At 67.6% G+C, this 54,268-nt stretch carries 61 protein-coding genes and 2 pseudogenes (1 of these 63 cut by a window edge); 26 read left to right on the plus strand and 37 right to left on the minus strand.

Going from position 1 to position 54,268, the window contains the following annotated elements; genetic code table 11:
* Positions 1-1,234: 1,234 nt before the first annotated feature.
* A complete protein-coding gene (locus tag KBY88_RS03445) occupies positions 1,235-1,606 on the plus strand; it encodes an AbrB/MazE/SpoVT family DNA-binding domain-containing protein (protein ID WP_254938522.1) in 372 nt (123 codons plus the stop codon).
* Between the two features lie 145 nt (positions 1,607-1,751).
* Positions 1,752-1,984: pseudogene (locus KBY88_RS03450) on the plus strand (2Fe-2S iron-sulfur cluster-binding protein).
* 477 nt (positions 1,985-2,461) lie between these two features.
* Here the strand turns inward: KBY88_RS03450 and KBY88_RS03455 are convergent.
* Complete coding sequence (locus KBY88_RS03455; protein WP_254938523.1) at positions 2,462-2,617, minus strand: hypothetical protein; 156 nt, start codon at positions 2,615-2,617, stop codon at positions 2,462-2,464.
* A 947-nt stretch (positions 2,618-3,564) separates the two neighbouring features.
* On the opposite strand from KBY88_RS03455, the pseudogene KBY88_RS03460 reads away from it, so the two are divergent.
* A pseudogene (locus tag KBY88_RS03460) lies at positions 3,565-4,664 on the plus strand (IS5 family transposase).
* 947 nt (positions 4,665-5,611) lie between these two features.
* Here the strand turns inward: KBY88_RS03460 and acnB are convergent.
* Entirely contained in the window at positions 5,612-8,212 is a 2,601-nt protein-coding gene (acnB, locus tag KBY88_RS03465; protein ID WP_254938524.1) for a bifunctional aconitate hydratase 2/2-methylisocitrate dehydratase, read from the minus strand.
* 116 nt (positions 8,213-8,328) lie between these two features.
* Between acnB and KBY88_RS03470 the strand changes: the two genes are divergently transcribed.
* Both KBY88_RS03470 and KBY88_RS03475 read left to right on the plus strand, forming a co-directional pair.
* Positions 8,329-9,402 carry a 3-deoxy-7-phosphoheptulonate synthase gene (locus KBY88_RS03470; RefSeq protein WP_254938525.1) on the plus strand — a complete coding sequence of 358 codons (1,074 nt, stop codon included), beginning with the start codon at positions 8,329-8,331 and terminating at the stop codon, positions 9,400-9,402.
* Between the two features lie 125 nt (positions 9,403-9,527).
* Complete coding sequence (locus KBY88_RS03475; protein WP_254938526.1) at positions 9,528-9,860, plus strand: hypothetical protein; 333 nt, start codon at positions 9,528-9,530, stop codon at positions 9,858-9,860.
* Here KBY88_RS03475 and KBY88_RS03480 read toward each other — a convergent pair.
* From KBY88_RS03480 to KBY88_RS03495, 4 genes are all read right to left on the minus strand, one after another.
* Positions 9,850-10,527 (minus strand): diacylglycerol/polyprenol kinase family protein, encoded by a 678-nt coding sequence (locus tag KBY88_RS03480; RefSeq protein ID WP_254938527.1) that lies wholly within the window; start codon positions 10,525-10,527, stop codon positions 9,850-9,852. The two genes, KBY88_RS03475 and KBY88_RS03480, sit on opposite strands and share 11 nt — an antisense overlap.
* Positions 10,528-10,534: 7 nt before the next feature.
* Positions 10,535-11,572 (minus strand): RpoD/SigA family RNA polymerase sigma factor, encoded by a 1,038-nt coding sequence (locus tag KBY88_RS03485; RefSeq protein ID WP_254938528.1) that lies wholly within the window; start codon positions 11,570-11,572, stop codon positions 10,535-10,537.
* Positions 11,573-11,805: 233 nt separating this feature from the next.
* Complete coding sequence (ppk1, locus tag KBY88_RS03490; protein ID WP_254938529.1) at positions 11,806-13,953, minus strand: polyphosphate kinase 1; 2,148 nt, start codon at positions 13,951-13,953, stop codon at positions 11,806-11,808.
* A gap of 45 nt (positions 13,954-13,998) precedes the next feature.
* On the minus strand, positions 13,999-15,210 hold the full coding sequence (locus KBY88_RS03495) for an MFS transporter (RefSeq protein ID WP_396102573.1): 1,212 nt from the start codon (positions 15,208-15,210) through the stop codon (positions 13,999-14,001).
* Between the two features lie 145 nt (positions 15,211-15,355).
* On the opposite strand from KBY88_RS03495, the gene KBY88_RS03500 reads away from it, so the two are divergent.
* On the plus strand, positions 15,356-15,700 hold the full coding sequence (locus tag KBY88_RS03500; RefSeq protein ID WP_254938531.1) for a YbjQ family protein: 345 nt from the start codon (positions 15,356-15,358) through the stop codon (positions 15,698-15,700).
* A 37-nt stretch (positions 15,701-15,737) separates the two neighbouring features.
* On the opposite strand, the gene KBY88_RS03505 is transcribed toward KBY88_RS03500, so the two are convergent.
* From KBY88_RS03505 to KBY88_RS03605, 21 genes are all read right to left on the minus strand, one after another.
* Complete coding sequence (locus tag KBY88_RS03505; protein ID WP_254938532.1) at positions 15,738-16,766, minus strand: methyltransferase; 1,029 nt, start codon at positions 16,764-16,766, stop codon at positions 15,738-15,740.
* A 20-nt stretch (positions 16,767-16,786) separates the two neighbouring features.
* Complete coding sequence (locus tag KBY88_RS03510; RefSeq protein ID WP_254938533.1) at positions 16,787-17,251, minus strand: hypothetical protein; 465 nt, start codon at positions 17,249-17,251, stop codon at positions 16,787-16,789.
* A gap of 43 nt (positions 17,252-17,294) precedes the next feature.
* On the minus strand, positions 17,295-18,050 hold the full coding sequence (locus KBY88_RS03515; protein ID WP_254938534.1) for an alpha/beta hydrolase: 756 nt from the start codon (positions 18,048-18,050) through the stop codon (positions 17,295-17,297).
* Positions 18,050-19,270, minus strand: coding sequence for a heavy metal-binding domain-containing protein (locus tag KBY88_RS03520; RefSeq protein WP_254938535.1), 1,221 nt, complete (start codon positions 19,268-19,270; stop codon positions 18,050-18,052). The genes KBY88_RS03515 and KBY88_RS03520 overlap by 1 nt, the downstream gene beginning before the upstream one ends.
* Positions 19,267-19,845 carry an antibiotic biosynthesis monooxygenase gene (locus KBY88_RS03525; RefSeq protein ID WP_254938536.1) on the minus strand — a complete coding sequence of 193 codons (579 nt, stop codon included), beginning with the start codon at positions 19,843-19,845 and terminating at the stop codon, positions 19,267-19,269. The genes KBY88_RS03520 and KBY88_RS03525 overlap by 4 nt, the downstream gene beginning before the upstream one ends.
* A gap of 22 nt (positions 19,846-19,867) precedes the next feature.
* Positions 19,868-21,103, minus strand: a complete 1,236-nt coding sequence (locus KBY88_RS03530) for an EAL domain-containing protein (protein ID WP_315858095.1) — start codon at positions 21,101-21,103, stop codon at positions 19,868-19,870.
* Positions 21,104-21,272: 169 nt separating this feature from the next.
* Positions 21,273-21,521: a hypothetical protein gene (locus KBY88_RS03535; protein ID WP_254938537.1), complete on the minus strand. Its 249-nt coding sequence runs from the start codon at positions 21,519-21,521 to the stop codon at positions 21,273-21,275.
* Between the two features lie 156 nt (positions 21,522-21,677).
* Complete coding sequence (locus tag KBY88_RS03540) at positions 21,678-22,313, minus strand: alpha/beta fold hydrolase (RefSeq protein ID WP_254938538.1); 636 nt, start codon at positions 22,311-22,313, stop codon at positions 21,678-21,680.
* Entirely contained in the window at positions 22,314-22,982 is a 669-nt protein-coding gene (locus KBY88_RS03545) for a Na(+)/H(+) antiporter subunit B (protein ID WP_254938539.1), read from the minus strand.
* A complete protein-coding gene (locus KBY88_RS03550) occupies positions 22,979-23,485 on the minus strand; it encodes a hydrogenase subunit MbhD domain-containing protein (protein WP_254938540.1) in 507 nt (168 codons plus the stop codon). The genes KBY88_RS03545 and KBY88_RS03550 overlap by 4 nt, the downstream gene beginning before the upstream one ends.
* Positions 23,482-23,763, minus strand: a complete 282-nt coding sequence (locus KBY88_RS03555) for a monovalent cation/H(+) antiporter subunit G (protein ID WP_254938541.1) — start codon at positions 23,761-23,763, stop codon at positions 23,482-23,484. The genes KBY88_RS03550 and KBY88_RS03555 overlap by 4 nt, the downstream gene beginning before the upstream one ends.
* Positions 23,760-24,014, minus strand: a complete 255-nt coding sequence (locus tag KBY88_RS03560; RefSeq protein WP_254938542.1) for a hypothetical protein — start codon at positions 24,012-24,014, stop codon at positions 23,760-23,762. The genes KBY88_RS03555 and KBY88_RS03560 overlap by 4 nt, the downstream gene beginning before the upstream one ends.
* Complete coding sequence (locus KBY88_RS03565) at positions 24,011-24,460, minus strand: Na+/H+ antiporter subunit E (RefSeq protein WP_254938543.1); 450 nt, start codon at positions 24,458-24,460, stop codon at positions 24,011-24,013. The genes KBY88_RS03560 and KBY88_RS03565 overlap by 4 nt, the downstream gene beginning before the upstream one ends.
* The gene (locus KBY88_RS03570) at positions 24,457-25,974 is read right to left on the minus strand and encodes a proton-conducting transporter transmembrane domain-containing protein (RefSeq protein ID WP_254938544.1); all 1,518 of its coding nucleotides are present in this window, start codon (positions 25,972-25,974) and stop codon (positions 24,457-24,459) included. Before KBY88_RS03570 ends, KBY88_RS03565 begins: the two co-directional genes overlap by 4 nt.
* Positions 25,971-26,351: an NADH-quinone oxidoreductase subunit K gene (locus tag KBY88_RS03575; protein ID WP_254938545.1), complete on the minus strand. Its 381-nt coding sequence runs from the start codon at positions 26,349-26,351 to the stop codon at positions 25,971-25,973. The genes KBY88_RS03570 and KBY88_RS03575 overlap by 4 nt, the downstream gene beginning before the upstream one ends.
* An 82-nt stretch (positions 26,352-26,433) precedes the next feature.
* Positions 26,434-26,640 (minus strand): hypothetical protein, encoded by a 207-nt coding sequence (locus tag KBY88_RS03580; RefSeq protein WP_254938546.1) that lies wholly within the window; start codon positions 26,638-26,640, stop codon positions 26,434-26,436.
* A complete protein-coding gene (locus KBY88_RS03585; protein ID WP_254938547.1) occupies positions 26,637-27,383 on the minus strand; it encodes a VanW family protein in 747 nt (248 codons plus the stop codon). Before KBY88_RS03585 ends, KBY88_RS03580 begins: the two co-directional genes overlap by 4 nt.
* A 46-nt stretch (positions 27,384-27,429) precedes the next feature.
* Positions 27,430-28,692, minus strand: coding sequence for a chloride channel protein (locus tag KBY88_RS03590; RefSeq protein ID WP_254938548.1), 1,263 nt, complete (start codon positions 28,690-28,692; stop codon positions 27,430-27,432).
* Positions 28,693-28,710: 18 nt separating this feature from the next.
* On the minus strand, positions 28,711-29,439 hold the full coding sequence (locus KBY88_RS03595) for an anti-sigma factor domain-containing protein (protein ID WP_254938549.1): 729 nt from the start codon (positions 29,437-29,439) through the stop codon (positions 28,711-28,713).
* Positions 29,436-30,014 carry a sigma-70 family RNA polymerase sigma factor gene (locus tag KBY88_RS03600; protein ID WP_254938550.1) on the minus strand — a complete coding sequence of 193 codons (579 nt, stop codon included), beginning with the start codon at positions 30,012-30,014 and terminating at the stop codon, positions 29,436-29,438. Before KBY88_RS03600 ends, KBY88_RS03595 begins: the two co-directional genes overlap by 4 nt.
* Before the next feature lie 28 nt (positions 30,015-30,042).
* Entirely contained in the window at positions 30,043-30,975 is a 933-nt protein-coding gene (locus KBY88_RS03605; RefSeq protein WP_254938551.1) for a DMT family transporter, read from the minus strand.
* A gap of 139 nt (positions 30,976-31,114) precedes the next feature.
* Here KBY88_RS03605 and KBY88_RS03610 point away from each other — a divergent pair, with 139 nt between their 5' ends.
* The 6 genes from KBY88_RS03610 to KBY88_RS03635 are packed head-to-tail and all read left to right on the plus strand — an operon-like array spanning position 31,115 to position 36,299.
* Complete coding sequence (locus KBY88_RS03610) at positions 31,115-31,600, plus strand: DM13 domain-containing protein (protein ID WP_254938552.1); 486 nt, start codon at positions 31,115-31,117, stop codon at positions 31,598-31,600.
* Positions 31,601-31,610: 10 nt separating this feature from the next.
* Positions 31,611-32,321, plus strand: a complete 711-nt coding sequence (locus KBY88_RS03615; protein ID WP_254938817.1) for a DUF4079 domain-containing protein — start codon at positions 31,611-31,613, stop codon at positions 32,319-32,321.
* Positions 32,322-32,345: 24 nt separating this feature from the next.
* A complete protein-coding gene (locus tag KBY88_RS03620) occupies positions 32,346-33,230 on the plus strand; it encodes a hypothetical protein (RefSeq protein ID WP_254938553.1) in 885 nt (294 codons plus the stop codon).
* A complete protein-coding gene (locus KBY88_RS03625; protein WP_254938554.1) occupies positions 33,227-34,483 on the plus strand; it encodes a cytochrome c biogenesis protein DipZ in 1,257 nt (418 codons plus the stop codon). The genes KBY88_RS03620 and KBY88_RS03625 overlap by 4 nt, the downstream gene beginning before the upstream one ends.
* 39 nt (positions 34,484-34,522) lie before the next feature.
* Entirely contained in the window at positions 34,523-35,026 is a 504-nt protein-coding gene (gene moaC / locus KBY88_RS03630; RefSeq protein WP_254938555.1) for a cyclic pyranopterin monophosphate synthase MoaC, read from the plus strand.
* Between the two features lie 4 nt (positions 35,027-35,030).
* Positions 35,031-36,299, plus strand: coding sequence for a molybdopterin molybdotransferase MoeA (locus KBY88_RS03635; protein ID WP_254938556.1), 1,269 nt, complete (start codon positions 35,031-35,033; stop codon positions 36,297-36,299).
* Between the two features lie 7 nt (positions 36,300-36,306).
* On the opposite strand, the gene KBY88_RS03640 is transcribed toward KBY88_RS03635, so the two are convergent.
* Both KBY88_RS03640 and KBY88_RS03645 read right to left on the minus strand, forming a co-directional pair.
* Positions 36,307-36,765 (minus strand): molybdopterin synthase catalytic subunit, encoded by a 459-nt coding sequence (locus KBY88_RS03640; RefSeq protein ID WP_254938557.1) that lies wholly within the window; start codon positions 36,763-36,765, stop codon positions 36,307-36,309.
* Positions 36,765-37,025: a MoaD/ThiS family protein gene (locus KBY88_RS03645; protein ID WP_254938558.1), complete on the minus strand. Its 261-nt coding sequence runs from the start codon at positions 37,023-37,025 to the stop codon at positions 36,765-36,767. The genes KBY88_RS03640 and KBY88_RS03645 overlap by 1 nt, the downstream gene beginning before the upstream one ends.
* Before the next feature lie 98 nt (positions 37,026-37,123).
* Between KBY88_RS03645 and moaB the strand changes: the two genes are divergently transcribed.
* Positions 37,124-37,648 carry a molybdenum cofactor biosynthesis protein B gene (moaB, locus tag KBY88_RS03650; protein ID WP_254938559.1) on the plus strand — a complete coding sequence of 175 codons (525 nt, stop codon included), beginning with the start codon at positions 37,124-37,126 and terminating at the stop codon, positions 37,646-37,648.
* Between the two features lie 6 nt (positions 37,649-37,654).
* Complete coding sequence (locus tag KBY88_RS03655) at positions 37,655-38,404, plus strand: sulfite exporter TauE/SafE family protein (RefSeq protein ID WP_254938560.1); 750 nt, start codon at positions 37,655-37,657, stop codon at positions 38,402-38,404.
* Positions 38,405-38,422: 18 nt separating this feature from the next.
* Here the strand turns inward: KBY88_RS03655 and KBY88_RS03660 are convergent, their stop codons facing one another.
* From KBY88_RS03660 to msrA, 3 genes are read right to left on the minus strand one after another with little or no spacing between them, the layout of a single operon-like run.
* Entirely contained in the window at positions 38,423-39,112 is a 690-nt protein-coding gene (locus KBY88_RS03660) for a molybdopterin-dependent oxidoreductase (protein WP_254938561.1), read from the minus strand.
* Entirely contained in the window at positions 39,109-39,714 is a 606-nt protein-coding gene (locus KBY88_RS03665) for a cytochrome b/b6 domain-containing protein (protein ID WP_254938562.1), read from the minus strand. The genes KBY88_RS03660 and KBY88_RS03665 overlap by 4 nt, the downstream gene beginning before the upstream one ends.
* A gap of 1 nt (position 39,715) precedes the next feature.
* Positions 39,716-40,342 carry a peptide-methionine (S)-S-oxide reductase MsrA gene (gene msrA / locus KBY88_RS03670; RefSeq protein WP_254938563.1) on the minus strand — a complete coding sequence of 209 codons (627 nt, stop codon included), beginning with the start codon at positions 40,340-40,342 and terminating at the stop codon, positions 39,716-39,718.
* 288 nt (positions 40,343-40,630) lie between these two features.
* Between msrA and KBY88_RS03680 the strand changes: the two genes are divergently transcribed.
* On the plus strand, positions 40,631-41,152 hold the full coding sequence (locus KBY88_RS03680; protein ID WP_315858096.1) for an LrgB family protein: 522 nt from the start codon (positions 40,631-40,633) through the stop codon (positions 41,150-41,152).
* Between the two features lie 44 nt (positions 41,153-41,196).
* Here KBY88_RS03680 and KBY88_RS16140 read toward each other — a convergent pair whose 3' ends face one another.
* The gene (locus KBY88_RS16140; protein WP_254938565.1) at positions 41,197-42,435 is read right to left on the minus strand and encodes a cytochrome P450; all 1,239 of its coding nucleotides are present in this window, start codon (positions 42,433-42,435) and stop codon (positions 41,197-41,199) included.
* Between the two features lie 178 nt (positions 42,436-42,613).
* On the opposite strand from KBY88_RS16140, the gene KBY88_RS03690 reads away from it, so the two are divergent.
* On the plus strand, positions 42,614-44,158 hold the full coding sequence (locus KBY88_RS03690; protein WP_254938566.1) for a polysaccharide deacetylase family protein: 1,545 nt from the start codon (positions 42,614-42,616) through the stop codon (positions 44,156-44,158).
* Here the strand turns inward: KBY88_RS03690 and KBY88_RS03695 are convergent.
* The gene (locus KBY88_RS03695; RefSeq protein WP_254938567.1) at positions 44,155-44,364 is read right to left on the minus strand and encodes a DUF350 domain-containing protein; all 210 of its coding nucleotides are present in this window, start codon (positions 44,362-44,364) and stop codon (positions 44,155-44,157) included. The two genes, KBY88_RS03690 and KBY88_RS03695, sit on opposite strands and share 4 nt — an antisense overlap.
* A 109-nt stretch (positions 44,365-44,473) precedes the next feature.
* On the opposite strand from KBY88_RS03695, the gene KBY88_RS03700 reads away from it, so the two are divergent.
* The 8 genes from KBY88_RS03700 (at position 44,474) to KBY88_RS03735 (ending at position 51,423) form a co-directional block, all read left to right on the plus strand.
* Complete coding sequence (locus tag KBY88_RS03700; protein ID WP_254938568.1) at positions 44,474-45,499, plus strand: hypothetical protein; 1,026 nt, start codon at positions 44,474-44,476, stop codon at positions 45,497-45,499.
* A gap of 17 nt (positions 45,500-45,516) precedes the next feature.
* A complete protein-coding gene (locus KBY88_RS03705; RefSeq protein WP_254938569.1) occupies positions 45,517-45,747 on the plus strand; it encodes a hypothetical protein in 231 nt (76 codons plus the stop codon).
* Entirely contained in the window at positions 45,744-47,285 is a 1,542-nt protein-coding gene (locus KBY88_RS03710) for a polyamine aminopropyltransferase (protein ID WP_254938570.1), read from the plus strand. Before KBY88_RS03705 ends, KBY88_RS03710 begins: the two co-directional genes overlap by 4 nt.
* A gap of 40 nt (positions 47,286-47,325) precedes the next feature.
* Complete coding sequence (locus KBY88_RS03715) at positions 47,326-47,907, plus strand: DUF4178 domain-containing protein (RefSeq protein WP_254938571.1); 582 nt, start codon at positions 47,326-47,328, stop codon at positions 47,905-47,907.
* Between the two features lie 654 nt (positions 47,908-48,561).
* On the plus strand, positions 48,562-49,365 hold the full coding sequence (locus KBY88_RS03720) for an N-formylglutamate amidohydrolase (RefSeq protein WP_254938572.1): 804 nt from the start codon (positions 48,562-48,564) through the stop codon (positions 49,363-49,365).
* Between the two features lie 3 nt (positions 49,366-49,368).
* Positions 49,369-50,208 carry a transglutaminase-like domain-containing protein gene (locus KBY88_RS03725; protein WP_254938573.1) on the plus strand — a complete coding sequence of 280 codons (840 nt, stop codon included), beginning with the start codon at positions 49,369-49,371 and terminating at the stop codon, positions 50,206-50,208.
* Positions 50,205-50,933 carry a proteasome-type protease gene (locus tag KBY88_RS03730; protein WP_254938574.1) on the plus strand — a complete coding sequence of 243 codons (729 nt, stop codon included), beginning with the start codon at positions 50,205-50,207 and terminating at the stop codon, positions 50,931-50,933. Before KBY88_RS03725 ends, KBY88_RS03730 begins: the two co-directional genes overlap by 4 nt.
* A gap of 25 nt (positions 50,934-50,958) precedes the next feature.
* On the plus strand, positions 50,959-51,423 hold the full coding sequence (locus tag KBY88_RS03735; RefSeq protein WP_254938575.1) for a YchJ family protein: 465 nt from the start codon (positions 50,959-50,961) through the stop codon (positions 51,421-51,423).
* Positions 51,424-51,588: 165 nt separating this feature from the next.
* On the opposite strand, the gene KBY88_RS03740 is transcribed toward KBY88_RS03735, so the two are convergent.
* Positions 51,589-51,855 (minus strand): PIN domain-containing protein, encoded by a 267-nt coding sequence (locus KBY88_RS03740; RefSeq protein WP_254938576.1) that lies wholly within the window; start codon positions 51,853-51,855, stop codon positions 51,589-51,591.
* A gap of 51 nt (positions 51,856-51,906) precedes the next feature.
* The gene (locus KBY88_RS03745; RefSeq protein WP_254938577.1) at positions 51,907-52,095 is read right to left on the minus strand and encodes a type II toxin-antitoxin system Phd/YefM family antitoxin; all 189 of its coding nucleotides are present in this window, start codon (positions 52,093-52,095) and stop codon (positions 51,907-51,909) included.
* A 92-nt stretch (positions 52,096-52,187) separates the two neighbouring features.
* Here KBY88_RS03745 and KBY88_RS03750 point away from each other — a divergent pair, with 92 nt between their 5' ends.
* Both KBY88_RS03750 and KBY88_RS03755 read left to right on the plus strand, forming a co-directional pair.
* Positions 52,188-52,991 (plus strand): ABC transporter ATP-binding protein, encoded by an 804-nt coding sequence (locus tag KBY88_RS03750; RefSeq protein WP_254938578.1) that lies wholly within the window; start codon positions 52,188-52,190, stop codon positions 52,989-52,991.
* Positions 52,992-53,019: 28 nt separating this feature from the next.
* The gene (locus tag KBY88_RS03755) at positions 53,020-53,724 is read left to right on the plus strand and encodes a superoxide dismutase (protein ID WP_254938818.1); all 705 of its coding nucleotides are present in this window, start codon (positions 53,020-53,022) and stop codon (positions 53,722-53,724) included.
* Positions 53,725-53,747: 23 nt separating this feature from the next.
* Here the strand turns inward: KBY88_RS03755 and KBY88_RS03760 are convergent, their stop codons facing one another.
* Positions 53,748-54,268, minus strand: the 3' portion of a protein-coding gene (locus tag KBY88_RS03760) for a DUF4334 domain-containing protein (RefSeq protein ID WP_254938579.1). 37 nt of this gene lie beyond the right edge of the window; the window shows 521 of its 558 coding nt (coding positions 38-558); its start codon lies beyond the right edge, outside the window; its stop codon occupies positions 53,748-53,750.

Genomic DNA, 54,268 nt, shown 5'->3' on the forward strand with positions numbered 1-54,268 from the left:
CGGTGCGCAGCTTGCGGATGATCTGCTCGGGGGTGTGACGCTTGCGTTTCATGGGGCTTCTCCTGGCCAAGTCTGGCCGGTAGGGAAGCTCTCATAAGGGCTGGTTCAGTTTCTGGGGTCCACGTCAGCCCCAGCTTCGGCACAGAACTGCTCGAAAAGTCAACGTGCTCGGAGACGGGGACATCTCCGTGCTCGGCACAGCGACGGGAGATCAATCCAGCAGGAAGGATGGCTCGGACAGCTTGAGCGTCAGGGCGCTCCATCGAGCGCTGTGGGGCGTTGAGGGGAGGTCCTCTGGAACCGAGGCGGGTGGTTCTGCCGTGGCCAAGGTGGCCCTCCACTGCGCGGCCACCTGCGAGGGCATGGGGAAGTGTTGATCGGCAAGACCCATGGAGCCCTGCTGGACCTCAAGCCTGGGGATGACGTCGAGATCAGGCAGGACCAGCAACAGCTCGCACTGGTTCCTTGGGTTGCCACTGACGGCCAGGAGTGAACCACAAAGCGAGCTTTCATTCCCCTGGCCTTAACGGGAAGGACAAGCAATTCCCAGCCTGTCAAGCTGACCAGAGCGTCCGGTGATCGGCTGCCGCCTCAGACACCTGTCATAGACTCCGCTGCTATGACTGTAAGGGAACAGAAAAACATCTGGATGAGACCATGAAAGGCAAGTCCGTTTGATTCCCCTCAGACGATGACCTTCCCGGTGATCCTGGCCTGATGGGAAGCCTGGTCAGGTCCTTGCGTTGTCATGGGAATGCGTTAGGCGGTCTCCGAGACTGCGTGTCGCCAGGCTCTGCTCGGCTTTGAGACTTGGATCCCCCTGTTATGGACAGGGATCGACGGCAGCCCGATCGTCCCAACCTCTCTCCTCTGAACAGGAAACCTGAGCGGGGGCTAATGCTTGGGGTCGCACCGTTCCTGTTGCTGCTGGCGAGACAAACACGCTTGATTGGCTAGAGTTGCAAGTCTCTCAATGACGAGGTTTGAGGGGCAGAGGAGAGGCTTTCGCCAGGTGTGGTGGGCATTGACAGGGGCGTCTGGCTGGTTGACGATGGCTGATCTGCGGTGGAGTCCGTTTTCAAGAGTCGCCACCGGGCAGGGGCGCGGATGTAACGGTTGAGACTGCCCCACCCTGGCTGATGACACGTGCCCCAAGGGCTGCTGGAATGGAGCACTGGGCACGAAATGCCACAGGAATGCTGTAGAACGGTATTGATTACGTGGGTAACCTGCCATGGCGTTAACCGGTCCTGAGTTGTTGGCCAAGATCAAGGAATTGGGAGACGCCAGTAAGTCGGACCTGGTCAGGGCTGCTGGTTACGTTTCTGCCAAGAAGGACGGCTCAGACCGCTTGAACTACACGGCGTTCTACGAAGCCCTACTGGCCGCCAAGGGCACGAGCTTTGGGGACAAGGGCGGCCAGGCGGAAAGCAAAGCTGGTCGGAACCTTTCTTACGCCACCAAAGTCCAGTTCAACGGAAACCTTATGGTTGGTAAAGCCTACACAGCTTTGCTGGACCTCAAGCCCGGCGATCAGTTCGAAATCAAGCTCGGCCGCAAGCAGATTCGACTGGTGCCGTTGGGGGCCACCGACGACGAGGATTGATTGATTCACCCCACGGCATGGCACCGGTTGATGGGGTATTGCCATGAACAGGGAGCATGGGGCATCTCACTGGAATGTGCTCTGCCATGCAGATGATCAGGTGGACGGCACCCCGTGGCGTGGGTGCCGTGTCCACCTGGAATCCATGACCACGTCCACCATTTCGATCGAAGGCGGCAGCTCCTTTACGTCTGCCGACGACACCTACATCCTTGACGCCGCAGAAGAACAGGGCATCGACCTTCCCTATTCCTGCCGGGCTGGAGCCTGCAAACCTGCGCTTACCAGCTGCTCAGCGGCAGCGTGGATCAGTCCGATCAGAGCTTCCTGGATGACGAGCAGATCGGCGAGGGCATTGCCCTGCTCTGCATGCGTTAGCCCAAGGGTGACTGAACGGTGAAGGCCAACGTGGAAGACGACCTCTGAAGCCAGACGGTTGTGGGCACAGCGGAAGGCTCTGACCCTTCCCCTGCAGCCCCCTCCGGCCATCAAGGGCCTGTTTGGCGGCACCAGCCAGTCATGATCTGGCTCATCAACAATGGGGTGCCGGTCGATCGGATCACTGACAAACGCTAGCGCCTATCGGCCACGACCGGCAAAAACGTCATGCCCAGACCAGCTGCAACGTCCTCCAGGGCTCCCTTAATGCCTGAACGGATCGAGGCGGATGAGAAGAGGACAGAGCCTCCACGCAGTTGGCCACCGCCCAGACGCTGCCGCGCCGTCCGATGTCGTCGCCTTTATTGCCCCTTGGCACACCAGTACCGTTGATCCTGCCCTGGCGGAAACCACCGCATCGGCCCCGGCCAAGGGCCTGGGTGTTATAGGCCAGGCTTCAGTGTCAGCCTCCACATGTCATTGTGGGATCTTATCGTTAATGCCCATGAGCAGTGCGGGGATCATCAACAGTTGAATCGGAAAGGCGAAAGTACCGATGGCAGGCAACAGGTCTGCCATCTGAATGCCGTCGATTGCGTCACTGTCCAGCGGGGGCTCGGTGCGGATGGGCACTGAAGAGTCGCCACTCGTTCTTGAGTCTGGCGAGATAGTGACCCATGATTTCGGCCCTCGCACCGAGGGCCAAGGAACATCGAGCCGTCTCAGGTCACGGCTATACCTGGAGCCATCAATGCATCAGCCTCCAAAGAAGAGCCGCTCTTACGGAAGTCGATCAAACGCCTCTCTCTTGTGAAGGAGAAACGGATCTCATGCACCACACTGGTCAGGAGTGATTCGCAGTGAGCACGGAAGCGCGTGGCCTCGTGATGACGGGGAACAGATAAGCCCATGGGGCTTGCTGGTGTCTGAACCTGAGGGGATGGCAAGGTTCCAAAGTGCGTGAATTCAGCTGCAACGTTAATCCGTCAGTGGAAGAAGGGGCCCATCGGCAAGGCAGCTGCGAAGACTAAAGGTATCTAATGAATCAATGCGTCCATTCTTTCCTTGGGGCGTAGTCGAGCTAGGGCTTTACGCCAGCCGGCTCGAGAAAAGGACGAAGCCATAACGACTTAGCATTCTCAGGCCGAAAAGAGGCAGTCAGCTTCAATGTGATGCAAATCAAACAAGCTATCTTGCAAAGAGATGAACTGCATCCTCAATTGTATTCAGATGGCGCAACCTCCCCTGCTGTGGAATACGACAAAAGGAACGTTCTGACATGGGACCAAGGAATCGTTTCTAGCCTTGCACTCGGATTCGGCGGGTCTCAGGTCCAACTGTCATCTTCTGTTCTAAGCAAGTTGCAGAGGTGCCCCTGGCGTCGAGGCTCAGAACCACTCTGTTAATGGCAACCTGCAGATGGAGGGAGCACCAAACAGCGGCCACCTCCAAATGATCTCCAACCTGAATGTGAATCATCGTTCCATAGGTGAAGAGGGTTGATAACACCTTAGGAGACCCTGGAAAGCCCAGGCTGATCTCGGGACAATGGTCCTGTGAACGCAGCCAGGACCAAGTCCATGGGTGGCAAGCAGCTCGGCTTCGGTGATTACGAGCAGACCACAGCCCTTACCGAGCCCGCAGGGCGAGCGTGGCGGAGCCACTAGAAACGCGCCAAACGTGAGAAGTTCCTCGCTGATATGGACCAAGTGGTGCCCTTGCAGGCACTGATCGAACTGATTGATCTGTACTACCCCAGAACCAGCAAGAAAGGCGGTCGTCCGCCATACCCGCTGGCCACGTAGCCGCAGGCTTCTGCGAAGCAGATGCTGCGGATTCACCTAATGCAGCAGTGGTCCAGCCTCAGCGATCCAGGCATGGAAGAGACGCTGATTGAGGTGCCAACCATGCGCCGCTTCGTTGGGATCGACAAGATCAGCGACCGGATTCCAGACAAGACGACGATCCTGACGTTTCGGCACCTGCTGGAGAAGCACAATCTGGGAGAGCAGATCTTTGAGATGGTGAAAGCCCATCTCAAGGAACACGGCATGGCCATGAAGCAGGGCACGATCATCGATGCCACCTTGATCGCCGCACCGCGTTCCCCCCCTACCGAGGCCGCAGGCCGAGCGTGGCGGAGCCCTCGAACAGGGTTAGGGAGCGGGATCCCGAGAGGCACCAGACAGGCAAGGGCAAGCAGTGTTATCACCGCTGCACGGAAGGCTGCGCCTATGGGGTGAAAGTCCACATTGGCGTGGACAAGGATACAGGCCGGATCCACTCGGTTAAGCCCATCGCTGCCAATGTGCACGACCTCACCCCAGCAGCAGACCTACTGCACGGCGAAGAGGAAGTTGTGTATGCAGACGCTGGCTACCAAGGGATTGAGACACGAGAGGAGATGGAGGGCAAGACCGCCAAGTTTCGGGTTGCCATGCGCCCCGGCAAGCGCCGCGCCTTACCGGACACACCCGAGGGCCGGCTGGAGAATGTGGAGGAGGTGGCCAAGGCTCACATCCGGACCAAGGTTGAGCATCCCTTCCGCGTGATCAAGCAGCAGTTCAGCTTTGAGAAGACGCGGCTGCGGGGAATGACCAAGAATCGCTGCCAGGTGAATGTGCTGGCCGCATTGACGAATCTGTTCTTGGCCCGCCGCAAACTGCTGCTGACAAGCTGAACAGGGAATCAGTGTACCTATTGGGCATTGATCAGGGCAAAAGACAGGGCAGATTTACTCCGGAATCAGCAGTCATTACCTGATTGAAGCCTTGAGGTCCATAGATGCGCTCATTACGGTCATGGTGCCGCGTTGGCACCTGAACGGACGGCCTTGCCCAGAGTTTCCTTAGCGGTTCACCGCATCCTGTCATGGTCAATGTTAAGCCTCTCCAAGCATCCACAATATGTGCTATGGACTGCGTTACTTCCTTGATCCCGTCAGTTTCGTCTGTCTTTGGGCTGAGAGCGATCAGGCGAGCGAGCGCTTCGGTTACGCTGTTGCACTTGGAGATCTTCTGTTGAGAGTGAATGCTAGGCGCTTTCTTCAGCACCTTTCCCCTTGGTTCGATATCTCGATTGACGGCTTATCTCTAGTGGATAGTGATGCCGTTTGATCTGTTGTAGAAGCCGCTCGGAATCTGGAGGCTTCCAAGGAGGGGCCGCGGCTGTTGAACAAGGAGCACTCAGCACTTGGGTATGAGTTCATCGATGAAGCAACCCCATAACAACTTCTTCAACGGGATGGAAAGATACTGCGCTATTGCACGGTACGCTGCGAACGCTGGATGTGTTCTGCCGGCAGGTGATTTGAGCTGGCGATAGCTTTGGGGCTGGCAGCGCAAGGGGTTGGTTCCACCACCCACCAGCGCTTCGTTCAGCTTCAGGCCTCCATCAAGGGCGACTCACCCCTTGAGGTAGGGCCCTGCCCTAAGGTCTGATTGGGGAAGGAGGCAGCCTGCCGAACCCGGGTCACCCTGCCGTGCGCTGGGGTACGCCGAGGCCGCGGGGGTGCACCTTGGCCAAGCGGGGCTGAACATCTCCCAGCCAAGGGTTGATTGAACGCACACGCCCCAACCAGGACTCCTTTGCCCGGCACCCATGGGAGGGGTGCTATTCCGGCCTGGCTCACACCCCTGCCAGCACCTGCGCCTGCTCTTCGCTGCTCACCACCCGCCCGTCGTCTTCGAAGCCATCGATCTGATCGAAGTTGAGGTAGCGGTAGAGCTGATCGGCCACCGGATCGATCCTTGCTGCGGCGATCTCCAGGTACTCGGCCGGGCTGGGAATGCGGCCCAGCAGGGCACACACCGCCGCCAGTTCGGCGCTGCCCAGGTACACCTGGGCGCCGTTGCCGAGCCGGTTGTTGAAATTGCGCGTGCTGGTGGAGAACACGGTGGTGTTGTCTTCCACCCGGGCCTGGTTGCCCATGCAGAGTGAGCATCCGGGCAGCTCCATGCGGGCGCCGGCGGCCTCGAACTTGGCGGTGTAACCCTCGGCGCGCAGCACCTCATCGTCCATGCGGGTGGGGGGGCAGACCCACAGCCGCGCGGCGCTGGTGCCGGCTCCATCGAGCACCGTGGCGGCGGCGCGGTAATGGCCGATGTTGGTCATGCAGGAGCCGATGAACACCTCATCGATCCGCTCGCCCACCACTTCGCTGAGACGTTTGACGTTGTCGGGGTCGTTGGGGCAGGCCAGCACCGGTTCGGTGAGCTCATCGAGGTTGATCTCGATCACCTCGGCATACTCGGCATCCGCATCGGCGCCCATCAGCTGGGGATCCGCCAGCCAGGCCTCCATCGCCTGAATCCGCCTGGCCATGGTGCGGGCATCGGCATAGCCGCGGGCGATCATGTTTTTGAGCAGAGCCACATTGCTGCGCAGGTACTCGGCGACGGTGGCTTCCGAGAGCTTGATCGTGCAGCCGGCACAGGAGCGCTCGGCCGAGGCGTCCGTCAATTCAAACGCCTGTTCGAGCTTGAGATCGGGCAGCCCCTCGATCTCCATGATCCGGCCGGAGAACACGTTCTTCTTGTTCGCCTTCTCCACGGTGAGCAGACCCTTCTGGATCGCCACCCACGGGATCACATTCACCACATCACGCAGCGTCACGCCCGGCTGCAGCGAGCCCGTGAAGCGCACCAGCACCGATTCGGGCATGTCGAGCGGCATGGCGCCGATGGCGGCGGCGAAGGCCACCAGGCCCGATCCTGCGGGGAAGGAGATCCCAAGGGGGAAACGGGTATGGCTGTCGCCGCCGGTGCCCACGGTGTCGGGCAGGAGCATGCGGTTCAGCCAGCTGTGGATGATGCCGTCGCCGGGGCGCAGGGCGACGCCGCCGCGGGAGGCCATGAAATCGGGAAGTTCGGCGTGGGTCTTGAGATCGACAGGCTTGGGGTAGGCGGCGGTATGGCAGAAGCTCTGCAGCACCAGATCAGCGGAGAAGCCCAGGCAGGCGAGTTCCTTCATCTCATCGCGGGTCATCGGCCCGGTGGTGTCCTGGGAGCCGACGGTGGTCATCAGCGGTTCGCAGCTGGTGCCGGGGCGCACGCCGCCCAGGCCGCAGGCCTTGCCCACCATCTTCTGGGCCAGGGTGAAACCCTTGCCGGTGTCGGCGGGAGCCACGGGGCGGATGAACAGATCGCTGGGCGCCAGCCCCAGCTGGGCGCGCACCTTGTCGGTCAGCGAGCGTCCGATCAGCAGCGGGATGCGGCCGCCGGCGCGCACCTCATCGGTGATCGTGCTGGGCTTGAGCTCGAAGCGGGCCACCACCTCGCCGGCGCGGGGTTCCCCCGCGGCCCGCTCGATCGTGCCGGCGTAGGGGCGGATCGTGATCACATCGCCGGTGTTCAGGGCGCTGACGTCGCATTCGACCGGCAGGGCGCCGGAATCCTCAGCGGTGTTGAAGAAGATCGGCGCGATCTTGCCGCCGAGCACCACGCCGCCGCTGCGCTTGTTGGGCACATGGGGGATGTCGGTGCCGGTGTGCCAGAGCACCGAGTTGATCGCTGATTTGCGCGAACTGCCGGTGCCGACCACATCGCCCACGTAGGCGACGGGGTATCCCTTGGTCTTGAGCTGCTCGATCAGCGCCAGCCCGCCTGGCATGCGGGTCTCCAGCATCGCCATGGCGTGCAGGGGGATGTCGGGCCGGGTGGTGGCGTGGGTGGCGGGGGAGAGGTCGTCGGTGTTGGTTTCCCCCTCCACCTTGAACACCGTGACCGTGATCGCGGCGGGCAGCTCTGGCTTGGCGGTGAACCACTCGGCGGCGGCCCAGGAGTCGACCACCCGCTTGGCCCAGGGGTTGGTTTCCGCCAGCTCCAGCACGTCGTGGAAGGAGTCGTAGACCAGCAGGGTGCGGCACAGACCGGTGGCGGCCTCGGCGGCGATGGCTGGATCGGCGCTGGAGAGCAGCTCGATCAGGGCGCCGACGTTGTAGCCGCCGATCATGGTGGCCAGCAGGCGGGTGGCCTCGATCGGGCTCACGAGGGGGCTCGCGCTCAGCCCCTGGGCGATGGCGCTCAACCAGCTGGCCTTCACATAGGCCGCCTCATCCACTCCCGGGGGGATGCGTTCGCTGAGCAGATGCAGCAGAAAGCCCTGCTCACCGGCGGGGGGCTGCTCCAGCAGTTCTGTGAGGGCCTGGGTCTGGGCAGCATCCAGGGCCAGGGCCGGCACCCCCTGGGCCTCGCGATCAAGGGCGGCCTGGCGGTAGGCAGCAAGCATCACAGCGGTTCGATCTCAACCCATTGTTCTTGGCCGCCGGACCGGCTTTGGTGACGATGGCTTCCAAAGCGACTGTTTAGGCTGGACGATTGGCCCGACCAGGAGACCGTCCCGGCATGATCCCCACCTCCGATTTGCACGTGGTGGAGACCCGCCCCCTGGTCGCTCCCGCCCTGCTGCACCGGGAGCTTCCCCTCACTGATAAGGCGGCCAGCACGGTGCTGGGGGCACGGGAGCGCATCAAGGCGATCCTGCGGGGCGAGGACAGCCGCCTGCTGGTGATCGTGGGGCCCTGCTCGGTCCATGACGTGGCCGCCGCCCAGGAGTACGCCACCGCCATGGCCGAGCTGCACCAGCGTCACCGCCACCAGTTGGAGGTGGTGATGCGGGTGTATTTCGAGAAGCCCCGCACCACCGTGGGTTGGAAGGGCCTGATCAACGACCCCCATCTGGATCACAGCTACGACATCAACACCGGCCTGCGCCTGGCCCGGGGGCTGCTGCTGCATCTCGCTGAGCTGGGCCTGCCCGCCGCCACCGAACTGCTGGATCCTGTGGTGCCCCAGTACATCGCCGATCTGATCGGTTGGACCGCCATCGGCGCCCGCACCACCGAGAGCCAGACCCACCGGGAGATGGCCTCGGGGCTGTCGATGCCGATCGGCTTCAAAAACAGCACGGACGGCAGCGCCGCCACCGCCATCCATGCCATGGAGGCCGCGGCCCGCCCCCACCATTTCCTGGGCATCAATGCCCTGGGCCAGGCGGCGATCGTCACCACCACCGGCAACCCCGACGGCCATCTGGTGCTGCGGGGCGGCAAGGGCGGCACCAACTACCACCAGGAGGCGGTGGAGGAGTCGGCCGCTGCCCTGACGAAAGCCGGCCTGCCCGCCCGGGTGATGGTGGACTGCAGCCACGGCAACTCGAACAAGGACTACCGGCGCCAGGGGGAGGTGGCCGAGCAGGTGGCCGAGCAGCTGCGCTCTGGTTCGCGCCACGTGATGGGGGTGATGATCGAGAGCCATCTGGTGGCCGGCAGCCAGAAGATTCCCGCCGATCTGAGCGAGCTCACCTACGGCCAGAGCATCACCGATGCCTGCATCGATCTGGAGGCCACCGGCGAGGTGCTGGAGCAGTTGGCGGCAGCCGTTGACCGCTCCCAGGCTCGGCTGATGGCGCCGATTTGAATGATTGGCACTCGCATGATTTGAGTGCCAACGTGACAGCGACAACGACGAACTGTTCCTGCTGAACAGAGTCTTTGGCTGGCGTCTTTAGGGTGCGATCGAACCAGTCAAGGGAGCTATTGCCCATGACCTATCTCCTTCAGTTCTGCGGTTTTTCCGATCCTCTCCAGGTCTTTCATCTCGAGCAGAGCGGCGTGGATGTCGGCCCGGCCTACGCCGGCTTCCGAGCCTTCCAGCTCGATGACCTGCTCGGCTGGGCGCTCACCGCCGCCCAGGCCCGGCAGTGGGACAGCGAGGGGATTCAGCGCACCGTGCTCTCTGAATGGATGGAGCGGGCCGAGGCCATCCGCCAATGGCAGAGGTGGCTGCGGCAGGAGCCTGCCGGCCGCCTGCTGGTGGCGGCCCTGGGCACCGAAGCCGATTGGCGCACCCGTTGCGAACAGTTGCTCAGGGCCTGAGTTGGCTCCAGAGCAGACCCACGGCCACGGGAACGCTGAAGTTGTCGAGGCCCGCCACGGCGACCTGCTCCAGCAGGGTGGCCACCAGGGTGATCAGCAGGAGCGGCTGAGCGGCAGAGCCCCAAGCTGCCCCACAGCCGCTGGTGATCCATAAACCCGTGAGCACCGCCAGGCTGGCGGCGGCCATTGTGGTGGTGCCGAGCAGGGATTTGCGCTGCCCCAAGAGGCTCCAGCTCGTGGAAGGGACGCTCGCCCCCACCAGACCGGCCAGGCCATCGCCCACGGCCATCACCAGCACCCCGGCCGCCACGGCCGCGGGTTGCTGCGGCCAGAACAACGCCAGCAGCAGGCTGATCGAGGCCCCGTAAGCGATCGTTCCGTAGCTCCGGCGGCCCACGTCTTCGATCGCTCCCAGCAGCCGGAAGCGGTGGTTCAAGCTGGTAAGCACGGTGGCGGTCAGGGCGGCACCCAGGGCGACCGGGCGGCTGATGTCGAAGCCCCAGGCCAGCAGCACCACGGCACCGGAGCCGATGTGCACCAGTTTTCGGCTCCACTCCTTGTGCTGGGGCCAACGGGCCCGCAGCATCACGGCACCGCCCGCGACGAGCGTCAGCCAGAGGGTGACCACGGCGACCCCCAGCAGCTGTCGCTGGACCTCCGCTGCCATCAACGGCTCAGGCGGCCTGCTGGTGGTTGGTCATCAGGCGCAGCTTGAGGATCGCCTTGGCCTCCAGCTGGCGCACGCGTTCGCGGGAGACGTTGATCTGGCGACCGATCTCGGCGAGGGTGAGCGGTTCGGCCCCCTCGAGGCCGAACCGCAGCTTGAGAATCTTCTGCTCGCGCTCGTTGAGCTGGGACAGCCAGGCGCTGAGGTGCTCCTTCTGGAGGCTGCGATCCATGGAATCCATGGGCTCGGCGCTGGCTGGATCGGCGATCAGCTCCCCCAGGGTGCTGCGGTCTTCCTCGCCGCGGGCATGGGCATCGAGGGAGGCGCAGGGGGCGCTCTGGGCGATCAGATCCTCCAGCTCCTGGGGGGGCATGCCCATGGCGTGGGCCAGCTCCAGCCGGTTGGGCTGACGGCCGAAACGGTGGGAGAGCTCCCGGCTGATGCGCCGCATCTTCGAGAGCTTTTCGCTGACGTGGATCGGCAGGCGAATCGTGCGGGCGCTGTTGTCGATCGCCCGGGTCATGCCCTGGCGAATCCACCAGTAGGCGTAGGTGGAGAACTTGTAGCCCATGGCGGGATCGAACTTGTCGACGGCGCGCTCCAGACCGATCGCCCCTTCCTGGACAAGATCCAGCAGCTCGAGGCCCTGGTTCTGGTACTTCTTGGCGACACTCACCACCAGTCGCAGGTTGGCGGCCATCATGCGATCACGGGCCCGGGTGCCCATGCGGATCTGATGGCGTTGCCGGGGCGTGAGCGTGGTCGCGTCCAGTTCATGGAGGCGCTTCATCGCCTGAACGTGGTGGGCGAGCTCGATTTCCTCGGCCGGCGTGAGCAGTGGCACACGGCCGATGGTGCTGAGATACCAGCCGATTGAGTCGGCACTGAGACGACCGGCGGGGCGGGCCGCCGTGCGGGTGGCTTTCTTGCGCGCCGGCGATGGGGTGGCACCGCCAGCTGTGTCATCCATGAGAGAATCCGAATCCGAACTCGAAGACGTGCGCATAGACGCAGTCTTCAGAGCGGATCGCAGAGGTGTCCCCATCACCCCGAGCTCCTATTTGATTTGCGCGGAATGTAGCACTGCTGGGAGGAAATCACCGTGCCAAAGGCGAAGAATTCCTGACAGGCTCACTACGTTCTGTTGCGTATGCTGTTGGGCGACCAACGATTTTGTTGTCTTCAGCACATTCTGCCGTCGTTGATTCAAATCTGCCGGTGTTCTGGACCAGCGATCATTGGGGCTGAATGGCTACCCCGCCGCCGAGGTGGGACAGTTCAGCCCAGCACGCGTGCCTGGTCCCTGAAGCCACCCCGCCAAGCCGCGATCAGATCCTTCTGCACCGCCCGTGCTTCGTCCTCCGGTTGGCGACGTTCAAAGCTGCCGTCGCTGTGCATGTCCCAGGCCGTGCTGTTGTCACCCAGGTAGGTCTCCAACAGTTGCGCCAACTGCAGGCGTAACTGGGGATCTTCAATCGGCGTGATCGCTTCCACCCGCCGGTCGAGGTTGCGGGGCATCCAGTCGGCGCTGCCGATGTAGAACTCCTCCTCGCCGCCGTTGGCGAACGAGAACAGGCGCGAGTGCTCCAGGAAGCGGCCAATCACACTGCACACGCGGATGTTGTCACTCACCCCTTTGACCCCTGGGCGCAGGCTGCACATGCCGCGCACCACCAGATCGATCTGCACGCCTGCCTGGGAGGCTTCGTAGAGCAGGGCGATGATCCGCGGATCCACCAGGGAGTTCATCTTGGCCTTGATGGCTCCACCCCGGCCCTCAAGGGCGTGGAGCGTTTCACGCTCGATCAGGGCCTCCATGCCCTTACGCAAGGTGACGGGAGCCACCAGGAGCCGCCGGAAACTCTGCTGCTTGGAGAAGCCGGTGAGGTAGTTGAACAGTTCGACCAGATCTTGGCCGATTTCCGGGCGGGCGGTGAGCAGGCCCAGGTCGGTGTAGAGGGTGGAGGTCTTGGAGTTGTAGTTGCCCGTGCCGATGTGGGCGTAACTGCGCAACCGCTCCTTTTCCTTGCGCACCACCAGCATGATCTTGGTGTGGGTCTTGAGCCCGAGCACGCCGTAAACCACGTGCACGCCGGAGCGCTCCAGTTGCCGCGCCCACTGGATGTTGTTGTCCTCGTCGAAGCGGGCCTTGAGCTCCACCAGGGCCATCACCTGCTTGCCGTTCTCGGCGGCGCGGATCAGGGCGCCGATGACCGCAGAATCCTTGGAGGTGCGGTAGAGCGTCATCTTGATCGCCAGCACCGAGGGGTCATCGGCGGCCTGGCCGATGAACTCCTCCACCGAGGTGGAAAACAGATCGAAGGGGTGCTGCAGCACCACATCGCCCCGGCGCAGCACCGAGAAGACGCTTTCGAATTCCTCAGCTTTGATCGAGCCATCCTCCAGGCGGCTCTTCTGGGCCCGGGCCAGGGCGGGGTGGGTGCGGCCCTTGTGGGGTTTGTCCTTGAGCGTGGGCAGGGGGATCGCCAGCAGGCTCATCAGGTCGTCGAGGCCCAGGGGGCCGTTGATCCTGTAGAGGTCGTCGGCCTCCACGTCGGTGCCCTCCATCAGAAGCTCCACCACCTCGTCGGGCATCTCATCGGCCACCTCCAGGCGCACCACCTCGCCGCCCCGGCGCCGTTTGCGCAGACCCTCCTGCAGGGCCTCCATCAGGTCGTCGGCTTCGAGGTCACGCAACTCCAGGTCGGCATCGCGGGTGACCCGGAAGAAGTAGTGCCCCTCGATCGTCATGCCGGGGAACAGCAGCTGCAGGTTGAAGGCCACCACCTGCTCCAGGGGCACGGCGGTGTAGATCGGCGCCGGCTCGCGGGTGCAGAGCTCGGTGGGGATCGTCACGAACCGGGGCAGGTTCTTCTGGGGTACCTTCACGCGGGCGAACTGCTGCTGGCCGGTGTCCGGGTCGCGAATCAGCGCTGCCACGTTGAGGCTGAGGTTGCTGATGAAGGGGAAGGGGTGGGCCGGATCCACCGCTAGGGGGGTGAGCACCGGAAAGATGGCGGTCTGGAAGTAGACGTTGACCCAGGCCTTCTGGTGGGCGTTGAGCCGTTCGTAGTCGATCAGCTGGATGCCGTGCTCCGCCAGTTGGTGCTTGAGGTAGAGGCGGTAGTGGCCCTGCTGTTGCTCCAGGAGGGGGCGCAGGGTCTCCTGGATGAGCTTCAGCTGTTGAAGGGGCGTGCGGCCGTCGTCGCTGAGGCTGGTGACGCCTGCCTCGAGCTGGGACTTCAGGGACGCCACGCGCACCATGAAGAATTCGTCGAGGTTGTTGCTGAAGATGGCGCTGAACTTGGCCTGCTCCAACAGCGGCGTGTGCTCGCTCAAGGCCTGGGCCAGCACCCGCTGGTTGAAGGTGATCCAGCTGAGTTCGCGGTTGATGTAGAGCTCTGGAGCCACCACGGGATCGCTCATGGCCGCTCTCGAATCAATCGATTGGATTGGGGCTCAACGTAGCAATCAACCCTCGGCCTTTTCGGTGTTGGAGGTGCTTGCCAAGGGTCCTGAGCTGGGTAACCCCCCCGCCACCAGGGTGGCCACCGCCGTCAGCAGCCCGATGCTCAGCCAGAAGGGGCTGGTGCGGCCGGTGAGCTCGTAGGCCAGTCCCGCCAGCGGCGGTCCGAGGAAGCTGCCCAGGCTCTGCAGGCCCTGCAGGCTGCCCAGGGCGGCCCCCTGGCCACTGCTGTCCAGGCGGCGCGACACCAGGCTGCGCAGGCAGGGGGTCACCAGTCCCGTGCCCAGGGCGAGCACGGCCACGGCGCTGAACACGACCGGCTGGGCATGGGCCCTGCTGGCGAGCGGGATCAACAGGCAGCCGGCGATCACGAAGCCCAGGCCCGCCAGGGTGAGGCGCCATTCGCCGAAACGCTTCACCAGCGGCCCGATCAGGCCCCCCTGCACCACCGTGGCCACCACGCCCACGATCAGGAAGGCCGTGCCGGCCAGGGCCGGACCCCAGCCGAAGACCTGCTTGAAATAAAGCACCAGTACGGCGGTGAAGCCGTTGAAGGCCAGAAAGAACAGGAAAAAAGCCAGGCAGAGACGACGCACCTGCGGGTTGCTGAACACCTTGTGCAGGGCGCTGAAGGGGTTGAGCTCGCGCCGGCGGGGCATCGGCTGGCGGGCCTCGGGAGGGTGGGTTTCCGGCAGCAGCAGCAGCACCAGCACGAAGTTCGCGGCGGCGAAGCCCACCGCCACCAGCACCGGCAGGTTCACGTTGATCTCCCCCAACCGTCCCCCCAGGCCTGGACCGAGGATGAAGCCCAGCCCGAAGGCCACGCCGATCAGGCCAAAGGCCTTGGCGCGCTTCTCCGGCGGGGAGATGTCGGCGAGCACGGCCCCGGCGGTGGCGGCGGTGCCGCCGCTGACCCCATCGATCAGGCGGGCCAGAAACAGCAGCCCCAGGGGGAGACTGGTCCCGGCCGCCCAGGGGAACCGGCTCCAGTCGGTGGCCACGGTGAGGGCGAACAACCCCAGGCCCAGCACCGAGCCAGCCACGCAGAGGGCGATCACGGGTTTGCGGCCGTAGCGGTCGCTGAGGGCACCGATCAGGGGAGTGGCGGCGAACTGGGCCAGGGCGTAGCTGCCCGCCAGCAGCCCCAGGGTGCGGCCGTCGTTGCTGAAGTTGGCCAGCAGGAACGGCAGCAGCGGAAAGACGATGCTTTCCCCCATGCGGTCGTTCAGCAGCGTGACGAAGGCGCAGAAGTAGGTGGAGGGCCGAGCGAGGGGCAAGGGCGGCGGTGCCGAGGGGTCCTCAGGCTCCCACGGGAGCGCCGGGCCGCCATAGGGTTGGACCCGATCGAAGCGAGGGCACGCCGTGGTTCAACCGGTCTTCGTGACTACCACCTTCAGCATCGAGGGCTATGCCATCAAGGAGTACCGGGGGATCGTCCGGGGGATCGTGGTGCGCTCACCCACCCTGCTGCAGGGCTTCCTCGGGGGGCTGAAATCGATGATCGGCGGTCGCATCGGTGCCTACACCGAGATGTGCGAGCAGACCCGCCAGCAGGCCTATGAGCAGATGATCAGCCATGCCCGCAAGCTCGGGGCGAACGCGATCGTGGGCACCCGCTACGACGGCTCGGAGGTGGAGAGCGGCGCCTCGGCGGCCACCGAGGTGCTCTGCTACGGCACGGCGGTGCTGATCGAGAAGCTGGAGTGACGCACCCGGGAGCGGAGCGTGTGCCGACGCCGGGGTCTCACTTGTAGGCGATGCCGGCGCTGGCGGGTCCGGCCAGGGGGATCACTTCCGTGCGCCGGAACCCCGCCTCCAGGCACCAGTCGTTGAAGTCTGCGCCGGTGTAGTCGAAGGCGTCGCCGTTCTCGATCAGCATGTTCAGCGACATCATCAGCCCGAAGGCGTTCTCACGCCGGGCATCGTCGATCAGGTGCTCCAGCACGATGAAGACTCCCCCCTCGGGCAGGGCCTCGTAGGCGGCGGCGATCAGCTCGCGCTTCTTCTCCAGGTTCCAGTCGTGGAGGATCAGGCCCATGGTGATCACATCGGCCCTGGGTAGCGGCTGGGCGAAGAAATCCAGCGGCACGGCACTGACCCGATCCGCCAGCCCCGAGGCGGCCACCTGGCGCGCGGCGATTGCCGTGGCGGGGGGCAGATCGGCGGTGAGACAGCGCAGATGGGGGTGGCGGCGGGCGACGGTCAGGGCCAGCAGGCCCGAGGCACCGCCCACGTCGCAGAGGCTGCGGTAGGGGGAGAAATCGAAGCGCTCGGCCAGGGCCGCCGCGTTGCCGGCGGAAATCCCCGCCATGGCGGCAAGGAACTGCTCCAGTCGCTCGGGGTCCGCATAGAGCGCCTCAAAGAGCGGGGCACCGTTGTGCTTGATCTCGTTTTGAGGTGCGCCCGTGCGCAGGGCTTCCGTGAGATCGCCCCAGAAGGGATAAAGGCGGTCGTTGGCCATGGCCAGGAAGCCACCGATGTAGGCGGGATGGGCTCTGTTCAGGAACGTGCCCGTTTCGGCGCTGTTGCGGTAGAGCGCCTCCGCCCCGTCGCCCTCGCGCTCAAGAAACTGCAGGGCCACCAGGGTGTCGAAGAAATCGGGGTTGGCGCGGGGGTGCAGCTTCAGCTCCGCGCGGAGCTCAGCGCCAGCCAGGGCGCGCTCCCCCAGGGTGCTGAACAGATCGAGTTCGACGGCCGAGAGCAGCACCTTGGCGGGCCAGAAAGCCATGGCCACATCGAGGATCCGGGCCGGGGAGAGGTCGTGGGGGGCCATGGGAGCGGGTGAAAGGGTCGTTACTTCGACAGGCCGGCGGTTGGGGGGGAGGTCCTTTTGGCTTCCCAGGTCCAGCGGTGGTTCTTGACGTTCCAGGCGTCGCCGGCCATGCGGTTGCCGCGGATCAGCCCCTGGCGGGTGGCGTACTTGGTGGTGACGATGATCACCACGGGGCCGTTCTGGGCCCAGTTGTCGCCTTCATCCTGGTAGGTCTTGGCTTTGGCGCCGGTGCCCGCCGTGAAGCGCAGGGCGCCGCCGGGCAGAAAGGTGTAGCTGTAAAAGTCACCGTCGGAATCCGTGCCGCTCCAGGTGGTGCCCTCGAGGGTGGGGGTGCGGCCTTTGGGGGCGATCACGGCTTGCGCCAGGGCTGCCGGCGGCACGATCGCCAGCATCAGGGTCGCTGGCAGCAGGAGTGTGCCGGACACCAGGGCACTGCCCAGCAGAGCGCGGGCAGCGGTAGGGATGGCCAGGCGAATGGAAGGCATGGCTGGTGCCACTTGGAGGTGCCCTGACGCTGAGTTTCAACATTCAACCGCGCATCAGTCGCTCCCCCACGAACTCCATCACGGTCGCAACAACCGCCGGACCCTCCAGATCGAGAACGAGCTCATGGCCCGAGCGCTCGAACCAGACCACACGCTTCTCGGCGGCCGGGGTCGCCAGGCCGGCGCACAACAACGGGACGCTGGCGTCCAGTACCACCGGATCGGCATGGCTCTGCAGGATCAAGGCAGGGCAGCTCACTTCCCCCAACCGCGCGCGGGTGGTGGCGCTGAAGTCCAGGAAGGAGAGCAACGGAGCCATGGGTGCCCAGGCGTAGCTGCTGTCGTGGATGGCCAGGGAGGGGTCTCGGTAGGTTTTCGGGATCGGCCAGCGGTGCAGCAGCCGTTGCAACAGGGGCCTGAGCAGCTGCAGCGGTCGCCCCGGAGCCAGCGGGGAGGCCAGCTGGAGGGGGGCCGCCGCCAGCACCAGGCTGTCGATGCTGGCGCCATGGTCGGCCGCCAGCTGCAGGGCCACCAGGGCGCCCATGCTGTGGCCCACGACGATCACGTGCTCGGCCCGGTGGCGCAGGCGCACCAGGGCCTGGGCCCCGTCGGCGACCCAGTCGGGCCAGCGCACCGCTTCAAGGGCCGCTGGACTGGGCCCCCCATGGCCCCGCAGCAGGGGCATCGCCACCGGACAACCCAAGGCCCGCAAGGGTGCTTCCAGGGGGCGCATCGCTGTGGGGTTGCCGGTGAAACCGTGCAGCAGCAGGGCGCCGAGCGGGGCTTGCGCGCCCACCATCAGCGGCTGATCACGACCACCACGTAGACGATCCAGGCCACGATGGCGAACAGGAGGCCCACGGACCCCAGGAGGCCGCGCGCGTTGGTGGGCTGGTTCAATGGCGCCGAACTGCTGGACTGGGCGGTGTTGATGAAGGTGTCCTGGTCGCGGATGACCGCCTGGGGCAGCAGCTGCCCCGAGTGGGTGCCCACACCAGGCATGGCCTTGACCGCGGTGCCGATCGCCAGGAATTCGACGATGCCGCCGCCGAGGTTGTAGACGTAGGTCTTGATGCCGACCACCTGGTCGGCGCCGCAGCGGCGTGCATCCACTTCGATGTGGCGCAGGGCCTGCTCGCGGGCCGCATAGATCAAGGTGGTGAGTTCGCGGATTTCGCCGCGCACGAATGACTTGAAGAAGGCCGTCAGGCCGCCGACAAGTCCCAGCGAATAGACCGATACGCCCAATACCAGTTGAACGGGCATGAGGCCTTCATCGATCAGGTTCCACATCTCCTCGTTGGTGAGGTCACTGGTGATCGGTGTCTCGCTGTAGGCCGCAGCCAGGGCGGGATGGTGGGACGCGGTGCCGATCATCACCATTTCCTGCAGGCCGACGAAGGGCAGAATCGTGGTGCGGATGCCCACCACGGCGTTGGCGCCCACGGCGATGGCCTCCGCCTGGATGCGCTCAAGGGCCAGATGGCGGATGGTGTTGAACAGCCGGGAGAACTCCACCACCTCACCACGCACCAGGCTGCGCAGGCTCCCCAGCAGCCCGCCCCCCAGCCCCACGGCGTAGGCGACGTTGCCGAACACGAACTTCAAGGGTCTGAAGCCGCAATCGAGCTGGCAATAGAGGGCCTGGCCATCGGCGGAGCTGGAGAAGGCCAGGACGTCGTCCGTCGATCCATCCACCCGGTGCAGGCAGGAGCCGATGGCCAGGAACTCCACGTTGGTGCCCTGGAAAATCAGTTCGTTGGCCACGCCTGTGATGCCGACGCCACCCCGCTGGCCGGCCTCACGCTCGAGGCGCCGGTAGGCGCGAGCGCGACCTTCGTGGATCAAGGACGTGATCGGATGCACCTCTCCCCCCACCAGGGTCCTGAAACCGGAGATCAGGCTGCGCACCAGGCCCAGGGCGATCACGCTGTTGCCGATCACCAGATCCCCTGGCTTCAAACCCTGCCGGCGCAGGCAGTAGATCTCGTTGCCGGACAGGCCGGTGATCACGGTCATGGCTTGGGGGCGATGGGATAAAGCCAACGGCGGAACAGGCGCGTCATGCGCGGCATGGCCACGTAGGTCATCAACGACACCATCAACACGGTCACGATCAAGGTGCGCAAGGGCAGGGGCAACGCGATCAGCCAAGGCTGCAGTGCCAGGTTGATCAGGGTGATCAAGGGGTAGACCGTGAGGGTGCTGATCAGCAGCATCTTGTGGCGGGGCGGTGGCGCCTGACCGGGCCGGCTCGGCAGGGTGAACCAGGTTTCCAACCCCGTGAGCAGGCGGATCTGGCCGGCGTCAACGGTGTGCCGATGCAGACGACGAACGAGCAAACGCCGCCGATCGGAGGCCTGCCAGCCCTGGAGGCTGCTGAGGTGATCGAAGCTGTGGATGATCCGGTAGTTGGGATCGTCGGAGCTTGACGGGCGGTAGACGTTGACCGCCAGATGCCCCGGGTGCTCCCGGGCGGCCGTCATCAGATCGGCCATGGCACGTTCGAAAGCCGCCTCGTGCCCTGGCTTGATCCTTTGGACCACTTCGAAAGTAGCGAGGGGATCCTGATCATGTGCGCGCTCCGAGGTCATGGCCGCCGGGTTGTGCAGAGGATCAGATTAGGGGGCTGAGGCGCTGATCGATGCAGAGCACGTAATCGACGGCACTGGAGTGCTCCACCATCACAGCCACGGTGCGGCAGGGTTGGCCAGTGGCCAGGCTGATGTAGCTGTCGGTGATGTATTGCTTCAGGCCCGTATCGCGCAGGCTGAAGAAGTACTCCTTGTTGGCGTGGTCCGTGCCCTGCTGGGCGGGCATGAACAGACGGCTGCCGGCGGGGCGGATGCCCTGACCCAGGTGGGTGTGGCTGATCTGCAGGCCCTCACCATCGAGGGCATAGGCCGCTTCGACCATGGCGTTGCCGCTCACCCAGTGGGCCAGAACGGTGTCGAAGACCGCCGGTGCCCTGTGACGGAGGACGTCACAGCCTGTGCGGGCCAGATTGAGCAGGTCCAGGCCCTCCTTGCGCCGGGCCTGGATCGCGGCCACGGCCTTGGACCGTTGCCGACGGGAGGCTTCCTTGAGCATGGGTTGCAGGGCCGCCAGATGCAGGTCGGCGGTGGGCTTGGCCCGGGCCAGGTGGAAGCCTTGGAACAATTCCGCCCCGAGGGCAGCACAGGTGTCGAGTTCGGCTTGGGTTTCAACTCCTTCGGCCAACACAAGGCAGCCGATGGTTTTTCCGAGCAGGACCAGGGACTTTACTGTTTCTTGTTTGAAGAAGCTGCGGTCAACGCTGGCGACCAGACTGCGATCCAACTTGATGATGTGGGGCCGCAATTCGGCGATGCGCGGCAGGTTGCTGTAGCCGGAACCCATGTCGTCGAGGGCGATCAAGAAACCCATCTCCCGGTGACGTTCGACAAAGCGTTTGAGGGTGACCGTGTCACTGGTTTGTGTTTCGTTGAGCTCGATCACGATGTCGCTTGGATCGAGTCCTTCGGCCAGGACGGCGGCGAGCAGGGCGCCCGAGCCTTCTGCCCTTTCGTCGATCAGCGAGGTCTCGATGTTCAGGAAGAGAAAGGGACGCAGGGAGCGGGGCAGATGCAGGCCCCGGTACTCCTCCATGGCCCGGGCGCGGCAGCGGCGATCGAGCTCCAGCAGCCGACCGGCCTGGCGGGCTTTGGCGAAGAGCTGGCCGACGCTCGTGTGTCCCGGGCGCACGAGGGCTTCGAGGCCGACAACGGTTGACTGTTTAAGGGAAACGATTGGTTGAAAATGAATGGACAGCTCGTTCCCTGGCAGGCTCCAAGGGTCCTCTATCGCCATGAGCATGGGCTTTGCGTCATCCATATCATTCAGGCCAGACGGTTGAATCAGCGCAGTCTGCCAAGGTTTTTGACCAATTTCTTGCGGGAGGGGGTGATGGTGAATGTTGCGCGATTCAGCCGAACGTCAGGCATGAATTCAGCGCCGCTGCAGGAAGTCAAAGGAGAACAACCTTAGTGGTCAAAAGAAGGGTTCAGGTGTCGGATCGCACTGAATCAAGGGTTGGCGGCTTCGACGTTTCGTCGCGGGAGCCCGCCCTGAGGTGACGGCAGGCGTGCTCCGCCGGGGTGAGGGCCTGGCCGCCGGCACCACAAGCGCGACCTTCGGGAGCAGTGGACCGTTCATCGACGACGCAGATGGGGCCCTTCTTCTGCTGGTTGAAGGTGAAGACCAGAGGCAGGTCGCCCACCGGCTGGTCACCATCGGCGATGCACCACTCCATCCCGCGCTCGGTTTGCCGGGGAGGTTGCCTCCACCGGGGAGCGTTCGTGCGTGTGTTCGTAGACGATGGTGAAATCGTCGGTATACCCTCCCACCAGCGACCTCAGCCGATCGCGCCGCTCGGGCCCGACGGTCCCCGGTTGCATCGGATCCGGTGTCAGCGCGACGCGAGATGGTCCTCGACCATCGGTGCCAGGGCTGAGGCATGGGTGAACGCCAGGTCGTGGTCGGCGCCGGCGATCACGCGCAACCGTGCCCGGGGCAGCAGCGCCTCCAGCCGGCGTCCGACACTCAACGGGCTGATCGGATCGGCGTCCCCCCATACCAGCAAGGTGGGGACCTGGAGTCTGGGCAGGAGCGGCGTCAGATCGGTGGAGGCCTCAGCGAACCAGGGGGGAGCCGCGGGGTGGTTGGCGCTGAAGGCTGGCCGCCAATCCACGGCGCCATGGCAGGTCCGATCCAGGCCACCTGAGGTGACGGTCAAGACCAGGTGCGTGATGGCCGCCGGTTGCTCCAGGGCAGCCCGCAGGGCGATCACCCCACCCATGGACTGGGCGATCAGGGCCGTGGGTCGATCCATGGCTCCTGTGACCAGGGCGACCAGGTCACCCAGACCGTTGAAGAAGGGATCCGGCGGCGTCGGGCCGAAGCCAGGCCAGCCCAGGATCCTGCGCTCGGCCGGATGGCTGAGCCGCTGGACCAGCGGTTGCCAAAACGCCAGGCTGCCGGAGGCCCCAGCCAGAAACAGCAGCTGGGCCGGTGTCTTCGCTCCTGGGGCCGGCAGGTTCTCCACCTAAAGCAGCCCCCGGGCGCGCACGAAGGCCTGCAGCATCGACCACGACCCGAGCATGACCTTCAGGGCCATCACGGTGTTGAGCAGCGGGATCCAACCACCGCTGGCGATACTGCCGAAGCGGCCCCCCGGCAGGTCGAGGCCCTCCAGGCCCACCGCGGCCAAGGCAAGGAAGGCCAGCACCGAGCCCTTCTCCCAGCGGTCGGCGCGGCTGCGGCGTTGCAGCCGCTCCAGGGTGCTGGCGGAGCCGGTGATCAGCAGCAGGCCGATCGCCGTGCCCCCCGCCACGCCAGAGGCAAAGCCTCCCCCCGGGGAGAGGTGGCCGCGGAGGGCCAGCTCCACCGCCACCAGGGCGGCCACCGTGGCCCCCAGGCGGCAAAGGACACCCACGGCGGGATCGCCCAGGGCGCGCACCGGGCCGGCGTCAGGCTCCTCCTGGAGCATCCAGCTCACCCCCAGGGCCGCCAGGGTGAACACCACCACTTCGGCGATGGTGTCGTAGAGACGGGTGTGCAGAATCACCCCCGAGACCACATTGGGGGCCCCCGTCTGGGCGAGGAGGGCGTTGATCAGCGCCGCTGCCTGGCGCGGTTCGACCAGTGGCAGTCCCAGGGGGGCGAGCACGGGCACCGCGGCGGCGAGGCTCAGCAGCAGAACCTTGGGTTTCATGGTTGCGGCTCCCCTGGGGCGATCGTTCCGCCCAGGCCCCGCCAGGCCTCGGCCCCGGCGAGGGTCTGCAGGTCGTGGTTCAAGTCGCTGGAGGCCAGATGCAGCTGGCGGCCCCCCACCAGCTGGCCATGCAGGCGCAGGCGTTCGGGATCGCTCCCAGGCTCCAGGGTCACCAGTTCCAGCCCCAGCTGGGCTTCAGCCAGCCACTGGCGCAACACCGTTTCATCCCCCTCGCTGAGGGAGTGATCGGGCGCCAGGCCCAGCCGCAGCACCATCGACGAGCGCAGCGCCACGGCATAGAGCACCGTGGCCAGCAGCGTCCCCACCAGCGCTTCGGTGAGGGCCACATCGGCCGCGCCCATCAGGGCATACACCAGTGCGGCCACGGCCCCGAGCATCCCCCTCAGCACCAGGGCCTGGGCGGGACGGCGCTGGCTCACGGTGAGCAGTGCCGTGAGCGGCAGCAACGCCGCGAGCGGCAGCAGCAGGGTCGTCCCGTTCATGGTTCGCGGCGCCCGGGGGGCAGCGGCGGCTGTGCTGCCAGCACGTAACCCAGGAGGGCGTTCCAGATCAGCAGCATCGCCAGGGCCAGCAGCAGCAGGGGCCATTGGCGCGGACCCCGGAGCAGCAGGCCCAGAAGGATCAGGGCGGAGCCGAGAGTGTCGGCCACGGTAAGGCTGTGGAGTTTCACCAGGAGCGCAGCGCGCCCGAGCAGAGGCGCCGTGCCCCAGAGCCAGAACAGGGCCCCCAGGCCCAGGGCGAGGGCGCTGAGCAGGTTCATCGGGAGTCCTCCCGCAGGAGCCGCACCAGCAGCACCAGGCCGCCGTTGCCCACCGCCAGCACGGTCACGCCGACCTGCACCAGCATCGGGTCGGCCCGCTGCACCCCGACCACCAGCATCAGCACCGCCGCTTTGGTGGAGAGGCTGGCCCAGGCGGCCAGCTGTTCGCCGATCGGGCCCGGCCGCGTGGCCGCCAGGATCGGAATCAGCAGGCCTACGACCAGAACGGCCACCAGCAGGTTCAGGATCATCGCTGCCTTCCTCCCTTGCCCCGCTGGGTCGGTCCTGGCCGCCGCCGATGCACGCGGTAGTGGCGCCCATCGCTCTCCAGCCCCAGCACCAGGGTGAAGGGGGTGACGGAAAGGCGGAAGATCTCCAGGGCGATCACCAGATCTGAACCTTCGGCCTGACTGGGCTCGCGCACCAAGCCGTTGAGCGGCTGGCGGGCCAGCATCAAACGGAAGGCTTCGCCATAGGCCTGGGGAATGGCGACCAGGGCCTGGCCCAGGGCAGCCAGGAAGGCCCCCAGGGGCAGGGTCCTTCGGCGGTGGGGCAGCAGCAGGGCAACCGCCAGGCCAAGGCCGAGATTGAGGGGGCTCAGGTCACTGGTGAGCAGGCACCAGAGCGTCAGGCGCAGGGCCGTGGTCAGCAGCAGGACCGGCAGAGCGGCCGGGAGGGGGGGGATGGGCGTCGTCATCGGGACAGCCCCAGCACCAGGGCGGCCGCCAGCAGCACCAGGGCCGCCAGCAGGTCGTCGAGCCCCTCCAAGGATGGCAGGCCCCAGGGCCTACGGCGGGTCTCCAGCCACCGCTCGAGGCCGACGCCGGCCGCCACCGTGGCGCCTGTTTTCAGGAGCGGCCATCCCAGGCCATCGTTGGCCAGGGCGTCCCAGGCCGGGCGGACCCAGGGACAGAGGTTGAGGAGCAGCAGGGCGGCCGCCAGCAGCAGTGCCCCCAGGGACCAGCTTCCCATCCCTGCTGTCGGATCGGCTTCACCCTCCTTGGGCGTGCCCAGTCCCAGCACGGGCGCTCCCCAGAGCCGGGCGTAGACCGCCACGGTGCCCACCCCCACCAAGGCCACCCAAGGCTCCAGGGGGCCAAGGGCCCCCTTCTCCAGGGCGCCCTTGGCGGCGAACCCCAGCAGTGGGGGCACGCCGGCAATGGAGCCGGAGGCGAGCAGCAGGGGAACGGCGGTGGCGGCCGCCAGGGGGCGCTGGCGCCAAGCGCGGAGGTCAGGGCTGGGGACGCCGCGGGCGCTGAGAAACAGGGCCGCCTTGGCCAGGCCATGGGCCAGGGCCAGCAGGGCCCCCGTCGCCGGCCAGAGCACCACCAATCCCATCTGGGACAGGGTGCTCCAGGCCAGGAGTCGGCGCAGGTCGGTTTCGGCCAGGGCAAAGACGACCCCGAGGCCGGCGCAGAGGACCCCCAGCCCCTGCAGCACAGGCACCAGGGGCGGCGTGAGCGCCGCCAGCCGCAGCAGCGGCGCCACCCCGGCGCTGACCACCGCCCCCGAGAGCAACGCCGACACCGCCAGGGGGGCCTGGGCGTTGGTGCGTGGCAGCCAGAGCCCCGCCAGGAACAGCTCCCCCTTGCTCACCAGAGCCCCCACCAGCAGGGCCAGAGGGACCCCTCCGGCCAGGGGCGCCGCCCCCAGGGCAAACGTGCCCTGCTGCAGGTAGACCAGCCCGGCCCCGATCAGAAAGAGCAGCATCACCGTGTTGCTGAGCAGGCCGTAGCGCAGCGCGAGCCAGAGGTCGCGCTCGTCGTTGCCCAGGGCCAGCAGCAGCATCACCGCTACGCCCACCAACTCCAAAGCGACGTAGATCGAGATCAGATCCACTGCCACGACCGCTGAATTCAGCGCCCCCAGCAGCACCAGTGCCAGGAGGGGCAGCCGGCCTTTTGGAGGCTCCGGGGACGGTCCGCCGGTGGGATCCCCTCCCGGGTCCGCGCCATCGAGAACCACGGCGGCCACCACCAGGCCGTTGACCAGCAGAAAGGGGGCGGCCAGGGCATCCGGCTGCAGCACCACCCCCAGGGGCCCCAGCAGGGGCAGGCTTTCGGGCACCCAGCCGGCGGAGATGGCCGCGGCCATGGCCACGGTCGCGGCGCTGGTGAGCAGCGTCAGGGGCCGGCCCTGGTGGGGGGCCAGGGCGGTGATGAAGGCCGCCAGGAAGGGGACCAGCAGCCAGGCGATGGCAGCGGCGATCATGTCGGCGCGTCGGGGCCAAGGGTGAGCCGATCGAGCCGGGCCGTGTCCAGGCGGGGATCGAGGCGGGCCAGACGGGTGGTCGCCACCAGCAGCAGCGCCTGCACCGAGAAGCCGATCACGATGCCCGTGAGAATGACCGCCTGGGGGATCGGGTCGGCCCAGGCCCCGTCGCCAACGGCCGCGGGGGTGTCGGTGCTGAGGATCGGGGTGCGCAGGCCGCTGCGGGCGGCGATCAGCACGAACAGGCTGATCACGCCGGTGCCCATCACATCCATGGCCAGCACCTTCAGCAGCAGGTTGCGCCGCAGCAGCAAGCCCAGCAGACCGATCAGCACGGTGAGCAGCACCAGTGCCTCGAGCACCCGGAACGGATCCATGGCAGCGGTCGCGGGCGGAAGCTGACTTTAGGGAGGGTGCCGGGAATCCCAGGGGGCCGCAGGTCCCGCTGGAGCCGCCCGATCAGCGCAGCCACAAGGGCAGTCCCATCAGCAGGACGCAGCTGATCGCCAACGCCAGCGGGTTGGTGAGAAACCATGGGATCAGCGTCAGCAGCAGTCCACAGAGCAGGGCGGCGGTGTGGCCCTGTTTGCGCCCGTAGAGCACGTAGGCGCCGCCGATCAGGCTCACCATCAGCCCCACGAACAGGGAGGTGGCGTCGTTGGTCATGGCGCTGACCCCGGAGCGCTTGGACTCTGCAGGGGGCGGTAGTGGTTGGTCACCAGCAGCTGGCCATCGCTCCAGGTGCGCACGCGGAGATGGCCCGCCGCTGTCGCCGGTTCGCGCTCGAAGCGCAGCTCCCGCAGGGGCAGGGGGTCCGCTGCGCGCAGGCGACCGATCAGCTCTCCCTCGGTGAGCAGGCACTCCAGCACCAGCTCCTGGCCGTGGGGGTTGCCCAGCCGCAGATCGCGGGAGCCCCAGGCGACGGTGGCATCGGCCCCCAGGGGCGTGAAGCGCTCGCCATCGCCGTAGACATCGACGCTGTGGGCATGGCGCTCGACCACTTCCAAGCCCGCCAGCAGGCCCAGGTGATAGAGCAGCCCCGAGAGTTGGCAGAGGCCACCGCCCACCTGGGTCACCAATTGGCCGTTCACCAGGTTGCGGCCCCGCCGGTAGCCGCGTCGGGCGGAGGGGCGGCCGAGGGCCCGCCAGAACGACCAGGTGGTGGCGGGCCCCAGGCGCGAACCATTGAGGCGTTCAAGCGCCAGCTCCAGGTTGGCGCGTTTGTTCAGCAGCCATTCGCCGGGCATCAGCGGCTGGCGGATCTCCGCCCGTGGCGGTGCCGCCAGCTCCAGCGGGTGGTGGCCGTGGCTGAACACCAGCCCTTCGCGTCGGTCCCGCCATTGCCGCCGGAGCTGCAGCAGCTCCTGGCGCAGGGCAAGGGGCAGGCGGCGGCGCAGGGGAGTGCCCATGGCGAGGACCGCAGCAACCGGTCAAGGCTGGCATGGCTGGACGGGTTCAGGCCCCCAGGTACGCCTCGCTCTGGTGCTCGCTCCAACTCAAGGGGCTGAGGACGCGGCTGAGGCCGGTGGCCAGGGCCGAGGCCAGCAGCAGGAGGGAGAGGAGCTCGGGGTTGCCCTGAAGGGTGAACACGAACAGCGCGCAGAACAGGGGGGTGCGGCTGGCACCGCTGAACAGGGCGGCGGCACCGATCGCGATCAAGGCGGCCTGGTCGGGGGCACTGAGACCTTGCACCCAGGGGGCCACCACCACCGCCCCGAGGGTCATGGTGTCGTGCATCAAGCCGCCGGGGGCGCCGAGGGCGATGCTGAACAGGGAGGCGAGCAGCCGCGGCAGGGCGGCCCACCAGGGGGTGTCGGCTCGCCCTGTCAGCGCCGGACCGAGGCTGAGGGAGCCGTCGTTGAGGCTCAGGCCGCCACTGACCACGGCCAGCAGGGCCAGCCCTCCCCCCAGGGCCAGGGCGGTGGGCCAGAGGCGGGAGCGCAGGCGCTGGCCCAGCTGATCAGCCAGCGGGATCAGCAACCGCACGAAGGCGACCCCCACCAGGGCGCAGGCGGCGGTGACCAGCAGGGCCCAGGGCCAGAGCTGGGGTCGCAATCCCCCGATCAGGAAGGTCTGCAGCCGGGCCGGCTGCCCCAGGTCGGTGCCGACGAGCGTCCCGATGCCCGCCAGCGCCAGGGTGGGGAGCACCAGGGAGATGCCTTTGGTGGCACTGAGCTCCTCCAGGGCATAGGTGACTCCCAGCAACGGCGAGCGGAAGGCGGCCCCCAGTCCGGCGCCACCGCCGATCGCCGCCAGCAGGGCCGGCGAAAAGGCCGCCAGCGGGGCCAGTCGCGAACGCAGGGCCAGCAGCACCGTGGCTCCCAGGGCCGCCGAGGGGGATTCGATACCCAGTGTCAGACCGGAAACGTGGGTGAGCAGCAGCAGCGGTAGCCGCGTCAGCTGCACGCTCGGCGTGAGGCTTGCCAAGGCGCGCTGCCGCTGGCTGCTGGGCAGATCGCTGTGCTGCAGGGCCAGCAGCCCCCCCAACCCCCCGCCTCGGCCGGTGGCCAGGGGACCCCAGGCCAGGGCAAGGAACAGGGGCGTTCCCAGCAGGGGCAGGGCCACCAGGGCCAGGGGCCAGGACCGTGCCGTGCCCATGGGCCAGAGGGCCTGGAGCTGGAACCCCAGTTCGGAGATCCATTGGAGTGGCACCTCCAGGAGCCCGATCAGCAGCCCACAGCCCAGCAGGGTGAGCAGGCGCGAGAGGGCGAGGGTCATGGAGTTGGTCGGCGGGGCTCAGATCGGTCCGCTGAGCACCATGGGCCCCTGCGGCGCCGTGCCATTGGGATCACGCTCCAGGCTGACACTCACCCCCTTGGCCAGGCTGGTGGGCAGGGTCGGGATCAGCATCGCCACATGGCCCTGGGCCGTCGGCACGAAGGCGACGCAGCCCACCTTGTGACCGTCCACGTTAGCCCAGAGCCTGTACACATGGCCGGGGGGCGCCGGCGGCAGATCGTTGAGCATCAGGACGTTGTGGGTGGTGTTACCCGTCACCAGCACCTCTCCGTTCGCCGGGGCGCCCGGGGCCATCGCCGTGAGCGGCATCTGGCGGTGGGCGGTCGGAACGGCGGCGCCCTGTGGTTCCCTCCGTTGGCCCGACAACTGGTCCTGCACCTGGGCCAGCTGGGTGCGGGTCTGCTGCAGCTCCACCCCCAGGATCAGGAGGCCCAGCCCCAGCAGGGCCGGCACCAGCCAGGGGAGCCGGCGCCGGACGGGCGCCGTCGGTGCGAGCAGCCGCTGGCGCAGTCGGGCCGGGGGCGAGGCCGTGGTCGGCAGGGCCAGGGGCAACAGTTCGAGGGTGGTGCGGAACTGATCCAGTCGGTGGCGCAGTTCGGGCTGCTCCCGCAACAGGGAGGCCAAGCGCTCCCGCTCATCGGTATCCAGGTCGCCGAGGGCGTGGCCGGCAAGCAGAACGTCGCGATCGTCCCCAGGGGAGGAGCGGTGGTTGTCGTTGGCGTTCATGGTTCGCTCCGAAAGTCGATGAGCAATTCCCGCAGGCGGATCAGGCCCTGGCGGGAGCGGGTCTTGACGGTGCCGAGCGGCAACTGCAGCTGCGCGCCGATCGCCGACTGGCTCAGACCCTCGTAGTAAGCCAGCTCCAGCACCTGACGCTGGTTGGCAGGTATCGACTCCAGCGCCAGCTTGACCCGGCGAGCCAGGTCGTCCGTTTCCGCCTGCTCGTGGGGGCTGGGCACGGCGGCGGGAAACAACTGTGACGACCAGCGTTGCACCAGTCGCCAGCGGTTCTGCCGCTGCTGCAGACGATTGAGGGCCATCGAACGGGTCAGCAGCAGCAGAAAGGCCAGCACCGGACCGCGGGAGGGGTCGTAGCGGTCCTGCTGCCAGTAGCGCAGGAAGACGTCATGGGTGAGGTCTTCCGCCTCCTGGCTGGAGCGGCACAGCCGCAGGGCCAGGCGGTAGACGGGACCGCCGCAGGCGTCATAGAGACCAGCCAGGTCGCGGAGGTCGCCGGGCTCGCCGTTCGCGAGGCTCCCCGATCGCCGTTGGGCGGGGGCATCGGATTCGGGGGGAGTCACTCCCACTGGGCGTGCCGCGCGCAGATCGTCAAGGCAGATACCGATGGGGCGGCCGATCGGATTGGGCCGGGGCGCTGCTCCAGAGCGCGCCCGCCAGCACCAGAGCGAGACCCAGCACAGCCTGGGGGCTGAGTGGTTCATGGAGCAGCAGGGCGGCGCTGACCACGGCCACCGGCAGCGACAGGCTGCCCCAGAGCGACACCATGGCGACGCTGCTGTGGCGATAGGCCAGGCGCAGGCAGAGTTCGCGCCCCAGGCTCAGAACGACGGCGTAGACACCGATCACACCCAGCACCCACCACAGCTGCAGCAACAGGAAATGGTGGGGTCCGAACAGCACCAGGGCGATCAGAGCGAAGACCAGGGCGGTGAGCAGGGAGGGCACCCCCACACTCACGGCCACCGGCCAGCCGCGGCCGGCGATCGTCCGCCCCGTGACCGCGGCCGAGCTGAAGGCCGCCACCCCCACAAGCGCCCAGCCGATCCCCACCCGATCATCCATGGGCCCGCCCATGGCCGCCGAGGCCACCTGGGGCAGCAGTAGCCCGGCAGCGATCAGGCCGAGGCTGAGGGCGAAGCCCCGGGGCAGGGGCTCCCCCAGGAGCCAGCGGGCCAGCAGGGCGGAGAGCGGCAGCACCAGCGCGAACAGAAGCGTCTGGCTGACGACCGAGAGCGACTGCAGGGCCAGGTAGTAGGCGATCGGACCGAGGAACAGACCCAGGCCAGCGTCGAGGGCCAGCAGGCAGCGGTCGGCGGCGCCCAGGGCGGCCAGCTCCCGGGGCAGCGTCTGCCGGGCGGGCAGCAGGGCCACCAGACCCACCACCAGCTGGGAGAAGAAGAAGACGTTGCAGAAGCTGATCGGATTCTCACCGTTCACCAGGTGACTGGCTCCGGCCAGCTGCAGACCCTTCAGCGCCGTGGCGTCGAGACCCCGCAACAGCACGTAGAGGAGCAACGCCACCAGACCGAATCTGCCGGACGTGGCAGGGCGCAATCCGAACGGTCCGGTCATCGGTAGTAGGGGGCAAGGAGCCGATCAACCTTGAGTCGAGTCACCTCGGATCAAGGCTTTCGCCCTTCCCTCACTCTTTGAATCAATCATGGCCCACGCCAACCGTTCCCTGACCAAGAGCCTTGCCCTGGCCCTGATCGGCGCCTCCGCGCTCAGCGGTGCCGCACTCCACGCCGAGTCCATGTCCAAGCCGGAGGGTGGCGCGATGATGGCCCCGGCCGCGATGGTCCAAGGCACGTTCCGCAAGGCGGAAGCGCCCGTCAGCGGAGGCTTCGCGATCAAGAAGCAGGGGAGCGGCAAGGTGCTTGTCCTGAGCAGCGATTTCAAGACCAACGACATGGCCCCGGATCTGAAGGTGATCTTCAGCCCCTCCACCACCCCTCTGGCCAGCACCAAAGCCCCCGGCTTCCCGCTCAAGCCCGGTAGCTACACGATCCTGGCGTCGCTGAAATCCAGCTCCGGTGCGCAGACTTACGCAATCCCCGCCTCGGTCGATCTGAAGGCCCAGGGATCGGTGCTGATCTGGTGCAAGAAGTTCAACGCCACCATGGCCTGGGCGCCCCTGAAGCCCTGAACAACCCATGTTGCAGACCGTCGATTGGCTCTGGTTGTTGCACCCCGCCCTGGCGGTGGTGCTCGTCTACCCCCTGCTCGGCATGGTGCTGCGGTTGGCGCAGCAGACCCGTGACCGGCGCCTCAACCAGGCCAAGCTGCCGCCCACCGTGGGGCGCGACCATGCCGACCTAGGCCAGTGGTTGGCGACGTCGGTGGTGGCCATCGTGCTGATCGCCCTGGGGGTGGTGATCGCCACCAAGCACCCCCTCGGCGCCTTTGAAGGCGGACCGTTCCGGTTGCTGCTCCTGCTCCTGGTGCTGGCCGGATCGGTGGGAGCGCTGGTGGCCCTGGGCCGCGTCAAACAGCCGCTGTACCGGGCCACCTTTGCGTTGCTCTGCTGGGCGGGCGTGCTCGCCCTGGGGATGCAGCCGGAGGTGTTCCGCCTCAGTGACAACCCCTTCAGCCTCGCCTTCTGGCAATCCCACTTCTGGGGCGGGGCCGGCCTCACCGGGCTGATGCTGTTCTCGGTGGCCTGCCGCCCCGAGATCCACAAGCACCTGCGCTGGCGGCGGTGGCATCTCAGCGCCAATGTGCTGGCGGCCCTGATCTTCCTGGCCCAGGGGATCAGCGGGCCCCGGGATCTGCTCGAGATTCCGCTCGGCTGGCAGAAGCCGGCCGTCTACGCCTGTGATTTCCAGGCCCAGCGCTGTCCCACCCCCGCGCCTTCGGCCGCTCCTTAAGGGTTCATCCCGACCGCCGGATTCATGTCCTTCCGTTCGCCGGCTCCTTCGATGGCCCGCCGCCGCCATTGGCAGTCCCTGGGTGTTCAGCACAGCCCCTGGCAGCGGCTCTGGCGTCAGCCGGTGTCGATGGTGATGCGGATGCCCTGGCCGCTGTTCTTCCTGGCGATGACCGGGCTGTATCTGGCCGAATTGGTGGTCTTCACCCTGGCCTTTCAGCTGGATGCCGGCCACCTGGAGGGCATGGGGGCGATGGGCCTGCCAGCCAGCCTGGTCTTTGCCCTGCAGAACCTGTTCAGCGCCAGCTTCCGCGCCGCCGAGTTGACCTCGGGCTATGGCCTCGCCGTGGCCGCCCTCGAACGGCTGGTGGGGTTGCTCACCAACGCGATGGTGACCGGCCTGTTCTTTCTGCGCTTCACCCGGGTGGACGCGCCGCTCACCTTCAGCCGGGCCCTTTGCCTGAGCTCCTGGTCCGGCGGGCACCTCAGCTGCCGCTTCGTCACCCGGGACCCCAGCCACTGGCTGAAGGTGTCCTACGGGATGTTCCTCTTCCTCGATGAGGAAATCGAACCCGGAGTGGTGCAGCGGCGCGTCGAGCCGCTGCCGGTGCTCAACGGCCAGACCCCCCAGCTGCAGGTCACGGCGGTGATCAGTCACCGGCTCTCACCGGACAGCCCGCTGCGGCGGCTGGGCCTGGATGGGCTGCAGCGGGCCAACGGGCTGCTGATGGTGCAGGTGGAGGGCACCGACGCGGTGACCGGAGCCCCGCTGTTGCAGATCAACGCCTACCGCCCCGCCGACATCCGCGTGGGCGAGGTGTTCGCCGATCTGGTCAGCCTCGACGCCTCCGGGCGCCGCCAGGTGGACCTCGACGCCCTCGATTGCACCCACCCCCTCATCCACCCATGACCCTGCTGCTCCTGGCCTATCTGGGGGGTGTGCTCACCCTGCTGAGTGCCTGCATTCTTCCAGTGCTCCCCTTCGTGTTCGCCCGCGCGGGCGAGCCGTTCCTGACCCATGGCCTGCCCCTGCTGGGGGGCATGGCGCTGGGTTTTGCGTCCGTGGGGTCGCTCGCCGCCGTTGCCGGTGGCTGGGCCGTCCAGGCCAGTCAGTTCGGGCGCGCTGGAGCCCTGCTGCTGATGGCGCTGTTCGGGCTGTCGCTGCTGTTTCCTCCCCTGGCTGGGCGCCTGGGTCGGCCCCTGGTCCGGCTGGGGGAGCGCCTGTCGTGGCGTGCAGAGGCGGGGGGCAGCCCCGGGCGCCCAGTGGGCTCTTCGCTGCTGCTCGGCGTGGCCGTGGGTCTGCTCTGGGCCCCCTGCGCCGGTCCGATCCTGGGCCTGATCCTCACCGGTGCCGTGGTGGGGGGCGCCGGCGTCCGGACACCCCTGCTGCTGCTTGCCTACGGCCTCGGTGCCGCCAGCTCCCTGGCGCTGGTGCTGCTGGCCGGCGGGAGGCTGGCGGCGGCCCTGAAGCGCACGGCGGCGGCCACTGCCTGGATCCGCCGGGGCCTGGGCGGTGCCGTGTTGGTGGCCGTGGGCGTGATCGCCCTGGGGCTGGAGCAGGCCTCGCTGGCTCGCTTTGCGTTTGCCGACACCGGTCCGCTGGAGCGGGCGCTGCTGGCACAGGTTCAGCCCGCTGGCAGTGGCCAGAAGCCGCCCGGAACCGCCAGCAACCTGCCGGTGCTGGGCACCCTGCCACCCTTCCCCAAGGGGTCCGCCTGGCTCCATTCCCCGCCGCTGAGCCGCGATCAGCTCTGGGGCAAGGTGGTGCTGATCGACATCTGGACCTACTCCTGCATCAACTGCGTGCGGACCCTTCCCCATGTGCGGGCCTGGGCGCAGAAGTACAAGGACCACGGTCTTGTCGTGATCGGTGTGCACACGCCGGAATTCGCCTTCGAGCGCGACCTCGCCAACGTGCGCGAGGCCTCGAAGCGCCTTGGGGTGAGCTATCCGGTGGTGATCGACAACGACTACGCGATCTGGAAGGCGTTCAACAACAGCTACTGGCCCGCCTTTTATTTCATCGACGCCCAGGGGCGCATCCGGGCCACCCATTTCGGAGAAGGCGCCTACGACCGATCGGAGCGGGTCATCCAGAGCCTGCTGCGGGAAGCCGGCCAGACCAACGTTCCCGGCGGCCTGGTGCAGCCCGGGGTCTCCTGAGGCCGCCGTGTGGTTCGGGGGCTTCGCCATGATCGGGTGATGCAGGATTCATCCCCCCGGCTCAGCCACCTCAACCATCGCGGCGAGGTGCACATGGTGGAGGTGGGCGATCGACCCGCCACCGACCGCCGGGCCGTGGCCGAGGGGTTCATCGTGATCGCAGCGCCGGTGCTGGAGTCGATCCTCTCGGGCACCGCCGCCAAGGGCGATGTGCTGGCGGTGGCGCGGGTGGCGGCGATCCAGGCGGCCAAGCGCACCTGGGAGCTGATCCCCCTCTGCCATCCGATCGCCCTCTCCGGCCTGGAGGTGCGGATCGAACCCGCCGATGATGGCTCCGGCCTGCGCCTGGAGGCCACGGCCCGCACCACCGGCCCCACGGGGGTGGAAATGGAGGCGCTCACCGCTGTGCAGGTGGGTCTGCTCACCCTCTACGACATGGTCAAATCCGCCGATCCGGCGATGACGATCGGACCCGTGCGGCTGCTGCGCAAGGAGGGTGGGCGCCATGGGGTGTGGGAGTCGCCCACCAGCGGGCGCGCCTGAACCGATGGCCGCGACCCCACCGCTCTCCTCTGTTTCTTCGGAACCCTTTCCCGCCGAGGGTCTGCCCCTGGGGGAGGCGCGCCGCCTCATTCTCGAAGCCCTGCAGCCCTTGGGCGGCAGCGAGCACCTGAGCCTGGCGGAGGCCCTGGGCCGGGTGAGCGCCGAACCCGCGCTCGCCCGCGAGGCGGTGCCGGGGTTTCGGGCCTCGATCATGGATGGCTATGCCCTGGCCGATGCCGGGGTGCCGGCGTTGGGGCAGAGCTGGCGCCTGGTGGGGCGCTCGGCCCCGGGGGCTCCCTATGCCGGCGTGTTGGCGGCGGGGGAGGCGATCCGCATCCTCACCGGTGCGCCCCTGCCGGAGGGGGCCCGGCGGGTGCTGCCCCAGGAGCTGGTGGAGCGGGAGGAGTCCGCGTTTCTGCGTCTGGGCCGTCCGGCGGGGCCGAACCCCTGGATCCGCGCTGCTGAGGAGGAGGCCGCAGCAGGCCAGGAGCTGCTGGCGGCGGGGGAGCGGCTCGGGGTGGCCGACCTGGCGCGCCTGGCTGGTTGCGGTGTGGCGGAGTTGGCGGTGCGTCCCCGCCCCCGCATTGGTCTGCTGATCAGTGGCGATGAGCTGGTGGCGCCCGGAACGCCCCGCGCTCTGGGGTGCATCTGGGAGAGCAATGGCACCCTGCTGGAGGCCCTGCTGAGGCGGCTGGGCTACGGCGTCAGCGAGCGGCGCGTGGTGGCCGATGATCCCGGCGCCCTGCGCCAGGCCCTGATCGAGTTGGCGGCGTCCAGTGACGTGGTGGTGAGCACCGGCGGCGTGTCGGCGGGCGACAGCGACTGGATTCGTTCGCTCGTGGCGGAGCTGGGGCAGGTGGCCTTCTGGAAGTTGTTTCTCAAACCGGGTCGCCCCTTCGCCTGGGGCCAGGTGCAGGGGCGGCCGTTCTTCGGTCTGCCGGGCAACCCCGTGGCGGCGGCGATCACGGCGTTGCAGCTGCTCTGGCCGGCGCTGCAGCGGCTGGAGGGGGCCGAGATTCAGCTGCTGCCACGGCTGAAGGTGCATCTGGCGGCGGATCTCAACCGCGGCCCCGGCCGCCCGGAACTGGCCCGGGCGCGGCTGCAGGTGGGAGCGGATGGGGGCTTGCTGGCGCTGGTGGAGGGCAGCCAGGCCTCCTCGCGGCTGGGGTCGCTGCAGGGGGCCGACCTGCTGCTGGAGATCCCCGCCGAAGCGGGAAACCTGGCGGCAGGCACGGAACTGTGGGCCCAGCTGCTGCGGCTGCCGATCTTTTAGGAGCCGTTCAGAACGGCGTGTTGCCCTCCACCCAGGTGCCCACGCCGCCGCTCCATTCTCGCTTCCAGAATGGCGCCTCGTGCTTGAGCGCCTCCAGCAGCTCCTGGGCGCAGCGCTGGGCGGGGCCGCGGCGGTCGGCGGCCACAGTGACCAGCACGATCGCTTCACTGGGTCGCACCCGCCCGACGCGGTGGGCCAGGCGCACACGGCTCACCCCGTGGCGCTCCGCCAGTTCCTGGGCCAGGTCCTGCAGGCGCCGTTCGCTCATGCCCGGGTAGTGCTCCAGCTCCAACGCCTCCAGGGCCGTGCCATCGGCGGCCACAGGGCGCACGCGGCCGATGAAGTGGCTCTCGGCTGCCGCCAGGGGCGCCAGGGCCTGGGCGGCGAGCTCCCAGGCCGCCAGCAGCTCCAGGGGCTCGAACGGCTCCGGGTGCAGGCTGATCAGCAGCTCGGCGGGGAGGTCCATCAGCCGCCGCTGATCGGGGGCAAAAAAGCCAGCTCATCGCCGGCCCTGAGCTGCGCATCGGCGACGGCGAACTGCTGGTTGATGGCGATTCGCAGCGGGGCGGGCAGCGGGATCGGCCCCAGCCCCAGCCGCTCCCAGATCTCGGCAGCGCTGACGACACCCTCCCCCAGGGGCACGGTCCGCTCGCCCCAGCCGGCCTGCTCCCGCAACCGCGCGAACAGGCGCACAGTGATGGTGGGGGTGGCCTCGGGGGCGGGCATCACGGGGAGCTGGCTTCGATGAGCCTGGCACCTCCTGCCCAACGCCGGTTGAGCCGCCCGACGCTCGTGTCTAGGGTCGGGCACCAGCCAGCGCCGCCGTGGGCCTTGCGATCGCCCTGCTCACTATCTCCGATCGCCGCAGTGCCGATCCTGAGCTGGCCGACCCCTCCGGCGATGCCCTCGAGCAGCGCCTGGGCGCGGCGGGCCATCAACTGCTGGAGCGTTGCCGTGTTCCCGACGATCGCTACCGGGTGCGCGCCGAGCTCAGCCGCTGGATCGCTGACCCCGCCGTGCAGGTGGTGATCAGCTCAGGCGGCACCGGCCTCACCGGCCGCGACGGCACCCCGGAGGCGGTGGCGCCCCTGCTCGACAAGACGATCGAGGGCTTCGGCGAACTGTTCCGGGTGCTGTCGTTTGAGACCATCGGCACCAGCAGCCTGCAGAGCCGTTGCCTCGCCGGGGTGGCCAATGGCACGGTGATCTTCGTGTTGCCCGGTTCCCTCGATGCCGTCACCACCGCCTGGGATCGGCTGATCGGCGCCCAGCTGGAGGCCACCACGGTTCCGTGCAATCTGGTGCAGCTGCTGCCGCGGCTGCGGGAGTCGCCGCACCGGCCGGCCTGATCAGCCATGGAGCCTTCCACCTGGCTGCTGGCGGCCCTGGCCGCCGTGGCCTTTCTCTATGCCGGCGTCGGCCATGCCGGCGCCTCCGGCTACATCGCTGTGCTGGCCCTGGCGGGATTCAGCGCCGCTGAAATCCGCCCCCTGGCGCTGGTGCTCAATGTGCTGGTGGCGGGCCTGGCCAGTTGGCAGTTCATCGGCGCGGGCCACTTCCGCCGCGCCGTGTTCCTGCCCCTGGCGCTGGCCTCGGTGCCCGCCGCCCTGGTGGGGGGGATGGTGGCCCTGCCGGGCCCCCTGCTGCAACGGCTGATCGGAGTGGTGCTGCTGCTGTCCGCCTGGCGGTTGCTGCGGCCGGCGCTGCCGGAACCGTCCGCCGGGGCCGTGCCGGGGCCGCTGGGTCTGGGGCTCACCGGCGGCCTGCTCGGCCTGCTGGCCGGCCTTACCGGCACGGGCGGCGGCATCTTCCTCACGCCGTTGCTGATCCTGCGGGGCTGGCTGGCGCCGCGCCAGGCGGCGGCGATCTCGGCGCCATTCATCCTGGTCAACTCCCTGGCGGGACTGACGGGGTTGTTGATTGCCAGGGGGCCCGCCGCGCTGCCTTCCCTTGCCCTGGTGGGGCCGATGGCCCTGGCGGTGGCGCTGGCCGGGGCCCTGGGGGCCTACGGCGGCAGCCGGCGCTTCAGCCCCCTCTGGATCCGGCGCCTGCTGGCGCTGGTGCTGGTGGTGGCCAGCGGCAAGCTGCTGGGCCTGGGGGGATGAACGGGGCGTTGGCTGGGCTCAGAGCCCTGCGAACCATTCGTAGCCCTGGTCTTCCCAGGTGCCGCGCCGCTCCCCCAGGGTCGCTGTCACCCGCAACCCGGTGACCCATTTGCTCTGCTTGTAGCCCAGCTTGATCGGCGCCGCCAGCCGCACCGGGGCGCCGTTCGCTGCGGGCAAGGGAGCCCCGTTCATGTGCGTGGCCAGCAGGGTCTGGGGGTGCAGGGCCGAGGCCAGATCCCAGCTCTCGAAGTAGCTGTCGGCCGAATCAATCAGCACGTAGCCGCCCAGGGGCGAGAGCTGCGCCAGCCGCAGCACATCCGCCAGGCGCACCCCCGACCAGGCCACCACCGCCGCCCAGCCCTCCACGCACACATGGCGCATCACGCAGCTGTGCTGGGGCAGGGCGGCGACGGCCTCCAGATCGAGGCTCAGGGGGCGCCCCACCAGCCCCTTCACCTGCAGGCGGTAGCGCGCCGGATCCAGCCGGGGGGTGCCGTTGAAGCTGTTCACCAGCAGGGCGGCGGGCTCCACCTGATCGGGCCGGAATTCAGGCACTGGGCCCTGGCCCTGGAGCAGGGCTTCGAGGCGCTCGTTCAGGGGCTGGGTGGCGTTGCCCACCGCTTCGCTGAGGCCGTTCAGGGCGCAGCCCCCCAAAAAGAGGGAGGAGCTGCCCCCGAGGCCCAGGCCGAGGAGCTGACGCCGGTTCATAGGGACATCGCCCGCAGCAGGCGCAGGCCGCCGACGCGCCAGCTCAACACCACATGCGCCACCACCAGCAGCACCATGGCCGGGATCGTGGCCAGGTGACTCACCCGCAGCGCCTGCCAGCTGCTCACCCCGAGCGGTTCAGCGAAGGCGAACAGGCTGGTGAGCCACCAGAACTGGGCCGGTTTGACCATCGCCAGGCCACTGATCAGGCTGAAGGCCAGCACGATCAGCATCAGGGTGTAGACGATCCGGTGGGCCGAGAGCCGCCGCCTTGGCGCACTGGCGCTGGCCTTCAAGGCGGTGAGATCGCCGAGTTCCCCCAGGCGCCGGCGGCGCCGCTGGATCAGCAGGGCCAGCCAGAGGCCCAGGTTGAGGGCGTAGAGGCCCATGAAGCCGAAGTGCCAGTCGCGGCCGCCCGCCAGCCAGCCGCCGAGGGTGAACAGATCCGGCACGACGGCTCCGCCGCGGCCCCCGAAGACGGGGTTGGCGTTGTAGATCTGCAGGCCGCTGGCGGCCATCACCAACAGCACCACCAGGTTGAAGCCGTGGAAGGCCCGGGTCCAGAGCGGGTGGTGGGGCTGGCGGGCGGAGGTGTGAGCCATCTCAGAGCGCCATCGCCGGGTACAGGGCCCGCAGCCGCGCCAGCTTCGGCTGGTCGTGGACCACGATGTAGGGGTGGAAGGGGTTCCGTGCCATGAAGTTCTGGTGGTAGGCCTCGGCGGGGTAGAAGGCCTGCAGGGGCACCACCTGGGTGACGATCGGCTGCGGGAAGCGGCGGGCGCGGCTGAGTTGGCTGATCGTGTCTAGGGCCATGCGCCTTTGCTCCGGGTTGGCGGTGAAGATCGCCGAGCGGTACTGGGGGCCCTGGTCGGGGCCCTGGCGGTTGAGCTGGGTCGGATCGTGGGCGACCTTGAAGTAGATCGACAGCAACTGACCGTAGGAGATCCGCCGGGGATCGAAGCGGATCCGAACCGCCTCGGCATGGCCGCTGCGGCCGCTGCTGACCGTGTCGTAGCTGGCCTCCGAGCGGCTGCCTCCGGCGTAGCCGGACATCACCTCGCGCACGCCCTTGACGTGCTCGAACACGCCCTCCACCCCCCAGAAGCAGCCCCCCGCCAGCACGGCGGTCTGCAGCGGTGGTGGTGGGGGCGTCGCCGCCCTTGCGGCGCCCAGGGAAGGCGGCATCAGGGCGAGGAGGGCCGTCAGCAGGGCAGTGAAGTGTGGACGCATAGAAGCTGCGGGGCGTGATGCAGGGAATACCCGTGAACGCCCGGATCGGATGGGGGAATCCTCGACCGGTGGGAGGGCGAACGCCGTAGCGTGGGCCTCTGCTCTGGCGGCAGATGGCTGACCCGGGCTCCAGTCACGATTCCTCCACCCCGGCCATGGGCGGCGGCTGGCCTGTGATCGACGGCTGGGCCCGGGCCACCCTGTCGCCCCGCGGCCCCCTGCTCTGTCAGACGCTGCTGCACAAGAGCGCCTGCCTCTCCTGCGCGTGGGGCACCGGCGGCCAGAACGGTGGCGAACGACGTGGGGGCCGATCCGCCGGTGGTGGCCGGCATCGTGGTGGCTTCCGCCCTGCTGGGCATGGTGGTGGGTCCGGCCTTGCTCAGCCGGCTGGGGATCCGCAGCCCCCTGGCCAGGGGGCTGGCCCTGGGCACGATCTCCAGCGGCCAGGGCACCGCCGAGGCTCTGCGGGAGGGGGATCTCACCGGCGCGGCGGCATCGGTGGCGGTGGCGCTGCTGGCGATGCCGCTCAGAACCCTGCTGCAGAACTCCACCGCCGTGATGCTTCGGGTGCTCAGCGATGCCGGCAGGCCCGCTGATCTGATCCGCTCCGAGGCCCCGGGGGTTGCCGTGGCCAGCTCCCGAGAGACTGCTGAAGGGATCGCACCAGCCCCACTGCGTCAGAAAAGAATTCCACTGGAGGTCCCGTCATTCCATGATCCGGCGAATCTCGGGGTCGTCGGTGCCTCTCACAACGCCCACGGACCGCCTGCATTCAGTCGGCGAGCGGGATCGGCAGGGCCAGCAGAGTGATCGTCAGCAGGGACATGGGGTCGGGCCGGCTCAGACCCACATGGTCATTGCACCTCCAGGATCAGCCGATCAAAGCCACGGAAGCGATCCCCCACCAGGCGATGGCAGTCCTGCTCATGGCAATGGATGGCCCTGAAGCGTTCCCGCAAGGCGTCGAGCACGGCCCGTCCCTGGAGGCGGGCGAGCTGCCGCCCGAGGCATTGGTGCAGGCCCGGCGCGAAGCTCAGATGGGGATTGGGGTGGCGCTCGATCCGGAACAGATGCGGATCGTCGAACACGCGGGGATCGCGGTTGGCCGCTCCCACCAGGGCGGTGAGCGAGTCGCCGGCAGCGATGGTGTGACCGGCCAGTTCGATCGGCTCGGTGGCGGCACTGGCATTGAGGGCCTGGGCCGGCGGATCCCAGCGCAGCACTTCCTCCAGTGCCGGCCCCACCAGGGAGCCGTCGCCCCGCAGCCGCTCGAAGGCCCCGGGATGGCGAGCCATCGCGATGGCCAGGGTGCCCACGAGCAGGCGCAGCGTGAACACACTGGCGCTGTAGAAGTTGCTGGAGATGAACAGCAGCAACTGCTCATCACTGATGGGGCTGCCATCGCGGGGATCGACCATCAGGCGGCTGAGCAGATCGTTCTGGGGGTTGGCGCGGCGCTGATGGATCAAGGGCAGGAAGAACTGCTTGTAGAAGGCGATGGCGTCGTCGCCGCTGGCGGTCGTCTGCTCGGTCTGTGTCAGTCCGCGGGCGCGCACAAAGGAAGGAACGTGCTTGAGCAGCTCCTGCTGGAGGTCGGGGGGAACGCCGATGAGCTCGCTGGTGACCGCCACCGGCAGCGGATCAGCGAGCAGGGGCACAAGATCGAAAGGTTCGCCTGCGGCGATCGATTCCAGCCTCTCGGCAATGAAGCTCCGCGTGAACGCTTCGAGGCTCGGGATGTTGATCGCGCGAAAGGCGTCGATCACATGGTGGCGAACCAGCGCATGGGGCTCGCCGTCCATGTAGGGGATGTCGAGCTTCTGGTCGTGGAAGATATGGCCGCTTCCGAAGCGCTCGATCAGTTTGTCGAGATGGCGCTGACGGCTGCAGCGGGGATCCTGCATGTGCGCCACCGCTTCGGGATGGCCGAGGATGATCCACATCTGCGGCCCCTCGCACCAGTGCACCGGGCTTTCGGAGCCCAGGGCGCCATAAATCGGATAAGGGTCGGGATGACCCGGCAGGCAGGGATCAAGCTGAAAGGCGGCGCGGTCGGCGGAGGCCAGGATCATCAGGTCGGCGGCAGAGGACACCACAGCCACCAATCTTGATGGTGGCATGGCCGTGCGCGGAGGGCTCGCCCGTGGGACCTGGCTCGGTTGTGCTCGGAAGCGGCGTCGAGAGCCAGGACGATGACCCAGGTCCAGACTGAGCCTGCACGACCTGCCCAGCGCACCCGTTGGCCTGGTGATTCGCCACCCCACCATCGCCATGACCACGCACGCCCTTCCGCCGATCGCCGGTGAGGAAGCGGGGATCCTCGCCCTGATGCAGCAGGCCGGCCCCGTTGTTCTGCCGCGCACCACGCTCAACCTGGCGCAGATCCGCTCAGGCTTCGCCTGCGCCCTGCACATGCACCAGCCCACGATTCCCGCCGGGGCGAATGGTGAGCTGATGTCGCATCTCCAGTACATGGTCGAGCACCCCGGCGAGGGGGACAACCACAACGCCGAACCCTTCGCCCACTGCTACAAGCGCCTCGCGGAGATCCTTCCCCAGCTGATTTCAGCGGGCTGCAACCCGCGGATCATGCTCGATTATTCCGGCAACCTGCTCTGGGGTTTTGAGCAGATGGGTCGCCACGACATCCTCGAGGCCCTGAAACGTCTCGCCTGCGATCCCAGCCTTCAGCCCCACGTGGAATGGCTCGGCACCTTCTGGAGCCATGCCGTGGCCCCCTCCACGCCCATCCCCGATCTCAGGTTGCAGATCCTGGCCTGGCAACACCATTTCGTTTCAATCTTTGGCCCTGAGGCGTTGCAACGGGTGAGGGGATTCTCTCCCCCTGAAATGGCGCTCCCCAACCACCCCGACACCCTCTATGCCCTGGTGAAGGCCTTGCGCGAATGCGGCTACCAGTGGCTGCTGGTGCAGGAGCACAGCGTCGAGAACCTCGATGGCTCCAGCCTCAGTCAGGCGCAGAAGTACGGCCCCAACCAGCTGGTGGCGCGCAACTCCAGCGGGGAAACGGCCACGATCACCGTGTTGATCAAAACCCAGGGCTCTGATACCAAGCTGGTGGGCCAGATGCAGCCCTGCTACGAAGCCCTGGGGCTGGGACGGCAAGAGCTGGGGGGAGTCAGCATCCCTTCGCTCGTGTCGCAGATCGCCGATGGGGAAAACGGCGGCGTGATGATGAATGAATTCCCCTCCGCCTTCCTCCAGGCCCATCAGAAAATCGCCGCCCAGGCCACTGATTCAGGCGGCGATTCAGCTACCGTGGCGATCAATGGCAGCGAGTATCTGGAGTTGCTGGAAGCCGCCGGGGTCCAACCAGCCGATTACCCAGCCATTCAGGCGGTTCAGCAACACAAGCTCTGGGAGGCCGTTAGCCGCCAGACCAACGGCCTCCCGCCCACCCCGGCGGCCACCGAAGCCGCCATCACCGCACTCCAGGCCAGCGATCCCTACTTCTCGATGGCGGGAGCGTCCTGGACCAACGACCTCAGCTGGGTGGAGGGCTACGGCAACGTGCTGGAGCCGATGAACCGGCTCAGCGCCCGCTTCCACCAAGTGTTTGATCCCCTGGTGGCGCAGGATCCCGCCGTCACCAGAACCACCCACTACCAGGACGCCCTGCTCCACCTGCTGTTGCTGGAAACCAGCTGCTTCCGCTACTGGGGCCAGGGGGCCTGGACCGGCTACGCCAGCGAGATTCACAGGCGCGGTGAGGCCGCGATCGGCAGGATGTCTGTCCCCAGCCGCTGCGGCAGCACCTCTGGCCCCATCAAGGTGGCCACCGGCACCGAGACTTAGGTGGCCAGAACGGTCACGACCACGGCGGCCACCGCCAGGATCACCGCCGAGAGCACCAGCCCGGCGGCCACATTCCCCTTGCGGATTTCGGCCCGGTAGTCGATCGGCGCCAGGCGATCAAACAGCACGGTGCCGGCATAGATGAGCATCACGCCCACCACGGTCCAGCCCACGGTGAACAGGAGCTGGAGGAGGGGGCGGGGCATGGGCTTCAGGTGAGTGGCGTCGTCGGCCGTGGGGCCTGGAGGGCTGGGCCCCGTAGGGTACCGAGGAACCGAGATCCGGGCGACTCGAGACCCAGGCCCGGAGAGCGTGATGGCACCGCCAATCCTGCGATCGGCCGTGGTGGGCTGGCCCCTGGGGGCCCTGCTGCTACCCCTTCTCCCGTTGCTGGTGCTGCTGCTGTCCCTGCAGCTGCCCAGGGAGCGGCAGCTGCTTTTGCTCATCGGCGATGGACCCGTGGAGAGTCAGCCGTTCCATCTCCAGGATGGTTGGTGGGGCAGTCCGCGCCTTGACCTGCGGGTCGAGCTGCCGCCGAACAGCAGCCTGCTGCTGGATGTGGATCTGCTCGATGGGGCCGGTCAGCCCGTGCTCCAGCTCAGCAAGGAGGGCTGGCGGGAGCAGGGCACCTGGAGCGAGGAAGGCGAGAGCGGCACCTACGACGAGCAGGACGACGCCCTCACCTTGAACCTGCGGCCGCGCCAGAGCGGCGTCTACCGCCTGCGGCTGCAGCACCAGGATCTGCTCGATGGGGCCGGTGTGCCCCTGGCGGATCCCCTGCAGGTTCGCCTCAGCGTCGAGAACCACAGCGTCGATCGCCCCTTGCTCCTGATCACGGCGCTGGTGGCTGCCGTGCTGGTGTCGATGCTCTGGAGGGTGGTCTACGGCGACTGCCGCCTGCGCGTCCATCGCCGCTCCGACGAGGCGACGGCATGCGAGCGACTCATCCTGGGGGCCCCGGGGTTGTTGCGGCTGCAGGTGGAGGCCCGCTACGAAGAGCCTTTCCACCCCCCGGCCGGCGCCGGTGCTCCTCCCGATGGGCTGACGCTGGAGCTGAGCCTCACCGACGCCCTCGGGAGAGCGCTGCTGCAGGAGCGCCAGCCGCTCAGGCTGCGCCCCGTAGCCGGGTCTGACGACGAAGGCTGGACGGCGTCCGCCCGCTGGCACCTGCAGTTGGATGAGCCCCGCAGCGTTCGCGTTCGTGTCGCGCTGCCGCAGGAGCTGGCCAAGGGTGCCCTGGAGCTGGAGTGGCTGGATCTGCTCGTGGAGGATGGGGTGGTGACACCGTGGCCCATCAACGCCCGCGCCCTCGCGCCGCCGCCGGCCACCCAACGTGCCTGAGCCCTGCCTGAGCCTTGATGGAACGTCAGTTGATGCTCGCCTTGGTGGTGACGGCGGTGCTGGCGGGAACGGGCCTGGCGATCACCCGCCCCTTCCTCTTCCGGCTCGGCCAGGACGGTCCCCCCAGCGCCTCCGACTCCCGGGGGGTGAGCTATCGCGGCGCCTACCTGGCCGGCAGCTGGCGCCCGGCCACCCCCAGCCGCGATTGGGCTGGTTTTCAGGGCCGTGGTCCCGGCGGCGCCAAGTGAGCCGGCGAACGCCGCTCAGCCGGCTGCAGGTGCGCCTGCTCCTGGCCAGCGCGGCGATCTCCTCCACCGTTGGGCTGGTGCTGGAGCTTCTGCTGGTGACACAGGCCAGCTACCTGGCCGGCGATGCCGCCCTGGCCACCGGGGTGGTGGTGGGCACCTTCCTGGCGGCGATGGGGCTGGGGGCCTGGCTGAGCCAGTTCGTGGCGATCGGCCCCCGGCCCCAGGGGGCGCTGCTGCGCGGCTTCGTGGCCATTCAGCTGTGCCTCAGTCCCCTCTGCCTGCTTGGCCCGCTGGCGCTCTTCGCCCTGTTCGCCGCCGATGGTCCGCTCTGGCTGGGCCTGGTGGTGCTCACCCTGCTGGTGGGTCTGCTGGGGGGCATGGAGCTGCCGCTTCTGACCCGGATGCTGGAGAGCCAGGAGCAGCTGCGCACCGCCCTGGCGCGGGTGCTCGCCCTCGATTATCTCGGCGCCCTGGTGGGGTCCCTGGCCTTCCCCCTGTTGTTGCTGCCCACCCTTGGGCTGCTGCCCACGGCGGCCCTGCTGGCGGTGGTGCCCTTGCTCTCCGGCGGGGCCCTGTGCTGGGGATTCCCCCAGCTGCGGCGCTGGCGTTGGCCGGTGAGCGCTTTGCTTCCCCTGGTGGGGGTGGCCGCCCTTGTGGTGGCGCCCCTGGGCGATCGCATCGAAGACCGCCTCTACGACGACCCGGTGATCGGTCGGTTGCAGACCCGATACCAGCGGATCGTGCTGACCCGCCGGCGGAATGACCTGCGCCTCTTCCTGGACGGCAACCTGCAGTTCTCCAGTCTTGATGAATACCGCTACCACGAGGCCCTGGTGCACCCGGCGATGGCCCTCCATGGGCGGGCAAGGCGGGTGCTGCTGCTTGGGGCGGGGGATGGTCTTGCCCTGCGGGAACTGCTCCGTTGGCCCGGGCTGCAGCGGGTGGACCTGATGGAACTCGATCCGGCGATGCTGCGGCTGGCCCGGAAGCAACCGTTCCTGCGGCGCCTCAACCGCGCCAGCCTCGATGACCCGCGCGTGCACATCCACATCGGCGACGCCTTCGCCCTGGTGCGGGAGCTGTCCGGCCCCTACGACGTGGTCATCGCCGATTTTCCCGATCCGGCCACCCCTCCCCTGGCCCGGCTGTACAGCGTGGCGTTCTACGGCCTCCTGCTCCGTCAGCTGGCCTCCGATGGTCTGGTGGTGACCCAGGCTTCAAGCCCCTTCTTCACACCGAAGGTGCTGGCCTCGATCCAGGCCACCTTCGCGGTGCTGGATTTGGAAACCCTCCCCTACAGCGTCGATGTGCCCAGCTTCGGCCCCTGGGGCTTTGTGCTTGCCCACCGGCCGGGGCGGACCCTCGCCGCGGGCGCCTTGCCCTTCGAGGGTCGCTGGATCGATCGCGTCCAGCTCGCCAGGCTGTTTGAGCTGCCCATGGATCTGCGGCCGGGCTCCGGCCCACCGGTGCTGCCCAACCGGATGAACCACCCGGTGCTGGCCGATTACCAGCGCCAGAGCCTCTGGCCGCCCGACTGAGCGCCGATAGCCTGGAATCTGCGCCGTTGCCTGGGTCCGCATGGCCGTTCTGCTGCTCCTGCTGCTGCTGGCGGTGGCCGGAGTCGTGCTGGTGCTGCAACGCTCGCGGCGACGACTCGGCTCGCGCCCGCTGCCGCTGCGGGAGCGCACCCTGTTTGATCTCCGCCTCGGCGACATCGTGCAGGCCGACGCCCGCGACTGGGTGGTGGAGGACCGGCTGATCTACGAGGAGGACGGTTTCCAATGGCTCGAGTACCTGGTCCGCGACCGCCAGGACGCGCGCTGGCTGGTGGTCTGCGAGGACGACTGGCTGGAGGTGAGCTGGCTGGAGACCATGGACTTCCGCCCGCCCCGCCCCCTGCCCCAAGAACTGACCTGGCAGGGAAACGTCTACACCCTGCGGGAGCAGGGCGAGGCCACGGTGACGGCCACCGCCCGCACGATGAACCGCCGCCCAGGCCGCTGCCGCTACGCCGACTACGTCGCCAGAGAAGGGCGGCTGTTGGGGGCGGAGCTGTGGGGGGTCGGGGAGGACCAGGAGGTGGAGGTGAGCGTCGGCTGGCGCATCGATCCCTCGTGTCTCACGCTGCTTCCCGGGGATGGTCGCTCGGTCTACCGCTGAACGGCAGTCGGGTCCCGGGCCCCGAGGGTGCCCCTCGCTCTGATCGAGCTGCTGGGTGCGCCGGGGTGGATCCGATCCATCCGGCACCGGCTGATCGCAGCAGGGAGCTGGGGCCGCCTGCGCTCTTCCCCGGGCGGCCCGGAGGCGCGCCAGTCGTCCGCTTCAGCCCGATGGCTACTGGTTCCGCAGATCGCTCGGTGCGGGCGAAGCGGGTGGTTCAAGCTCCCGCTTGTCCTTGCAGGTGGAACACAGCACAATCCCCTTCTGTTCGAGATAGAGGCGCATCGAGCGTTCGATCCGAACACCACAACCCGCACAGGCGAACAGAGGGCTCATCGGTTGCAGGAATCATCCGCAGACCTGGTGGATCCGCGATTGGTATGCAGTCTCCCCCATGACCGACCGCCGGCGGGCGTCGGCCAGGCCCATCATCCATCGACGGCACCGGTGCCGGATCCAGCCGACGGGCAACCACCCCAACGACCCGCAGGCCCGTGGCCGTCCATTCCGCGCTCACCTCAGCACTCGCTCCCACCGGCCGGTCCCCGAGCGGGACCGCTGGTCAGCCTGGGCAACTGATCTCCAGACCATGGCCAAGGGGCGTCCAGCCAGAGGCCTGCTTCCCCCTAGGGTTGGTTGATTCTGGCCCGACGGTTGCCTCTGGAACCCTTGCTGGGGGTTGGTGATCCGCCTGTGTTCCAGGTGATCCGTCCCGGCGGCCGCTCGGCTGTGCTGCTCACGGCCGACCACGCCGGTCAGGCCATTCCCCGCCGCCTGGGCGGCCTGAACCTGAGCGCTCGGGTGCTGGACACCCATGTGGCCTGGGATCTTGGCGTGGCTGGGCTGGGCCGCCGCCTGTCGGCCCGGCTCGATGCCTACCTGATCCTGCACAACTATTCCCGCCTGGTGATCGACGTGAACCGCCCCCTGGAGGCCCCCGACTCCATCGTCAGCCGCAGTGAGCACACCGCCGTCGCCGCCAACGCGGCACTCTCCCCAGCCGAGCGGCAGCAGCGGGCTGCGGAGCTGTTCCACCCTTACCACCAGCGCCTCGCCGCCGATCTGGATGGGCGAGCCAAGCGGGCCCAGCCCAGCGTGCTGGTGGCGCTGCACAGCTTCACGCCGGTCTTTGCAGGCGCGGCGCGGCCCTGGCATGTGGGAGTGCTGCACGGCCGTGATGGGCGCCTGGCCGGGCAGATGCGCCAGGCGCTGGGGCGGGAGAAGCACCTGAAGGTGGGGATCAATGAGCCCTATGCGGTGAGCGATGACAGCGACTACACGCTGGTGGTGCACGGCGAGCGGCGCCGGATTCCCCATGTGGAGCTGGAGATCCGGCAGGACCTGCTGGCGACCAGCGCCGGCCAGCGGGAGTGGGCCGAGCGGTTGGCCTGCGCGCTGGAGGCCGCTTTGGCGGAGGGTTTACCGCCGCTCCATGGAGCCCAGGGATCAGTACGGTGACGCATGGATCAAACACCCAATGCCGCAGCGGAGCCGAAGCCCCCGCTCGCCATCCGCGTGGGCTTCAATCTGGCGCTGCGCTGCCCCGCGCCCACGCCGATGATCGTCACCCTGGGGGTCCATGCCAGCAGGTCAGGAGATCTGCTGGAGGCCGACCCGTTGCAGGTGACGCCCGCTGTGCCGCTGCGGCCCTACGTGGATTCCTATGGAAACCTCTGCCATCGGCTGGTGGCCCCAGCTGGGCTGCTGCGGATCCACGGCAGTGGTCTGGTGGCCGACTCGGGTCTGAGCGATCCGGTGTGGCCAGAGCTGGAGCAAAAGCCCGTGGAGGATCTCCCTGATGACGTGCTGTTGTTCCTGCTGGCCAGCCGCTTCTGCGAAAGCGATCTGCTGACCGATATCGCCTGGTCAAACTTCGATGGGGCTCCCACCGGCTGGGGGCGTGTGCAGGCCATCTGCGACTTTGTGCATCAACACGTGCGCTTTGACTACAACCGATCCAGCCCAACCAAGTCGGCCCTGCAGACTCTTGAAAGTCGAGAGGGGGTCTGTCGCGACTTCACCCATCTGGCGATTGCCCTGTGCCGTTCCATGAACATTCCGGCGCGTTATTGCACGGGCTATCTCACCGACATTGAGGTGCCTCTGCCCCATTCGGCCATGGATTTCTCGGCCTGGTTCGAGGCCTACCTCGGCGATGGCTGGCATGGGTTCGATCCCCGCAACAACACGCCCCGAATCGGGCGGATCCTGATTGCCCGGGGCCGGGATGCGGCGGATGTGGCCCTGACCACCAGTTTTGGTCCCTCGGTGCTGGAGTCGTTTGAGGTCTGGGCCGCATGACCTACTGCGTGGCGATGCTGCTGCAGAGCGGGATGGTGTTTGCCTCCGATTCGCGCACCCATGCCGGTGTGGATGATTTCGCCAGCTTCTGCAAGATGACGGTGTTCGAGCGCGCCGGCGACCGGGTGCTGGTGCTGCTCAGTTCCGGCAGCCTGGCCGGCACCCAGGCGGTGATCAGCCTGCTGCACCAGCAGGCCGACGCCGATGAGGGTGGCGCCAACGTCTGGACCGCACGAACCATGTTCGAAGTCATGGGCCTGGTCTCCGATGCCGTGCGCGCGATCGAACAACGGGATGGCCCCTATCTCAAGGGACCGGCCGGTGGCTTCAATGCTTCCTTCCTGGTGGGGGGGCAGATCAAGGGTGAAGGGCCGCGGCTGTTTCGGATGTATGCCGAGGGAAATTTCATTGAAGCGAGCGAAGACACGCCGTTCCTGCAGACGGGGGAAGCGAAGTACGGCAAACCCATCATCGACCGGGTGCTTTATCCCGACACCACGCTGGCGGAAGCGGCCAAGTGTGTGCTGGTCTCGTTCGATTCGACCATGCGCAGCAACCTGTCGGTCGGGATGCCGATCGACCTGATTCTCTACGAACGGGACAGCCTGGCGATCAGCCACCGCAGGCGCTTCTGCGAGGGAGATGCCTACTTCAAGGAGTTGAGCACCGAATGGAGTGCGGGCGTGCGCAATGTGTTCCGGGAACTGCCGGATCTGGAGTGGTGACGCGACCGCTTCCACCGGCCCAACGGTGACTCCACCGCGCCCGGCCGTGGCCAGGGGCTTTGCCGGCTCCACTTCCCCGCTACCAGAGGCCTGCCCCTGCGGTGGCGGGGCCTACGACTCCTGTTGCGCGCCGTTGATCCGGGGCCGGCAGCTGGCCTCCACGGCCGAGGAGTTGATGCGTTCGCGCTACAGCGCCTTTGCCCTGGCCCTGCAGGAGAGCGGCGCGATCGATCACCTGCTGCGCACCCACCCGGAACCTGGCATCAGCGAGCGCCAGCGGCGGAGGGAGCTGCAGGCGACGTGCGCCCAGACCCGCTGGCTGGAGCTCATGGTGCTGGCCAGCAGGGCAGGCGGTTCGGGCGATGCAGAGGGCACCGTGGAGTTCCAGGCCCGCTGGAGCCAGCACGGCCACAGCGGTGTGTTGGCTGAACACTCTCGTTTCGGGCGCGGACCCGAGGGCCAGTGGCTCTACCTGGAGGCGCTGGGCTGAGGGGTCGGCTCCATCGGCTGAAGCAAGCCTTCGACGACTCCAACCAGCTCTCCAGGCTCAGCCCCTCCACCCGCTCGAACGTGCGCACGTTGGCCGTCACCAGAGCGGCTGCGCTGACCAGGGTCTGGGCCGCGATCCAGAGACCATGGGGCCGATCGGTGGTCCCTACTGCTCCAGCTCCGCCCTCCCCCGTCCATAGGCCTGGGCCACGGCCCGATCCAGGGAGATCGGCTCCAGCTGGTTCACCAGAGCTTCCAACCGCTCACGGTTGCGCTCCGGCCAGGCGCTTTGGCGTCCTCCGGTTTCCAGTGCTCCCAACACCGGCGATGAGAGCAACAGCTGGGGGGCCTCCAAGCTGCGCCGGCACTCCACCACAGCTGGGTGGCCCTTGATCGCCGCGATCTGAATGGTGGTGTCCAGCGGATACGCCACCGATCAATCCAGCGCAGTGACAGGTTCCGCCTGGATGTCCGGCGGTGCCCCTTATTCGGCCACGGTTTCGCTCCAGAACGGTTCGACCAGCTCCGAGGCCAGGCGGGCCGGCTCTGGCACCAACCGGACCACGGTGCGTCCACGTCGCGTGATCCGCACCTCCGCGCCAGCCTCCACCTCAGCGAGCAGGGCCGAGAACTGGGACTCGGCTTCCAGCACGGCCACCGATCGCGTTGCCATGACCATCTCGATGACCTGATGGTCAGGTGCTGGCACCGGTGATGGCTGCCCAGGCCTTCCGCCATAGGCTTGCCTTCAGCCCACCCCCGGCCTTGACCTCCCCCCGCCCCTATCTCGAACTCCAGGCCGTGGACGCCTACCTGGGCCCACGCCTTGTCTTCGAAAAGCTCGATCTCCGCCTGCACCTGGGGGAGCACACCGTGGTGCTCGGCCCCAATGGAGCCGGCAAGAGCGCCCTGGTCAAACTTCTTGGACGTGAGATCTACCCGCTGGTCAAACCCGGTTCAGCGCTGAGGATCTTCGCCAGCGAAACCGTGAACCTCTGGGACCTGCGCGGGCGCATCGGCCTCGTCTCAACGGATCTGCAGATCGGCTACGCCGGGCGCGTGCGCACCTTCGATGTGGTGCTTTCGGGCTTTTTCGGTTCGGTGGGGATCGGCCGCAGCCAGCAGCCCACAGGCGCCCAGAGCGAGCGGGTGCGTGCCCTGATGGATCAGTTAGCCCTGGGCGATCTGGCCCAGCGCCCCTTCGCTGAACTCTCCGATGGTCAGAAGCGGCGCGTCCTGCTGGCCCGGGCCCTGGTGCACGACCCCGAGGTACTGGTGCTGGATGAACCCACCAATGGCCTCGACCTGCGCTCCCGCCACCAGCTGCTGGACATCCTGCGCGCCCTGGCCCACGCCGGCACCACCCTGCTGCTGGTGACCCACCAGATCGAGGCGATCATCCCCGAAATCAGCCGGGCCGTGCTGCTGCGCCAGGGGGCTGTGGTGGGCGATGGCCCCGCCGCTGAGCTGCTCCAGGCCGGTCCCCTGAGCGCCTTGTTCGAGACGCCCCTCCAGGTGGTGACGGCTGGGGGCTACCGGCAGGTGCTTCCGGCGGCCCCGTCCCGCTAGAACCAGGTTGAACGTCTTGGCCCCGATCATGCGCTTCCTTTGCTTTCCGCGGGCCCTGCTGGCCCCGCTGTGCGCCCTGGTGCTGCTGGCTGCCGCCCTGCCGGCCTGGGCGGCCTTTGAACTGCCGCCCCTGCCCTACCCGAGCGCAGCCCTGGAGCCCGCGATCAATGCCACCACGATGACGATCCACCACGACCGCCATCACGCCGCCTACGTGAGCAACCTCAACGGCCAGATCTCCGCGAATCCGGGCCTGGGCGATCTGTCGCTGGAGGCGTTGCAGGCCCAGGTGGGACGCTTCCCTGCGGCGGTGCGCAACAACGGTGGTGGCCACTGGAACCACAGCCAGTTCTGGGCGGTGATGGCACCGGCGGGCCAGGGCGGAGCGCCCTCGCCCGAACTCCAGCAGGCCATCGACGCGAGCTTCGGCAGCCTGGAGGCCCTGCAGCAGCAGTTCAACCAGGCGGCCGCCGCCCGCTTCGGCTCCGGCTGGGCCTGGCTGATCCGCAGGAGCGATGGCCAGCTGGCGATCACCAGCACCGCCAACCAGGACAATCCTCTGATGGACCTGCCGGGCCTCGAGCGGGGTCTCCCCCTGATCGGGCTCGATGTCTGGGAGCACGCCTACTACCTCCAGTACCAGAACCGCCGCCCCGAGTACATCAGCGCCTGGTGGGATCTGATCAACTGGAACGAAGTGAACCGGCGCTTCGCGGCGGCCTCCAGCCTCTGAGCCTCCTCTGAACAGGGCGCCGTTCAGCTCTCCCGCCGTAACAGGAAGAAGAAGGGCCGCTCCTGGCCCTTGAGGTCCATCAGCCCCAGCAGGGTGTCGTCGTCGATCCGACGGAAGACGTCGTTGATCGGCGCGTGGTCGTAGAGCATCGTGGCCGAGTCCACACCCCGGTAGCGCGTGCGGCGCAGGCGGGCCCGCGACTGCCGCGTCGCCAGCAGCGGCATCAGCGCCTGGAACAGGCGCCCCACCCAGGGCGCGCCCAGCCACGGCAAGTGCTCAAGCCAGCCCAGGCCCGGCATCAGCAGCCGCGGTTCAAGGCTGATCAGTTGTCCGCCGGCGCGGCGAAACACCAGTGGGTGCACGTCTTCGCGGCTCTCGAAGCGCTTGCCATGCCAGTGACAGTTCTCCAGCAGCCCATCGAAGGGATGGCCGGTGGCATAGCTGCTGCCCCGCCAGGCGCCGATCAGGCTCTCCTCCTCTACGGGCTCCAGCCGATCAAAGAGCTCCAGGGCCGCTTCGGTGCTCAGCGGGCCCGGGGGGAGAC

This window comes from Cyanobium sp. Morenito 9A2, from assembly GCF_024345575.1.
Taxonomy (GTDB): Bacteria; Cyanobacteriota; Cyanobacteriia; order PCC-6307; family Cyanobiaceae; genus ATX-6F1.

Coding starts and splice junctions, on each gene's coding strand:
- KBY88_RS03470 (WP_254938525.1), top strand. CDS start 8,329: ATGATCCCCACCTCCGATTTGCACGTGGTGGAGACCCGCCCCCTGGTC.
- KBY88_RS03695 (WP_254938567.1), bottom strand. CDS start 44,364: ATGCCCCGCCCCCTCCTCCAGCTCCTGTTCACCGTGGGCTGGACCGTG.
- KBY88_RS03555 (WP_254938541.1), bottom strand. CDS start 23,763: ATGAACCTGCTCAGCGCCCTCGCCCTGGGCCTGGGGGCCCTGTTCTGG.
- KBY88_RS03550 (WP_254938540.1), bottom strand. CDS start 23,485: ATGAACGGGACGACCCTGCTGCTGCCGCTCGCGGCGTTGCTGCCGCTC.
- KBY88_RS03745 (WP_254938577.1), bottom strand. CDS start 52,095: ATGGCAACGCGATCGGTGGCCGTGCTGGAAGCCGAGTCCCAGTTCTCG.
- KBY88_RS03510 (WP_254938533.1), bottom strand. CDS start 17,251: ATGCCTTCCATTCGCCTGGCCATCCCTACCGCTGCCCGCGCTCTGCTG.
- KBY88_RS03505 (WP_254938532.1), bottom strand. CDS start 16,766: ATGGCCCCCCACGACCTCTCCCCGGCCCGGATCCTCGATGTGGCCATG.
- KBY88_RS03705 (WP_254938569.1), top strand. CDS start 45,517: ATGGAACGTCAGTTGATGCTCGCCTTGGTGGTGACGGCGGTGCTGGCG.
- KBY88_RS03515 (WP_254938534.1), bottom strand. CDS start 18,050: ATGGTGGGCGCGCAAGCCCCGCTCGGCGCCCTGCTGCTGCACGGTTTC.
- KBY88_RS03755 (WP_254938818.1), top strand. CDS start 53,020: ATGCGCTTCCTTTGCTTTCCGCGGGCCCTGCTGGCCCCGCTGTGCGCC.
- KBY88_RS03475 (WP_254938526.1), top strand. CDS start 9,528: ATGACCTATCTCCTTCAGTTCTGCGGTTTTTCCGATCCTCTCCAGGTC.
- KBY88_RS03655 (WP_254938560.1), top strand. CDS start 37,655: ATGGAGCCTTCCACCTGGCTGCTGGCGGCCCTGGCCGCCGTGGCCTTT.
- KBY88_RS03560 (WP_254938542.1), bottom strand. CDS start 24,014: ATGATCCTGAACCTGCTGGTGGCCGTTCTGGTCGTAGGCCTGCTGATT.
- msrA (WP_254938563.1), bottom strand. CDS start 40,342: ATGCGTCCACACTTCACTGCCCTGCTGACGGCCCTCCTCGCCCTGATG.
- moaC (WP_254938555.1), top strand. CDS start 34,523: ATGCAGGATTCATCCCCCCGGCTCAGCCACCTCAACCATCGCGGCGAG.
- KBY88_RS03700 (WP_254938568.1), top strand. CDS start 44,474: ATGGCACCGCCAATCCTGCGATCGGCCGTGGTGGGCTGGCCCCTGGGG.
- KBY88_RS03570 (WP_254938544.1), bottom strand. CDS start 25,974: ATGATCGCCGCTGCCATCGCCTGGCTGCTGGTCCCCTTCCTGGCGGCC.
- KBY88_RS03730 (WP_254938574.1), top strand. CDS start 50,205: ATGACCTACTGCGTGGCGATGCTGCTGCAGAGCGGGATGGTGTTTGCC.
- KBY88_RS03585 (WP_254938547.1), bottom strand. CDS start 27,383: ATGGGCACTCCCCTGCGCCGCCGCCTGCCCCTTGCCCTGCGCCAGGAG.
- KBY88_RS03635 (WP_254938556.1), top strand. CDS start 35,031: ATGGCCGCGACCCCACCGCTCTCCTCTGTTTCTTCGGAACCCTTTCCC.
- KBY88_RS03715 (WP_254938571.1), top strand. CDS start 47,326: ATGGCCGTTCTGCTGCTCCTGCTGCTGCTGGCGGTGGCCGGAGTCGTG.
- KBY88_RS03625 (WP_254938554.1), top strand. CDS start 33,227: ATGACCCTGCTGCTCCTGGCCTATCTGGGGGGTGTGCTCACCCTGCTG.
- KBY88_RS03485 (WP_254938528.1), bottom strand. CDS start 11,572: ATGGGGACACCTCTGCGATCCGCTCTGAAGACTGCGTCTATGCGCACG.
- KBY88_RS03535 (WP_254938537.1), bottom strand. CDS start 21,521: ATGGAGTGGTGCATCGCCGATGGTGACCAGCCGGTGGGCGACCTGCCT.
- KBY88_RS03545 (WP_254938539.1), bottom strand. CDS start 22,982: ATGAAACCCAAGGTTCTGCTGCTGAGCCTCGCCGCCGCGGTGCCCGTG.
- KBY88_RS03565 (WP_254938543.1), bottom strand. CDS start 24,460: ATGACGACGCCCATCCCCCCCCTCCCGGCCGCTCTGCCGGTCCTGCTG.
- KBY88_RS03595 (WP_254938549.1), bottom strand. CDS start 29,439: ATGAACGCCAACGACAACCACCGCTCCTCCCCTGGGGACGATCGCGAC.
- acnB (WP_254938524.1), bottom strand. CDS start 8,212: ATGCTTGCTGCCTACCGCCAGGCCGCCCTTGATCGCGAGGCCCAGGGG.
- KBY88_RS03610 (WP_254938552.1), top strand. CDS start 31,115: ATGGCCCACGCCAACCGTTCCCTGACCAAGAGCCTTGCCCTGGCCCTG.
- KBY88_RS03525 (WP_254938536.1), bottom strand. CDS start 19,845: ATGACCTCGGAGCGCGCACATGATCAGGATCCCCTCGCTACTTTCGAA.
- KBY88_RS03645 (WP_254938558.1), bottom strand. CDS start 37,025: ATGCCCGCCCCCGAGGCCACCCCCACCATCACTGTGCGCCTGTTCGCG.
- KBY88_RS03590 (WP_254938548.1), bottom strand. CDS start 28,692: ATGACCCTCGCCCTCTCGCGCCTGCTCACCCTGCTGGGCTGTGGGCTG.
- KBY88_RS03530 (WP_315858095.1), bottom strand. CDS start 21,103: ATGGATGACGCAAAGCCCATGCTCATGGCGATAGAGGACCCTTGGAGC.
- KBY88_RS03620 (WP_254938553.1), top strand. CDS start 32,346: ATGTCCTTCCGTTCGCCGGCTCCTTCGATGGCCCGCCGCCGCCATTGG.
- KBY88_RS03480 (WP_254938527.1), bottom strand. CDS start 10,527: ATGGCAGCGGAGGTCCAGCGACAGCTGCTGGGGGTCGCCGTGGTCACC.
- KBY88_RS03445 (WP_254938522.1), top strand. CDS start 1,235: ATGGCGTTAACCGGTCCTGAGTTGTTGGCCAAGATCAAGGAATTGGGA.
- KBY88_RS03665 (WP_254938562.1), bottom strand. CDS start 39,714: ATGGCTCACACCTCCGCCCGCCAGCCCCACCACCCGCTCTGGACCCGG.
- KBY88_RS03640 (WP_254938557.1), bottom strand. CDS start 36,765: ATGGACCTCCCCGCCGAGCTGCTGATCAGCCTGCACCCGGAGCCGTTC.
- ppk1 (WP_254938529.1), bottom strand. CDS start 13,953: ATGAGCGATCCCGTGGTGGCTCCAGAGCTCTACATCAACCGCGAACTC.
- KBY88_RS03580 (WP_254938546.1), bottom strand. CDS start 26,640: ATGACCAACGACGCCACCTCCCTGTTCGTGGGGCTGATGGTGAGCCTG.
- KBY88_RS03495 (WP_396102573.1), bottom strand. CDS start 15,210: ATGGGGGAAAGCATCGTCTTTCCGCTGCTGCCGTTCCTGCTGGCCAAC.
- KBY88_RS03520 (WP_254938535.1), bottom strand. CDS start 19,270: ATGACCGTGATCACCGGCCTGTCCGGCAACGAGATCTACTGCCTGCGC.
- KBY88_RS03725 (WP_254938573.1), top strand. CDS start 49,369: ATGGATCAAACACCCAATGCCGCAGCGGAGCCGAAGCCCCCGCTCGCC.
- KBY88_RS03575 (WP_254938545.1), bottom strand. CDS start 26,351: ATGGATCCGTTCCGGGTGCTCGAGGCACTGGTGCTGCTCACCGTGCTG.
- KBY88_RS03660 (WP_254938561.1), bottom strand. CDS start 39,112: ATGAACCGGCGTCAGCTCCTCGGCCTGGGCCTCGGGGGCAGCTCCTCC.
- KBY88_RS03690 (WP_254938566.1), top strand. CDS start 42,614: ATGACCACGCACGCCCTTCCGCCGATCGCCGGTGAGGAAGCGGGGATC.